This window comes from Pseudomonas sp. 58 R 3 (assembly GCF_900006605.1).
Classification (GTDB): domain Bacteria; phylum Pseudomonadota; class Gammaproteobacteria; order Pseudomonadales; family Pseudomonadaceae; genus Aquipseudomonas; species Aquipseudomonas salomonii.
In genome coordinates, this window is the sequence record NZ_CVTT01000065.1 from 1 (window position 1) to 57,539 (window position 57,539).

Genomic DNA, 57,539 nt, shown 5'->3' on the forward strand with positions numbered 1-57,539 from the left:
GCGACCAGGCATCGCTGACCCGTGCCATGCAGCGCGTGAGGGCCACGACCCCGGCGGTTTATCGTAAAACGCAAAAACAGTCTGGGTAAAAAATCCCGTAGTTACCGACAATACTCCCCGAATCAGTTGCTCCAGACTTTACCCATAACGCTTTGGAGCGCGGATGAAATGTTTGCTGACCGATTACTGCTAAAGGGCATTGTCTACGGAGTTTGCGCGGGCCTGTGTTGGGGAGTGATCTTCCTCGGCCCCCAGCTCACCCCGGGGCTGAGCGGACTGCAATTCGCCGTTCTGAGATTTCTCTGCTACGGCGCGATTTCGGTGGCCTTGCTTATGCCCCGCTGGAGGCGCGTTTGCGCCAATCTCACTATCGCCGACTGGAAGTCACTCTTCTGGCTTAGCCTGATTGGGAACCTCATTTACTACACGCTAGTGGGCACCGGTGTGCAGTTGGTTGGCATTGCCACAACGTCTCTGATCGTCGGACTCATTCCCGTGTTCGTCACGCTGGCAGGTCGTCATGACGTCAACGCAATTTCTTTGCGCAAGCTAACTCCCTCGCTGTTCTGCGCTGTGGGCGGGGTCGTACTCATCAGCTGGCACGCACTGATCAACGGCGACAAGCCAGATATACTGACAAACGTGGCCGGAATTCTATGCGCAGCGGGCGCGTTAGTGACATGGAGTTGGTTCGCAGTGAGCAACGCTCGGCGGCTGGCTCAGGTAACCAGCGTTTCCGCCCATGACTGGGCACTGCTGACAGGGGTCATGACTGGCGCTCAGTCACTGCTTTTGGCGGTACCTGTCCTGGGCTGGCAGGTCGGAACGCATGACAACTCCGAATGGCTACACTTTGTCATGGTAGCCGGTGGCGTAGCGTTTTTATCTTCGGTTGTGGGTAATGCGTGCTGGAATCAGGCGAGCCGACTTCTACCACTGGCACTAAGCGGACAAGTGCTCGTGATTGAGACGTTAGCGGCGCTGGTTTTTGGATTTCTATGGGAGCATCGGCTGCCCGACTTACATGAAATTGCGGCGATTGCACTTCTGGTCACCGGTGTCTTGTGGTGTCTGAATTGTCATCGTACTCCCCGTCACTCTCCGGCTGTTTAACTCGTACAGAGATGCTATAGCGACAGGAATACTGACTACCCCTACCAGTTGTGATTAATTGGTCACCCACTATGCGGTAGCAACTGATCGATCTCACTCGCCCGGTGCGTCGGTAGGCGCGTGAGAACATCCTTCAGATACGCATATGGATCATAACCATTCAGCCGCGCAGACGGGATCAAGGTCATGATTGCCGCCGCCCGTTTGCCGCTGCGCAGTGATCCAGCGAAGAGCCAGTTTTCGCGCCCAAGAGCCCATGGCCTGATTTGGTTTTCGGCCCAATGGTTGTCAATGGGTACTGCCCCGTCATCGATGTAGCATGATAGCGCTGCCCAGCGTTTCAGGCTGTAATCGAGTGCTCTGCTGATGGCTGAGCCTTCGGGCACCAGATCGCGCTGGGCGCTCATCCAGGCATGGAGCATGTTCATCACCCGTACAGCTTTTTCTTGTCGTATTCGACGCCTTAAATCAGGCTCCAGATCGCGGACTTCGCTTTCGATTTCGTACAGAAACTGGATATAACGCAGGGCTTACTCGGAAGATGGATAGGTCGCAGAGCACACCCGCGAGTATTACCCAGGGGTGACCGTCCCACTTGGCGTCCACAAACTCTCCCTCGTAGGTTGCCCCTGGAATGTTCCCCCTGCATTCGAAATGCATACTGGCCGTTAATCAGCAGGTCACGGGTCATGCAGAGTGAATGCCTTCCGCAGAATGCTGCTCCCATGGTGGGCATGGTGACCAAGCCTCCACGAGCTTATCGATGAAGAGTCGAATTTTTGGAGAGAGGTGCCGCTTGCTAGGGTAGATCACCCGAATAGGCTCTGCGGCCTCTGCATACCCAGCGAGCAATTGAACAAGCTTGCCGCTCCTCAAATCGTCGTTCACCACGTAGGAAGGAAGAGTCGCGATGCCCAGGCCAGCTACAGCTGACTGGTGTAATGACTCAGCACTGTCCATCTGTAGCCTTCCACCATGAGTAACGGACACAGAGCTACCATTCACGCGAAAATTCCAAGGAAGCAATCTCCCACCACTCACGAAATGCAGGCACTGGTGCTCGGATAAATCCTCCGGCGTTTTAGGCTCGGCGTGCTCAGCCAAATATTTGGGGGAAGCGCAGGTAATCATTTGTTGGTAGGCCACAGTGCGCGTTAACAACCGAGAATCTTCCTTCGGTGGCCCGATGCGCATGGCCAAATCAAATCCCTCATCGATCAAATCGACCAGCCTGTCAGAAAAGGTGATATCCACGCTAAGGGAGGGCCAATCCTTAAGGCAGCACTCAATATGCTGAAGGACATGAAGTCTGCCCAGCGCAACCGGCAGACTCATCCGCAGTCGCCCACTGGGTGTCGAACGACGAAACGCAAGGGCATCCTCCACGTCGTCCAGATCCTGAAGAACGCCCACGCAGCGCTCATACAGAACCTGGCCGTCATCCGTCATGCTTAAACTGCGCGTAGTGCGATTCAGTAAACGTACCTGTAAACGAGCCTCGAGCCTGACTATCGACTTCCCCACTGCAGAGCGCGTAAGGCCAAGCTGTTTTGCCGCTGCAGTGAAGCTTCCAGCGTTTACCGAGCTCACAAACGCGGCAATGTCATTCAGGTTATGGAGTTCCATACGGCCTCGGTGGTCTCAACGTTCGGGCGGCTTAGCACCTGTTATGGGGAACCCTATTCCCCAATACTAAGCATAGCATCTCAATTAGCTAATCCACTCCCAACGATCAATTGAGGTCATTATGAACACTAAAGTCCAAGCAGCCGTCCAAACCTGGGCCAATAGCCTTAGCGATCTGGTACCCGTTCTTAAGGGAATCGATACCACGACAAAAATGAGCGACATCCGCGACTCTTACGCAAAAATGCTCGCGCAAAATCCAGCGCCAGCTGGCGTTAAATTCGAAGCAGTCGACATGGGTGGCGTACCCGGCACACTGGTTACTCCGGACGAGATCAAAACCGACGCGGTCGTGATGTACATCCACGGCGGCGCCTACATAGTAGGACGTCCAGACGGCTACCACGGTATCGGCGGCAACTACGCGAAAATGCTTGGTGCTCGTGTGTACATGCCGGACTACCGCCTCGCTCCTGAGCACAAGTTCCCAGCATCAATTGACGACACATTGCGCGCTTACGAATGGTTGCTTGAGCAGAAAATCCCGGCTAACAAAATTGCGTTCTCTGGCGAGTCGGCTGGCGGCGCAATGGTTGTAAGCGTCATGGTCGCGTCTAAATCGAAAGGGCTTCCATTGCCTGCGGTTGGCTCCTCCATCTCACCATGGGCGAACCTTGAACACACCGGTGCTTCCATGAGCAACCGCGAAGGTCTGGATCCTCTGAACTCCAAGCCTGTCTTGGACATCCTCGCCAGAGCATTCCTAGGCGACACATTGGCTAATCATCCTCTGGCCTCGCCTGTGTTCGCGGACGTCACCGGTCTTCCACCAATCTTGGTGCAGATCGGCGAGAACGAGCTGATGTTGAGTGATGCAATGCGCCTTGCAACTCACCTGGCTGATAACCGCGTTCGCGTAAACCTGGAAGTATGGCCTGCGATGTTCCACGCTTGGCACTTCTACGCCACCATCCTGCCAGAAGGTCAGCGGGCAATGGAGAGTTCGGTTCGCTTCATTGAGGCTGGCCTAGCCGACGCTAACCGCTAAAACGCAGAGCAACCGCGATAGCTTTCTAGGCTATCGTGGCTCTACCCATATTTTCTAAAACCCCTTGCCCATCCACTGCTAGTAGTCTGACAGCTCGCCTTGTCTAGAAACGTATTCATTTCTTGTGCTGCGCTATGCTGAGTTTCCCTGAAGGAGGCCACATCAATGCCAAAGGAATACTCGTTGTCGGATGTGCTGGAAAGGATGTACCAAAATCAGCTCGCTCTCGAAGCTGCACTCATGGAATTGACCCTCCATGTGGAGGCTCACGGACATGCGGATGTAGGAAACAACGTCCGTGGCGCCCTTGAAACCATTGGCGAAAACGCCGGACATATCAAGCAAGGTCTAGCCCGGCTCAAAAAACTCCCATGAGGCAGCCGCTTTTTGATTTTGATCTCAAACGTGTCTCACGCGAGCACTACGTCACAGGGAAAGCAGCCATCAACTTTCCGCATTCAGGAAGCACAACGGGTGGTTGGCATTACCTGTCCTACTTTGACCGAGTGTCCGGCGTAGCCAAGGTATCTCTCGCGGGTATTCACTATCCTGACACCACCGCCTTCTTTAGCGACCTGGGCATCATCGATGTCACTGAGCAAATGGCGAAGCCTGGCTGGTCTGTAGAAGGTCGACAGTTACACATGGCGGATCACTATCGAGCCGCCGCCGACATGATCAAGCGGTGGGCATTTAGTGAGTCTGCTAACTGCAATCTCGAGGTTGATGAGTGGTTCCCATCCCCATCAGAGAAACAACAACTCCTTAAGGTACTCGACGTGGCAGAGCCGGAGCTCTTCTAGGTTGGCAGGCTGCAGAAAGTGGAGGCTTGGCTAAGCTTGCAGTGAATACCGGCACGCAACCAGCAGCTTGGTGCGAACTGTACGAGGGCAATGGATATGCGCAAAAAATCCCAGTCATGGTTAGTCCCGCTTGTAATTCTCTTCGTGGTCTTTTGGGCAATAAGCAAGAAAGACACGCCTCCCGCTAAGGTTCCGCCCAACAAGCAGCCCACGCCGAACGCCTTAATTTCTGCTCCGCTACCAGCGATCCAGCCAGTACAGAGCGTACCAGTCGATCAGTTTGTAAATGCGGATAGGTTGAACCTGCGGAACCAGCCTGGAGGAAAGGTTATCTCGACCTTGAAACGTGGCGACAGGATTCAAGTCTTCGAAAAGAAAAATGATTGGGTTCGCATCAGCGTGGATGGTCAGCCAGCTAAATGGCTATCATCTAAAAGCCTCTGTGACGGGGCGAATTGCTACGCAGTCTCCAAGCAGGAACCAGTGCGTCAGACGAGACCTGCTCCTCAGCCTATTCCTCGGCAAACGCCGAGCTATGGATCCTCTTGCCCTTGTTCATCCGGAAACGTCTGTATCGGGCCTAGAGGCGGTCGGTACTGCATCACTTCTGGGGGGAACAAACGTTACGGTGTTTGACTCCATCTCCATCACAGCACACCAGTCCTAATGGGCTGCGGCGACTCGCAGGGAGCTAATGGGCACAGCGACCTCGATGGTGTAGTCCATAGCCACCATCCTATAATCCGTGCCTGCAATCTCCCCAGGAGCTAATCACTATGGAAGCGAATATGCCTCAGCCTTGGTACAACACTCGTCCAGCCCCCGTCTTCATGATCGTCTTCTACTGTTTCATCGTCCTGCTTCAAGCTGGCGTCTGGGTGGTGGAGGAAGGTTTCGAGCAAACTCGCTTTGGTGACATTTCTATCTCGGTGTTTCTCAATATCTGCGTAGTAGCGCTGCTGATGTTCGTTGGCGGCTTGATGCTATTAGCCAGGAAAAAGAGTAGTTCGCTTTGCTTCATTCTTGCCTTGGCGTTAGGTGTAACGTTTTCCATTAGCCGAATGGGCAGCGGTTCTATAGTCCACCTGCTCACCCTTCCGATGTTCAAGGAGTACGCTTTGGTTTTCGGGATCTGGGTTTACAGCCTTCAACTGCGCACCACCGGATACTTCTTATCGAAGTAAACTGCTGACCATCATCAACGTGGGTGCCGGTGTGAAAAAGAGCGAGCTTCCGGTAAAAACATGCCTTACGTGCGGCCTTCCTTTCACTTGGAGGAAGAAATGGGCCCGCTGCTGGGAGGAAGTTCGTTATTGCTCGGAGCGCTGCCGGCGCACAAAAAGTTGAGCCAAAAAAGGGCCATTAGGGGCCCTTTTCTATCAATAGAGATTACTTCGCGAGCCAAGACTCTACAGTCGCCGCGCCGTGCTCACTTTTCCAATCTTTCAAACCTTTGTGATTGCCGCCCTTCGTTTCGATGACCTCGCCGGTATGCGGGTTCTTATAGACCTTTACCTGACGGGCCTTACGCGTACCCGCTTTCGGCGCCGCTACCGGAGCGCGTCGACCGGCTTGCGGATCAAGCAGGTTGATCACGTCTTTTAAGCTGTAGCTGTATTTTGCGAGCAAATCGCGGAGCTTCGTTTCAAACTCAATTTCTTTCTTGAGGCCTGCATCGCCCTTGAGAGCTTCGAGCGCCTGGAGTTGTTCAGCTAGATGTTTTTCGAGTTGGCGGAATTCTGCGAGTTTGGACATGGGAGTTTCCTGAGTAATTAGTATTGTCACGTTACGAGAGAATAGACACTCGCAGGAAGGAGAAGACTCAACTCTTAGACCCCTATAAAATGCTGGGTGTTAACGCGCTATCGGTAGGAGCGTAAGCAAAAGCTGGAGGGAGGCAACAAGTTGAGCTCCCCTTCTGTCGCGTTACAGCTTGAAACGCGAAACGACAGTACGCAGTTGCCCAGCCAGCAGCGAGAGTTCTTCCGCAGTCACAGCGTTGTCCTCTATCCCCTCCATCAATGCAAGGCTACCGTTACGAATCTCGGTCACATTGCGATTTATATCCTCCGAGACGGCGTGCTGCTGAACCGCCGCGCTGGCTATCTGGGTGTTCATTCCTACGATTTGCTCAACGCCGTCATTGATTGCATCCAGGCTGGTAGAGGCCTGATCAGCGGATTCGATGCACTCCTGCGCGCGCAGTTTTCCCGTTTTCATTTGCTCGACGGCGTCGCCTGTTGCCAGTTGCAGCTCTTGGATAATCCGGCGGATCTCTTCAGTGGAGTTTTGTGTGCGCGAGGCCAGAGTTCTAACCTCGTCGGCGACCACCGCGAATCCTCGACCCTGCTCAGGCTTAGGCACAATCATCGGCCCCCTGGTAACTTCTCGTCATTACCTGACGCTGCAAAATGGTTGCTTACCATTGGCATGCTGCTGGGACGGCTGGAGATACTCACCGTCCTGGTACTCGTAAAACCGGTTTTTTGGAGGTATTAGTCCTATCAATGAATAGGTGAATACCCATGGGCGCGAAAAAAGCCTGTCGAGCGACTCCGCCAAAGCTGTTTGGAACGAGCTGCTTATTTGGTTAGTCTTGCGGTCAATACAGCGACTTCAAGAGGAGCTCCTCGGGTGATCAAGCCGATAATGCTGTTACGCCGAGGCTTCGCCTCCATACGCTGGCGCACCAGGGTATCGCTATGGATTGCAGCAACCATTGCTGGGCTGCTGGTGGTGGCTTTCGCTAGGCTGGCAGACATGGCCTTGGCGCAGTTTGCTCAACAGACCGCTGAGCGAGCGTGGCTTCCGCTTGTTTACACCCCAATGATCGGCATGCTCGTAGTCTGGCTGACAACGCGCTTTTTTGTGGGCGCCCAAGGTAGCGGAATTCCTCAGGTAATCGCAGCAACACGACTTGCGCGTCAAGGTAAGCCCATTAACAGACTGGTTTCATTGCGCATTGCTTTCGCCAAGATAAGCCTTGGAACTCTGGCGCTGACGGGCGGCTTTTCGGCGGGGCGTGAAGGCCCCTCAGTGCAAGTTGCCGCATCCATCATGCAATTCTTTCACCGCTTCCTGCCCAATGCGCGAATCGTGCGCAGCGAGGATCTCATTCTGGCGGGAGGTGCAGCGGGTATTGCGGCAGCATTCAACACGCCCTTGGCAGGGATCGCATTCGCGGTAGAAGAACTTGGACGCAAGCTGGAGACCCGTACCAGCGGGGTTCTTCTCAGCACCATTATCCTCTCTGGGATGGTTGCCATTGCCTTGCAGGGAAACTACAACTATTTCGGTCACTTCGGCATTCAGGACATAAACCTCGACATTGTCGTCCCGGCATTAGTCATAGGAATTGGATGCGGGCTATTGGGTGGTTTGTTTAGTCGAATGTTGTTATGGCCGCAGCGGCATCCACACTTCATCATCTGGCAATGGCGGCGCCTGCACCCGGTGTGGTTTGCCGGCATCTGTGGATTGGTCGTCGCCATCTTAGGTTGGTTGAGCGGCGGAATGTCGTTCGGTAGTGGGTACGGCATTACTTCTCAGGTCATCGCATCCGATGTAGTCCTGCCATGGCACGCCCCCATTACTCGCTTCTTAGCGACCGTAGTGACCTACTTCTCTGGTATTCCAGGAGGTATTTTCGCCCCCTCGCTCGCTGTAGGGGCCGCAGTCGGCGCCAATACCGCAGAGCTATTCCATCTGGCCGCGCAGCCCACTATTGCACTCTGCATGGTCGGATTTCTGGCTGCCGTTACTCAGTCGCCAATCACCTCCGCAATCATTGTGATGGAGATGATTAATAGCCACAGCATGGTGATCAGTCTCATGGCGGTAGCCCTGATCGCCAAGGCTGTCAGTTCAAGAATGGGCCCTGAGTTGTATCAGCAGTTGGCGCGAGGCTTTCTCGAGAGTGCAGAACCTGCCACTAAGCCAAAGATTCCTACTCGATAAGCCTACCGCGTGGTCGTTCTAGCCAGTGAGCTCAGTTTATCCTTCTCATGCTGCAGCGCTAACGTGTCCTCTGCACGAGTGATGAAGATCCACGTGCCTGCCGCATGCATCCTTAAAGATCGCTGGGTTTATTCCAGCGAGACTGATGCACCTGCATCGCTTTGCCTTTCAGTGCAGCGTTGGCGATGGAAGAAGATCGTAATCATCTATCCGATCCCTGCAATGACTGGATGTGTACGGCAACGTCTTTCAGCAGGCTTTTGAGTAGGTATTCACCCATTCCTAGCCCGCAGAAACTATATTCGCTAGCTCTTAAATCACTGTCGATTTCTCGGTGGAGACGTCTGTGTAGTCAGCTTACGATAGCGCGATCTGCATCAGTCTTCTCTCTCCGGGGCACCACTGAATGACGCCACTAAGTGCGGTTTTCCGCAACCTTCACCAAGATAATTTGTTGGTACTCGCCAACGTGAGCGATGCTGGCAGCGCACGTATTGTCGAGAGCGTAGGGAGTAAGGCAGTCGCGACCAGCAGCGCCGCCGTTGCTTGGGCGCATGGATACCAGGATGGCAATCAACTTCCCCTAAAACTGCTGACTACTACAGTTGAGTCAATGGTTCGAGTGCTTACAGTCCCCCTCACGGTCGATGTCGAAGGGGGCTATTCCGACGACCTTGAGTCGGTTGCTAAAGTTATTGACTGCGTAGTTAGGGCTGGAGCCGTTGGAATCAACATTGAGGACGGAACAGGCAGCACTGATCTGATTTTGCGAAAAATCGAAGTGGCAAAGAAGGTAGCAAACAAGCATGGAATAGACTTGTTCGTGAACGTACGAACTGACGTTTATCTGAGATGTTTGGTAGAGCCAGCGCGACAATTGCCAGAGACCCTCTTCCGTGCATCGCTGTTCGAGCAAGCAGGTGCAGACGGCATCTTTGCGGCTGGAATGGTTGAGGAAAACGACATTGCTACACTGTGCGAGGCAACGCGGCTACCCGTCAACCTGCTTGCCTGGAACGGCCAACCCGGCATGGATGAATTAACGAGTCTAGGCGTCAAACGGCTAAGCGCTGGTTCCAGCATTGCTGAATTCTTATGCGGCGCCAACAAGGCGTTCGCCAAGAGCTTCCTGCGAACGGGAAAGCTTTTCGAGTATCCATTGGACGCATATACCTACAGCGACCTGAATAACCTTATGGCAGCAAAAAAACACCTAAGCGAAAAGTTATCTTCGCCCTATTAATCTGTGATCCGCATGAAAATCGCCGCTGTTTTCCGCACCTCGAAAGCGATTTTCACACCCATTCGAAGACGAGGCTACGCTCTAATGAGATCTTACAATCCCGCTCTTCCGCCCAGAAGCGAGATGGTAAATGCGATGCTATGCAGCGACACCGCCTATGAAGGCGTTTTTTTCACTGCTGTCAAAACTACAGGTATTTTTTGCCGCCCTACATGTGGTGCACGTAAGCCAAAGCCCGAGAATGTAGAGTTCTTTTCGCAGGCCAACGAAGCGATGGCTGCAGGTTATCGGCCTTGCTTACGATGCAAGCCATTAGATCTCGCGGCTTCCGCGCCAGATTGGGTCAAGGGGCTACTGGCCTCTGTATCTGCATCACCTGACGCTCGCTGGAGTGATGCTGAACTAACTACGCGTGGTATCGATCCGTTACGCTTACGCAGGTGGTTCAAACAAAATTTTGGCATGACTTTTCATGCATGGATGCGCTCTAGAAGGCTCGGTGTCGCCCTAGGCCGGATTTCTTCGGGCGAAACCCTGGATAACACAGCATTTGACTTAGGATACGAGTCATTGAGTGGCTTTAGGGATGCTTTCAAAAAAACATTTCAAATGCCCCCCGGTAAGGCAACTGAAACGTCCCTCCTGCTTTATCGCCATCTGACTACACCGTTGGGCCCAATGATTGCCATGGCAGAGGAACGAGGTTTGGTACTCCTCGAATTTCTTGACCGTCCAGCGCTAACCGCTGAATTAAACGAACTGCGTGGGCGTCATGGGTATTCAATTGCGCCTGGCGAGCATCTCCACATCAAGCAAATCGAAGTGCAACTAAAACTTTATTTTGAGGGAAAGCTAAAGAAATTTTCAGTACCGCTCCATATGCCAGGCAGTTCTTTTGACAGGCTTGTGTGGGCAGAGCTTTTAAAAATCGACTATGGAACCATTTCAACCTACGGTGCCATCGCTGGGGCCATCGGTAAGCCAGGTGCAAGCCAAGCAGTGGGCAATGCAAATGGACACAATCGCTTATCCATTATCGTTCCCTGTCACCGTGTCATAGCGACGAATGGAGCACTCGCCGGATATGGCGGAGGACAGCCCCGAAAAGAATTTTTACTGCGTTTGGAGAAGACTGCTTTGCAGATAACTCAACAGGACGAATTCCTGTTGGATTAGCTGCTAATCGGAACATATGCAGACACAACTAAAGAGTTCCGGAAACAGCCCCTCCGAACTCCAGAACTAATGGCGTAAGTCACCACGTGTCAGCAGGTTAATTCCACATCACCTATTTCCCAACGGTGCTGGATTGAGTGATACGCGATGAGACATCCCGGGCTAACCACAAGACGTGTTGGACAGAACCTTACGATCAGCTATTGTCGCACCAGTTTAAGCTTGGCTTCTAACGTATCAGCGAGCGTTCTAAATGCAATCAATACTACGCTTCAGGACTATCACGTTTGGTCTGATGCTTTTTGCAAGCCAACCCCGTGCAGACTCACTGGTAAGCGAAGAACAACTCTTACTGCCCATCCAGGTTGACTCACATATTGAGAAAATCGAAGCATTAATCGTTCGTCCCGTAAAGGAGGGTAAGTACCCCATTGCACTGATTGTTAACGGCTCGGCGGCAACATCTCCGTCCGCCGCACATGCCGATTGGCTTGCTCATATCGCTCACGACTTTGCGCACCGTGGCTGGCTTGCCGCATCTATTGTATGGCCCGGCTATGGTCGTTCGACCGGAAACTTCATGAATGAAGGGGGAACTTGCACCAATCCCAACGTGGCACGATTTCTCGATGCGCATGGCAGAGAGCTTGGCGCCGCATTGGCGGCTGTGCGTGAGCGTCCAGATGTAGATCCATCCTTGGCAGTAGGTGTTGGTATCTCTATCGGCGGAGCGTCAATGCTAGACCTCGCGGCTCAACCAAGTCACCCATTGACGGCGGTAGTTAACATCTCTGGCGGCGTTTACCACTACACAAATGTGGGCTCTGCGGACTCTAATTGCTCGTTATATCAAACTGATCTTGTGCGAAACCTCACGAAATTTGGCAAAGGCAACCCAACGCCAACGCTCTGGATTTACGCCGAGAATGATCCGTTTTTCAGCCCAGATCTTGTAGGTCGGATGATCGCGGGCTACCGCTCGGCGGGAGGTAATGCTGAACTGGCGCTGCTACCCCCATTCGGTAGGGATGGGCACTCGCTCTACAAACAAGAGGCCAATACCCTTTTAAAGCCTCATATCGAAGATTTTCTCAGGAGCAACCGGCTTCCTGCCATGGACGACAGCGCATTAATGCTGCTGCTTTCGAAGCTGGCGCCCGAAGACCGTGCGAGCGCTGAGGCTTATCTTCAGAGCGTTACCGAGAAAGCCATGGCCATGTCCAAGGAAAGTAGCAGCATTTACTGGTACTACGGCGCGCGCTCACTCAAGACAGCACGAAAGCAGGCGCTTAGCAATTGTCGCAAGGCAACTGGCAAGCCCTGCCAGCTCGTTGCGCAAAATATGGAGTTGATTGATGGCTGGCAAGATGTGGTTTCCCCATCGGAGAAATGACGAGCTGCTTGGCGTATCGACCATATCGCACTGAGTAACCAACGCAAGCGGAGCGCGCAGGCTGGCACAGCCGAAGGCGTGAAGGATGGACGCCCGCAGGGCCGAGATACGGCGGGACGCGGGAGCTCGGTTCGCCACAGCCTGCCCGCGCACAGCGACTCGCCAACTGAAGTAAGTCAGTCAGATCTTGCGGCCCGACTCAGTAGCGCTAGAGAAGCCACCAACCCCACATCGGTAAACTCCCAAATTTTCCCACCAGGATAAGCAATCAAAATGGGGAGTGTATCGTAATGATAAATTGCGACTGCTGCTTTGCCAGCTCAGCGATACCTCCATTGCAGTGCGCCAGAGTAGTAGAGCACTGATCACAAGGTAGTCAGGCGATTAAGCTGCTCAACCGAAGGAAATCCCAGTGTCCGATAGCGACGTGGATAGCCCGCTTCTGTAGCCAGCAGATCGCCAAGCTCGGATTCAAGTTCACTCCAGGAGACGGTTTTGACTGTCGCTTCCCCACCCTCAACAGGTTCAACCAACGCGACGCGATCTGTCTTGGGCAACAGCGTCAGCACACCTTTTGTCCAGGCGCTCATCGATACCGTCTGGTTTGGTTGGTCAGCCATTTGGAAGAGGTTGTAGGAGGCGACGAAGATGTCGATGCCCTTTTCCAGATTGAGCTTGTCGAGCAACTCTTTCTGATTGGCATAATTACTCTGCAGCAGCAAATGCTCCAGTGTAACCAACCGACTGCTGACCCCTTCATCATCACAGTTAAACGGTATGATATCGCGACCTTCGTAGGTGTAAATATCGGTAGAGACAGCACGCCCCCTTTCAAGAGCCTAGAAAGCAAGCTCTACCTTCTGACGAATTCCCTGTTCGTCCTTGTCTCCAGTGACCATCAGGACGTCTCGACTGGGCACCATGAACACTGGCCGACCTTTAACTGGCACGCGCTGAAGGACATCTGGCAACAACACCCTGCTGGTGTCGTACCCATCCGCCCACTCCCCAGCGTATAGGCCTGGAATAATCTCTCCGAAGGCTTCGTTTGTCGTATCACGCAGGTTCTCGATGGAGATCTTTACCGCCTCTTCCATCGTCACACCCCAATGTGCTTCGGGGCCATTGGTAAGGGTGGCAGTGGACTCGGGCGAATCGACAGCAAGCAGAATAACGCAGTCTCGGCCCAAAGGCTGTGAAACATAATCGTACTGCTTGTCGCCATTTTTACGGGCGTGTTCCATTCGAATTTCTTCAAGCATGGCAAGGTTGCGAATCACCGGACGCAGCTGTGCTTTGACATTATCAAACACAGTCTCGGTTTTTCTACCCGCCTCTAACAGCGTCGATACGTATCCGGTCAGAACGGCGGATTTCTGTGCTTTGTCTGCATTTTGATAGTCGCGAAAGGCATTATGGAGATTGAAGTACGATCCATCCCCATGGCGGATGCGGAACTCGTTCTTCTCAAAATTCAGATTCTCGCTGAAGCCAGCTTTACGAGTCGAATCCATAAATTTTTTGGCAAATGCTTCATCAGTTAGCGGTCGATTGAAGAATTTGTCGAGCAGGGAAAAAAGCATGTACAGAATCCTTTTTGTCAGCAGGCAATTGTAAACAGCGGGAATTGGGCAGGCTTAAACTTGTTCAGAGCTTGGGACTGCTGCTCTCCATATCGACAGCTATCAGACGAAATTGACGTTACGTAGCGGAAAACGAGCAGCGCCAATCATGTGCCTGATTGTAGTGGATGTGTGGATACTGCCCTCCTCCGAGGCGGCAAAAAGCTCCAGACCTCTCACAAGCTTTGTTAACTATTCAGCCGGACTTTGGATGCGACGAAGCTCACTCCACGTAACGGAGCCAAAGATGCGTCCGACCGGAGATCGCCTGCGCAACTTTGGAAACACGTCCCTGTAGGTTTTCATCGCTAGTGTTATAGAGCGCACAGAAGTCTTTGGCTACGACGTTAGCAAGTGATGTATCAGGCGGTTCAGCACGAATGAAGCCGATGTAAGAAGCACCTACGCCCATCAACTCATAGCCATGCGCTTCTGAAAAACGACGCGCAACGGCAAAGTTTTTCGCGGGATCCAGATCCGAAGTGAAATAGCCATTCGGAAAAGCCGCGAGTGCCTGGCAGGACTGCTGAACGGGTACCAGGAGCGCTGAAAGGGGCTGCTCTAGAAGAGAGATAGGGTTGTTCTGGTAACCGATCCACTCCTGCAGGGCCTGCTGATCTAGCGTCAAACCATGAGTACAAGCATCCTCGAAAGACGTGGCTGCAACCATGGTCATGAAATTGCGAAGACAGATTGCGAACTCCTCTTTCGTAGTCGGATAGCCTATGTATTCACCATTCTCAAAGCACTCTGGAGGCAAGCCCGCTATGTCCTGCTCCGATGCATCGTCCATCCCTAAATTATTGCGCACATGTCCCGAGGTGTAGCGGGCTTGGTGCAGATCATCGAGCGAGAACAGAGGTTTAAAGCCTGGATGCGCCTCAGCAATCTTACGACGAGCTTCGGTCAGATCGTCAAAGCTGGTAATCCCGCTCACGCCGTACTCATCGCATGTACCTACAGACGGATTATCACGCTTGCCGTTACCGCGAAATTCGATATCCATAAACCGTGGCCTGCTCCATTTTGGTACTGAATTGAGTGAGTAATCCTAAGCGTTTCAGGATCATCATTGAAGGTCTGCCGCCAAGCGACAATAAGTCTTCCTGCCACCACATAGCAGCGCGCTACGCTAACTTTGACGTTCGCACTTCGAGGTAATGTTGATGTCCGAAACTGGCCTACCATGCAATTTCTAATCGACTCAGGGACGAAACTGATGACTACAGATCCATTATGTCTAGTCTTTGTGCCGGCTCTGGCGGCAGTGCTGCAAGCCGCCGAGGATAAAAAGTGCCAGCCGCTTACCGAGATTGAGGTGTGTGAAATCCGAGACAGATCCACCTGCATCGCTTTGCCTTTTAGCGCAGCCTTGGCAATGGAAGAAGATCGTGGTTATCCAGACATCGTCGCGGAGGACTGCTGGAATGAATGGCAACGTCTACGCTCCCAGTGATTTGCGCCTGTACCAAAACAATGCAGCCCTTCTGTGATCAGACAATCATCCGACTGTAAGCAACCGTTGCTCTCTGTCGGCCACGAGACGCTGGTAGCACACCGAGTACCTCCCTATCTGCCAAAAGTGAGTCATCCCCTCATGAACGAAGGTTGGCAAAACGGCGACTATTTCATCATCTTCACGGAGGATGAGAGCTTAGCTGCCATGAATGCCTACGGATTTGATCATCATCTTCCGGGGTACACGCTATTAGGTCTAAGAGGATGGGACGACTTTATCGTCATCAACTCTTCCGGAGTAATGTTTACCATTCCGACGCTGCCACTCGATGCGTCCTATGCCGCGCCGTTTGCCCTTCCCCAGCAGATTTCCCTTGAGCCGGACGAGCGTTTCGCTGGCAAGATCAAGTGGTATACGAAGCCCTTAGTCTTTGGGGGCGACCCGGCGGACAAAACAAATTTCGCATGGATCACTCACGAGCAACATGCTGAACTTGTCATCTGGTGGAACGAACAGTACAGGAGCGCCAAAGCACAGAGCTAGTGCAGTTTGCCCATAAAGCGGAAATCGCAACACATGCTCAAATGGCGTACTGAGGCACTCACGACTAGCCGAGACCCTATTTTTTTACCAGAGCTGCTGGGTGCTATCGATGAGTGTCCGTCTCCTCAGCCGGATAAAACTCGCCTTCCTTCCCCATCTTTTCCAGCCGTTCGCGCACCATCGACTCAACGTTGGCCACAGCAGCGTGATCGCCAGGGTTGAACACCTTCACGCAAAGACGTCTGACATTCTGATCGTGGGTGCCCTCGCTCATCATCTCGTGGGTGAAGACCTGTTCGCCACGCCATAGGCATAGCTGGGTATGAGTCCCGCCGAGCCATATCTCGTTGATTGATCTCAGGTCAGTGGTCGCCAGTTGATCGACGGTGATTGTCTTATCCATTGCACTGTACCTTACCCGTGAGTAGACACAGGTAGACTTACAGGCATAGCGGGTCGTTCCAAGCGTCTGCAGCTCAACCGCGCCAATGGTGGAAAGTACGCCCCGGATCAACGTCGGACAATTGAAGGCGCAAGTACGAACAGACAAGGGGAATCCCATGACTGACCCGCCTGGTTTTACATGCAGATGGCCGCGCTTGGATAAACCTTAACCCACCCTCCCCTGTCCAATACTGCCCGCTCAATAATCAGCACAGCACGGAAGAAAAGCACCGGCTTCAGACGCATTCCGGCACAGTTCACGACGGCGTGCTGCCTATGGAACGACTGACAGCTATCGGCCAGAGGCAGACATTGGATAGGGGTTTAGTTTGTAAATGTCGCTGTGCACTTGAGTTGAGGTTAGTCGGATTCTTCAACATCTCCGGTTCAGCTGGGACAGCTCGTATCGGCCATTTGCTCACGATGCATCGTGAGAGTTTAAATCTCCTAGGTGTTTAGTGCTCAGTTGTGGTGAAACCACTCCCCAAATGCAGATAAGAACCCTTAGATAAACATGCTAACCACACGCTCAAACTCCAATGTAGCCTCCCCCCCCTGCTCGAATATTTTGACAATGGGCCTGTAGCTATCAGAAATTTTGTATTGTTTAAGCAGCCCTTTTTTCGTGTCCCTGTATTCGATAACGACTTTATGCTTCAAGAGGATAGGCAGCAGCTTTCCGGTATATATACGTGCCCGAACATCTTCTTGCTTTTTCGGATAGAAGTTACCTTGCTCATGGAATATCTTGAAAAACTGCATAAGCCGGCCTTTTAATTCGGCGCGCTCATCAACGGCTTCTTCTTCGCGCCTGGCAATATGGATAGAGATATCCGATATATCACAGCTTGGATCAAAAGTATTCGGAAAAGTATTGATTCGAACACCCGCACGCGGCTCTAAATCAATGAATGAGGAAGAAATAAATCTTGTTGCCTCATCCATAGGGCAATCCCAGAAGTATTCATATCCCTCAAAGTACGATGATTGTATAGTTTTTCCACGAAAGTCGAAGATTGGCTTGGCTTTATCTGATCCACTCAACCCTACGATATGTACTCCTTCCAAGAAGTCCCCATTCAAAAATATTTCTTGTAGCAACTGGGTGCTGGTTTCTATATCGAGACTATTTCGCTGGCGCCATTTCAATGTCAGCAGCAGAGTTAGTGCGCCAGAAATCGCTCCTCGTAACATCGGCATCTCGGGCACATCTTCCTTAGACAGTCTGGTTTTCAGGGCCTCAACAGTCTCTAGTATTAGGATTAAAAAATCCTCGCTGAACAAGACACGATCTGAGATAGAGCGGCTGAACGCATTGTCAAAACCGACGTAACTATGCAATATATCTATGACTTGATCACCCATTGCATTGACGTCAGCACTAATTAAGTATCTGACAAGATAAAGCGCTTTGAAATAGTCGTAAAAAAAATCATATCTAAAGTACAGCTTATTATCCGCGCACGACAATAACGGATGGCCGGTAAGTTTTTCTACAAACTCGTCGTTAACCTGTAAAGATGTCGATTTTTCAAATGCAGATTTCACATCGTACAGGCTGATATACCCAGGCTTAGATACGGAAAAATCCATGAGAAAATTGATCTGAGTATCAATATCATAATTGTTTAGTTTTTTTATCTCGCGACCACACACACTCCCTACTAGGTAATCGTTGGAAACTTGAGGATTAAGAATTTTACTAGGGGTTACAAGCCGAACATCTTCATCGCCAAACTCTTCTTCATGCTTTATCAGATAGGCGATTAAATCAAGAATATACGGAATGTAGATCGCCTCACCAACATCCACCATACCTTTTTTGAGGGCAAGCTTATCCGCCATATCCATAGCACGGCTAACCTTAGGTCGTTTGCTGTTGAACGCTTGCCTGAAAAACTCTTCCGCCAAGTTCTCATTGAACGGCAGAAGAGTGATTTCTTTGACTACTTCATCGCGATCTACATCGCGCCAGAAATTATCTCGACAAGTAACGACAATTTTTCCTCGTTCCATATTATCGGAATAACTTCCAACAATTGAAGAAATGAACGAGGCGATATCGAACCTGGATCCAAGTTTTGCAATAACCTCGTCGATACCATCAAGAACGATCACGAGGCTTCCGTTGTCTACGGATAAACGAAGTAGATCTTTGCTGAAGCTCTTTGTAACAAGTTCTTCGCGTTGTTTCTGTGCTGCGTAAAAGTCATAAAGATCATCAATCTTTTTTTCTGCCCTAGCGGCACGGGTTAAGCTATCAATTATTTCAGTAGAATCAATAAACATTAAACCGACGTCCTTGTCGGCCTTGTTGATGTTGTCTAAAAATTGCTTAACGAGAGTGGTTTTACCAATACCCCCGTAACCTTTTACAACCATAAGGGGGGATGCTGGACACGCATACCAATTATCAAGAGCCTTGAGCGCCGAATTATGACCTTCAATCATTTCATCTGTAAGGCTTTCCACGAATATCGGCAGATTATATCGCTCAAAGCCCCGTATGAAGTCGCCATATAAGAAGTTTAGGCCGAACTCTTCAATAAAGTAAACGTGATTGCTGCCGAATACTTGGGCGATATTCTCTTTCCTCTTCTCCTTATCTTTGATCGCAGGAGAGTCGGTCAAAATTATTAGGGGGCTGCCCTGGCTAAGATAACCATTTTTCTTAATGTGGGCGCTGGTCTTTCCTTGGCTGGCGTGTTCGTGCAAATAAAGAAAAAACTTCGACCCCCCCAATGCCTCGCTAATTTTAAACAGTTCATACACGATGTTGTTATTCCAATCTTTCTCAATTATTGGAAAACCCACATCAATTGACCAGCTTGCATTTTTTTCAATATAGAGTTGAACCGTTTTGCAAATACTGCGATCTCTTTTGGGAATGACCGCATCGCCTTGCAATTCCACCTGGATTTTATATTTTTCAAATTGAGCTTCTAGCTCTGAAATCTCTCGAGGATCCGCGATTCTAATCGAGTCGCTATTTTGACCCTTTCTTACGAGCACTGCCCCCGAATCTAGCGTCCTTGTTTTAGTTGTAAGTTCACTTTTGAGTTGTACAAGGCGTCGAGGTGAAGGAATCTTGATAACCAACAGTTGCTTGCCGGTTATGGTTATCGCCTCTATCTCGAGATCAAGTGGCGGATAATTAAGTAGCTGTTCAAGCCGAGAGATTATCTTGCGCCTGAACTGTCTAAGATCTCGCAAAGCCGAGATTTGCTCGAAACCGACATCAAATAATTCTCGAGTCTCTTCGCAAACCCCAATAATTAGATATCTTTCGTGACCCGCATATTCTAGGTAGGCATTACATAGGCTGGTGAGATCTTTATAAAATTCACCCCATTTAGGGCCCAGATCTCCATCACCGGTTGTGGATGTCCAATACCATTCGCGCTTGAACTCTAAAATAGGAGATTCGTCAAGTTCGATTAAGCTTTCGATGACCGCCGGTTCAATCATGTTCTGTCCCTAGAATTAGCACTCCTACGATGTCAAAATAGTATCATTAATGTTCTGAGCAGGGTAGACGCAGCACACGAGGCGGGGAGCGGAAGCGGTCGCTATCACCCGAACTCTGCCTTTTAGCCAACGGCAGCTTCGGGTCGAAAGTCGTCAATCGCGAAGCGCAGCTATTGGCCGGGAGCTGCGGTACGCGACTGAAAGCTTCCGGCCCAAAAAAGCGGCTCCGAATCGCCGAATGAAGGCTAAAAAACCTGATCACCTATCACTATGATGGGTGCTCCGAAGGTTACATCAGATAGCCGAGTAGCCTCAGCTAATGCCCGTAAAGGGGCAGGCAAATCGAAAAGTGTCAGTGGATTCAGTTGGCGGCATTGCAGCTCATACCCCCTCAAGGCCTGGCGTGAATCGCGATGAACGCCTGACCAGTCGTACGCGAAGAACCCACGTTTGGCAAATTCAACGAAAGCGTTTACGCCAGCCCTGGCAGTGACCCGATCTACATCGGACACCTCCGGCAATGAAAGGACAAGTTCTTCGGAGTTTTCGACGGAGGGCATTGCTGAATCAGGAACCGGCCCCGGCCCCCCAGTAGTGAAGAGCGCAACCTGCCCGACGGCGTCGGTGGCCACCCATCCAACATCAAAGTCCTGGAGAACGAAGGGAGCCACCATTTGCGCCTACTTTATAAAAAGGGACGAGTTGATTTCCTAACTCTACTTGCCAGCCCAGAGTGTGTAAAAGCGCGTCGGCAAACTCTTAAAGCGGGAAGAAATTCGACGAGTTCATTGCCCCAGCTTTAAACATCCGGTTCTGGCCGATTACTGCCCGCTACGACAGGCAGAAATCGGCCAATAGCGGAAAATTGGTGACCAGAAAAGTCGAAAGAGGAACGAGCCACCGAGATTGCGGCGACTACGCCCTATCTATTCGCCCGGAGTAGCAACCCTGCTTGGCATTGTGAACGTGAATGTAACTAACCCCTGGATCAGCAAACATCCGAGTAACAACAGGTTCTATCGCTATTCCATCTACGACGTCGGCATTGAGCATCATCCCATCATCAGTGGATGCACGAAGTGATAGCAGACGGATTCGCATAGACTCGGGTATCTGATCGACTGCGTCATAAGCTTGCGTAGTTGCTGTCGCAAGTCGACACCATGGGCAAGAAGATCAACCGCGATCAAACGGTGATCGAGAAACTGACACACGAGATTGCCCAACTTAAGCGTTTGAAGTTTGCCAAGCGTAGCGAGCAGATGAATCCTGAGCAGGCCAGCCTGCTAGATGACCTGATCGATACCGATATCGCGGCGATTGAAGCAGAGCTTCAGGCCTTGCAAACAGTGCCAGTGGCGACCGAGAAAAAGCAAAAGCCCAAGCGCACTGCATTGCCACCAGAGTTTCCACGCACGTTGATCCATCACGAACCTGACAATACTCACTGCCAATGCGGCTGCGCACTCAAGCGTATCGGCGAGGACGTCAGCGAGAAGCTGGACTACACGCCTGGCGTCTTTACCGTCGAACGCCATGTCCGTGGTAAGTGGGTCTGTGATGACTGCGAAACACTGATCCAGGCGCCGGTTCCGGCGCATGTCATTGATAAGGGCATCCCCACCGCTGGGCTGCTTGCCCACGTCATGATCGCGAAGTTCGCTGACCATCTGCCCCTTTACCGTCAGGAATCGATCTTCGGTCGAGCGGGCTTGGCGATTCAACGTTCAACGTTGGCTCAATGGGTTGGCGTTACTGGCGTCCAATTGCAGCCTCTGGTCGATGCGCCACGCGACGTGGTACTCAGGCAGCAGGTCATTCACGCCGATGAAACACCGGTACAGATGCTCGCTCCGGGCTCGAAGAAAACCCACCGTTCTTATGTGTGGGCCTACGCTACCAGCCAGTTCTCGGACTTGGCAGCGGTGGTTTACGACTTCAGCCCTAGCCGTGCCGGAGAACATGCTCGCAACTTCCTGAAAGACTGGAAGGGCAAGCTGGTCTGCGACGATTTTGGTGGTTACAAGGCCAGTTTTGAACTTGGCGTAACAGAGATCGGCTGCATGGCCCATGCCCGGCGCAAGTTCTTCGAATTGCACGCTACTAACAAGAGTCAGCTCGCCGAGCAGGCCCTGCGTTACATACAGTTGCTGTACGAAATCGAGAGCGAAGTCCGCGACCTGGCGCCGGATTTACGGTGCCGAATACGGCAAGAAAAAGCCGTACCGGTGATGGATATGCTGCATGCCTGGATGATCGCCCAGCGTGATCTTGTGCCCGAAGGTTCTGCTATCAGCAGAGCACTCGATTACAGCCTTAAACGCTGGGCAGCGCTGTCGCTCTACCTCGCTGACGGGGCTGTACCCATTGACAACAACTGGGCCGTGAACCAGATCCGGCCGTGGGCTCTTGGACGAAAGAACTGGCTCTTTGCAGGGGTCGCTACGCAGTGGAAAACGGGCAGCAGCGATCATGAGTTTGATCCAGTCGGCACGTCTGAATGGTCATGATCCGTACGCCTATTTGAAGGATGTTCTTACGCGACTGCCGACTCAGCGGGCGAGTGAAATCGAACAGTTGCTGCCGCATAAGTGGAATCCCATCAAGGCGACTATTTTCCAAGCGCCCAACTGTTAGGAGAGAACCATCAAGGCTTTATCAATTGTACGGCCCAGTGGCGGTCGAATCGCTTCTGGCGAGAAAACCCTCGAAGTTCGTCGTTGGTATCCAGACTTGGATCCTTTCGAGGATCTACTGATTGTCGAAAACGGGAGGTTTCTTCATAACGATGGTGACGAAGACGATAACGGTATTGCCGTCGCAATTGTGCGCGTGAAAGCCGTGCGCCCATTCGTCCTCGCTGACATGCAAGCGGCCTGTGCAAGTTATTTTGAAGACGGCTCGCATGGGAGTTGAGTGACTTAAGACCAGTCACACACTCAGTGGCCATCCGATCGGCGCGGGGAATCTACGAGGTAGACTTCTTGCTTCCAGACAAACGCTGATCATTAAGCAAGACGTGTTGAGCAGACGCTTACAGCAGACCTGCCCAGGGTACGACCTGATCCATCTCGGCAAAGAAGCGTTCGCGGCGGGTTTGCTTGCGCTTGCCGGCGTACTCGAAGTCGGAAAAGCTCATCTGGCTCATGGGAGGCTCGGATCAGGTGGTCAGGCGATTTTCGCATACCCGGGACTTGTTCGGAGATGCCCTAGGAGTCTGAGATGACGCCAGAAAATACAGTCTATCGACCTCCAAATGCCGATGGAAACCGGAGTCGAATTCTTAGAGCTAGTCTCGCGCTTGCAAGCCAGCGGAAAGTATCCCGGGCTGGGGACGCTGTTTGAGCACATACAGTCAGAGCTAAACGACAGCATCGAATTCGTAGCTTCCGGGAGTCCTTGGTGGAGAGCCAGACAAGCCAAAAAATTGAAGGCAGGGCCCAGTATCTCGTTCTGAACAGTGGCACTGCATGTAGAATCCAACTCCAGTAGACATGACGTGAGACACGCATCATGGGTTAACCACACGTTCGAAGACAGCGCCCACCCCATCCCGGCTTTGCACGACCATCCGCTCTTTCGGCTTTGGCTCATTACCAACTTTAACCGGGCTCATATCCTTAGGTAAAATCAGTTGCTTTGTGGATAGCTCGCCGCCCAGGCCGAGAACAAAAGCCTCATAGACCTCTCTAAGCGTATCAATATGGCAAAACGGTCGCATGACCCAGCCTCCTTGATCGCCCAGATCAAAAAACCTGCTAGCCCCTGTATAGACCATGCCGATACCGCCAATCTCCACAGTCCTTTGCGCCACTAGGCCAAATTGTGCTTTAGCACTTTGCTGCGTTTGCTGGTCATTAATTAAGAAACCCGCAATTTCGTACAGACCCAGCAAAAACAAAACATTAGTAAAGTTTACCTTTTGAACGGCCTTAATTGCGGAGAATGAAGAGCTTGGATCGTCGGGGGATAACGCTATGCCCGCACCGTTTCCGACAGCTGGCACCACCCCTTTACGAAACCTGCCGTACGCAGTAACCAAACCCACTCCTGTATGGTTAGGATCCAGCACCGAGGCTATCACTCTCCCTTCGGTGGGCAGCCCTCCGGGTTTAAACGCCGCATTTCTATTTGGATAGATCTGGCGTTTCCATTCACCTTTTGCAATCGACCCGATCTCAGAAAACGGTCGAGATGAGCCTTTCGCATCGACGAGACAAACATCAGTGTCTGAAGCAAAGATGAAGTCCGGCGCCGGAGTTGCACGCCCCGGTACAGCGGACGGTGGGAAAAAGTCCTCCCAATGTCCTTCCCAAGCATAGCCTAGGTGCTGCATCTCCCAATACGCGAGAGACGCTCCCACTACACCCTTGATGGTAGTCCCAACGAAATCCTTAGCGTTATTAAAGTTCCCATGCAGACTCAACCGTCCAAGTGGAACAGAGGGTGCGTCAGGCCTCAAATAACAAAGCGCCGCACTTCCTAATCCAAGACCAGCTAGCTGCCCTCGCAGGCCTAACCGCTTCCCCATTATCGACGATCGAGTTGATCCATATAAAAAATGGGCCGGGTGCAAATTCATGGGTGCGCTGGTCACCGCAGATGGGGCTTCCCAGACCGCGTTTGTCTTGACATGCTTCAATCTATAATGCTCGTAGCCAGGAATATCCTTGCCCCTGGAAAACCACATCTGCCTATCTCCGTTAATTCATCCAAAAAAATTGCGTGCAAACAATATCATATCGACATCATTCAACAATGGGTATAGGGCTCGCAGCAGAGAATGCAGCATCGCGCAGTCAAGCCTTCATGCTGGCATTGATCCATAACGACCCACTTATTCCGGCGGTAGGTAAAGCTTTTCCACAGGCGTGGTGGATCGACTTCCCCGTCAGGACAGAGGAAGAACGTCACCATCAAAAGTGAAATCCGTTCAAAGTGATTCTTTAGCCGGTTTTCGTTTGAATTTCGATGATGGATTTGCCTTAGAGGTGTTTCCCGACAGCTCGGTAGACGAAGACTGGAGGCTTCTTGACCGAATCGATGGTGAGCACTTCGTCATCGTTGCTGGGGGGTTGGAAACCTGATGGTCGGATCGGGGGAGTGCTGAGGACGCAGCTCTGAGCGGAAACGTACGCTGGTTGACGTGTCAAGACGCCTTCCCCGTACGCTTACAATTGAGTTGAACAGACCGAGATATGAAATGGTTGCGGTGCTCTCCGGTAAGCGCACCAGCGGCTCTACATCGGTAGTGGTCGAACGTCGGTCGCCCCAGACGGCATTCGAAACCAGCCTCTTCAAGGGCGGCTTTCGCGAGCCGAGCCGCCGGGGGGGCTCGGCCCTTCGGGCATTCATCCTTCACACCTACGGGCTTCGGCATGCGCGCACCGCTCGCGATGGAACGCGCCAGTCCTCGTTAATCTGTAACCTGCGGGCAAGGGTTAAAAACCTCGGTTACGTCGAGTGTTGTATGCCACGGGATGGCAGTGCCTGACACCATTCCGCCTACGGTTTGCTTTCGACCCGACTTGCGCACATATCCGCCATCCGTCCCAGTGAAGACGTGCTGCCCTGGCTTCGTCAGATAATCAAAGAAACTGACTTTCACAGGCACATTCATTTGCCCACCCGGCGTAATGACGGCGAGCATGACCGCTCGGTCTTTGGTGAATACAACAAACGGTTCGACTCCAGTGCGACCACCAACTGTCTTCACGCACTGCACTTGTTCTGGGAGGATGCGTGCGGTTTCAGTGTAGGTGTGGTTGTTGTAGAGGCTGAGGATCAGGCCTTTGCTGGTCAACACTCCCAGGCCTTGAGTGGCCCTGCAGCTGCCTTCGCTTCCATATGGGAACAAGCACCAGTTAGTTTCCGATACGGCTTGAATATCCGATGGTGCAATTTTCAGATCGCGCTGGATTTGGGCTTTTGACTCCGGCGTGTCGTAAGGGATCATGACGCATCCGCCGACTGTCACTGCTGCGATGAGGCCTATGGCCGCAGCTACGTTTTGAACTGATGATTTGAAGGTGTTCATTGTTCGCTCTCCTTGCTGTATTACCACCACTGGAAGGCTGTGGCGATTTTCGTAGCGAACCTTACGGCATGGGCGAAAAGCAGTCATCCTCGTGCTGATAACTGGATCGGTAGATGACTTGATTGGACGCTTACCTATTTCTGACCGATTGCTGCACCCTGGCAAAATCGTACGCAATACCTTGCTCAAAGAGCGAGCAACTCAACGCTCGAGCCTGTCGTCACTCTCCTCCGACATTTTGGTACTCGCTTTCATCGCAGATAGCGTCGGCTTGGCAGCAGCGATGACAAGGCGCCATTGAGGGAGCGCAATTGCCGCAGCGTCGTTCTCTATGAGTTCAGGTGTTGCTTCGCAAAAATCCTCGATGGCTGCGCTTACATTTACCAAAAAAACGCTCTGCATTGGAGTGAACCCCTGATCGACGAAGTATCCTTTTGGCGACGGAGTTGGCACCCAATCTTCCCATGAATTGATTAACTCATTCATACCACACCGAGGTGGCTCATTCTCGCACTCGATCAGCCACTCAAGTAGCTCGACAATTCGATTTCGTATTCGTTGGTAGACAAGCTGTCTGGTCATAATTTCACGTCTGGTTGAATCGTCATCCGCCCCAAATGAGGACAATTTTAGCCTTAATCCAGTGCCTGCCCCTGGTCAAAAACGGGCCTAACCTATGAGGCCGTCAGCTCAGTTGAACAGGCCGAGATATGTGATGGTTGCAGTGCTCTCCGGCAAGCGCACCAGCGGCTCTACTTGGGTAGAAGTCGAACGACGGTCACCCCAGATGGCATTCGAACCCACCATTATAAAATGCGTGAACTCTCCTACCCTAGAGCTGACCAACGATCTCTCGGACTGACTGCGGATTTGCGCTATGACGTCTTGTGGGGTGCCGGCAAGCTCAACGAAATCTGAATCCATAGAGAACCCCAGCTCCTCCGCTAGACGCCAGGTTGGATTGCGGTCTTCCCACGAAATGTACTCGGCTTCGCTTACGCTTTCAGGGGGGCTCTGGCTCCCACTGCTCAAACACAAATTTCTTCGCCTCGGATTCAGTGGCAAAATTGGCACCGAAGAGATGGAAGGGCCAGCAGCCATCTTGCATGACACGATCTCGATTGTTGATGAGTCGTCAGGATCGTAACTGATTACAATCGGAGGAGCAGCTTGTCAGGGAAGCCCGACGGAAAAAGATGCTCACAATCCGACCTCGTCCTCATCGTTGTACCAAGGTTGAAATCTGCCCGTCCGTCCAGGTGCAATATAGGCTGCCCTTCAAGCGTCCGAGAGTAGCGATCTGACGCGTAGGGTGATATCACTGGAGTATCATCATTCTCTGTGACACCGCCGCACTGCATTGAAGGACTTCGCGATGCATCAAGTTATCAGCGCCGCTTACTACCGACCTGGATTCGCCAGGAGCGCTTGCGCATGGTTAATGATTGACGGCATTGGAATTGAGCAATGGCTGTCCACTCATCTCGAATGGTCAGACGTCGCAAGCCTTGGTCTTTCTCTGATCTGGCTTATCGACGAAGACGAAGACGCTCTTGCGAACCGTCGCATTATCCCGGCGGAGGATGGAAGCTCCACAATCGTGCCGTTGCTGGTCTGTAGCGATGACATGAATTTTGACTGTATCGTCTTGGTCGCAGAGCAGGTAATCGATGCTGACACGGTACACTAGCGGCGCTTCGGTCGAAGTATTTCGGACAAACTGGAAGTTGGAATCTCGACAAAATGGATCGCCGAGAGCGAGCCTGTAAGCTTTGCATTGAAGGACTTCCAAAACGCATTGGAGCAGTTCACTCAGTTGTCGAAGACGAAGCCAGACAACCATGGTGAACCTTTAAGCCCTCAATAGCCTAGCTTACGTTGCATCATTTTTATCGCTATCAGGCCCACTACCACGTTGAAATGTTGTGACCACGTAGCCCGAATTCACAGTGACCATACATGCTCCCAGAGGACACGCTGGAGCCGCCATCCTAGTAGAATTCGTCGAGCTGATTACCGCCCACTTTGAGATGTTCTATGAGCTCTGAATTAACTGAAGAAGAAATGCGTCGTGCCCTATTCGGTACGTCTCAGCCCGAAGAGCAGATATCTGCTCCTCCAGTAAATGAGCGTGTGGAAGAAGTTTTGCTCGCGAAACCCGTTGTCGCTCCAACAGCCAAGAAGAAGGTCGCGAAAGCATTCACGCCCAGGCTGAGGGTCACGTTACGTGTCGGAAACGACTTTGAGGGGAAGATGATCGAGTTGATTCACGAGGCCGATACGTTGAGCTCGTTGCTTGCTGAGCAGGAAGCTGTGAAAGCTGCAAGGAAGAAGTACAAGTACGTGGATGTGGTATCCGTTAAATCTATGTAGAAACCGCAATTGTGCCGATGAGTTGAAAGGTCGTGCGTCTAGGACGCTCCCTTATCTTGAACGAGCAAGTCCCTCTCGGCCCTGCTCTCTGCCTGCATCAACTCGGTGGAGTTGTCGACGAACAGCCCGTCACTTGAGGGTAAGTCTGGCAAACTTGCATTATTTTGTTTTTGGGCTCAAAGCCATGATCAATCATGCAGCGCTGCACTTCTGCAGTGCGCCCGATGCTTGCGACGTCCAGATTCGACCCAAGTGGCTTCGCATAGCCGCACGCATACATCACCGGCAAGGCTTCACTATCATTTGCTACCTGGACTGAGAAATGGAGTGATGCTCCCGCTTTACGCCATGAGACCTGCATACGTTCATCCCGACCTGAATTTGGTTTTATTGGATGGAAGGCTTCGTCCTCTACAAACGGCAACGCTTCGAGCTGCGACAAACTGAGCAGACGGCCCTGCCTTTCCTCGACGCAGGCAGGCATGTTCTTCATTATTTCACAGTATTCAAAGCCGTCTTTACGGGTAAAACCGAGACGTTGCATGCACTGAAAGTGAATTATCTCTTCGTTTATTGGGAAACGGTTTAGTGGCCCTGCCACAGGGTCACCACATTCTGCCATTGCGGCTTTAACGCCCTCGACGGAGGTAGAAGCGCGTTTCCATTGGGTGAAAGACGCTGGTGGCGGGCAGCCGGTGAGTAAAAGTACCGATGAGATCATGACTGGGATGGTAATGATCTGAGATTTGCTGAACATATTTTGTCCTTAATTTATGTCAGGCCACCCGAATGGTGTCCAACTCTTCGGGGCGAATAATTCCACCATATGACTCCCACGGTACCAGCCGCTACCTGGGCGGTCTCAGGTATGCCGGGTGTCAAAACTGGTGGTTGATCTAAGCGATGTCCGTTCTTGATGAAAGCTGACAAGAACTACTCATGGACAGGCATGACAACGCTCCAGTTGCCGTCCATCAACATCTACAGCCAATAGGATGTACGACCTAGGTTGATCATTCATCGACGTCTGACGCCCCTGAGAGCGGCTTAACCAATTCTGGGCCCTGATTACGAACGCTACCCACAGCCTTGCTCACCTTATACCAATGAAAATCGGTGGCAGGCCGGCAGTGTTTCATCGCGATTTCCCGCGCGCGTTCAGGGGAGGTATCTGAGGCGATCCATTCGCGGGCGTGCTCAGGGGCCAAAACCAGCGGTTTCCGATCATGGATATCTACCATCCCTTGATCACTGGCGGCGGTGATGATGACGAAGCCGTCGCGAGGGTCTGGCTCCAAGCCCTGGTGAACCTCAGCTAACCCAGCGAAGAACATCGGAGCCTGCTCCTTCAGGGATATGAAGTAAGGCTGCTTCTTCTTTGGATCAGCCGGATCGTTGACCCACTCAAACCACCCGTTTGCCGGTGCCAGTACACGACCGCTTGGCCAGAGCTGATTGAAAAACTTCCCAGTCATGACTGTTTCAACCCTGGCGTTTATCGGGTCAGGACGCTTTCCTTTCGCCCAAAATGGTGACCATCCCCATTTCACCTTATCTACGCTTAATTGGTCGTCCACTGGACGAATGATCTCCACACGGGTCGAGGGTGCGACGTTGTATCGCTCTACTGGCCAAAGATCGTAGCCGTTGATCACCAACTGCTCTGGCGCGAGCTCCTTCAGGTAGTGATCCATCGATTCGTAGATCGAGTAGCGTCCGCACATGCTGTCACCCGTCGAATAGTGATGCTTATGAGATTGACCACAAGTGAAGCAAATCGTTAACTGTATATACGTACAGTCTACCAATCTAAGGCTTGCATCATGAGCGTCACCATCCTCGGCCCTCTCGCTACTGGCGGTAAAAAGCTGCCCCTTTATTCGTCCAGGGTACCGGCGGGCTTCCCCTCCCCTGCGGCTGATCACATCGAAAAGCACATTTCCCTCGATGAGCTATTCGATATCCGCGCGCCGCACGTGTACTTGGTGAGGATTGACGGAGATAGCATGCAGGGTGCCGGAATTTATTCAGGGGATCTGGTGGTTGTTGATCGAAGCATCGATGCGGTCAGCGGCGATATAGTCATCGCAGCACTCAACTCCGAGCCCTTCTGCAAGCGTCTGCTTTTGCGCGAGAACGCCGTGATGCTGTTGTCAGAGAACTCAAAGTACCCGGCAAGGCATGTGATGGAGGGCGATGATCTGGTGATCTGGGGTGTAGTGAAATACAGCGTGCGCGATCATGACAACACGTGAGCCCGTCTTTGCCCTGATTGACTGCAACAGCTTCTACGCGAGCTGCGAACGAGTGTTCAGACCCGACCTGGCAAAGACACCTATCGTGGTGTTGTCCAACAACGACGGCTGTGTGATTGCGCGCAGCTACGACGCCAAACCCTTTGTGAAAATGGGCCAGCCGTACTTCCAGATCAAAGACCATCTACGCCGGCATGGAATCGTGGCCTTCAGCAGTAATTACGCTTTATACGGCGACATGAGCGAACGGGTCATGACGATCATCGAATCGATGGTGCCAGCGCTCGAGGTCTACAGCATCGATGAAGCGTTTGCCGATCTCACTGGCTTCCCAGGCGATCTATCTGCCTTTGGGCGGCATATGCGTTCCACTCTTTTCAAGCGCACAGGCATTCCTGTCGGTGTAGGCATCGCACGCACCAAGACACTGGCCAAGCTCGCCAACCATACCGCCAAGCGCCTGTTAGATATCACCGGTGGTGTGGTCGATCTCTGCGATCCGTTCAAACGCGACTGGACGCTGCGCAACACCGATGTCGGCGAAGTCTGGGGCATTGGCAAGCGCATGAAGGCCCACCTGGAAACGATGGGCATCAAGACCGCAATGGACTTGGCGAAAGCCGATCCAACGATGCTTCGCCAGAAATTCAGTGTGGTGATCGAGAAGACTGCTCGCGAGCTTGCCGGCACTTCATGTCTGGAACTGGGTGAAGCAGACCCACCCAAGCAAGAGATTTGCTGTAGCAGGATGTTCGGCACCCGACTCACGCAGATCCAGCCGATCAAGGAGGCCGTTGCTACCTACACCCAGCGTGCGGCAGAAAAGCTCAGAGCGCAAAACTCGCTGTGCAAGAAGATCCGCGTGAGTATCAGGACAGGCATGTTCAATCCCGAAGAAGCGAAGTACGCGAACGGCGCACTCGTCGAACTCCCCTACCCCACAAACGACGTTCGACTCATGACCAAGGCTGCGACTGAAGCCGTCAATCGCCTCTTCCGACCAGGCTTCAAGTACAGCAAGGCGGAGGTTCTGCTGATGGATCTACGACAGCCAGGGGAATTCACCGATGATCTGTTCGCGCAATCGCAGCCGGTGATGGCAGACAAGGTCATGAGCGTTCTGGATGAGATCAATGGACGTTGGGGAAAGGGAGTTTTACGAGTTGCGAGTGTTCCGGTGGCGCCAGGTTGGGCGATGCGTCGAGAGTTGATGAGTCAGAGCTACACGACAAAGGTGGATCAGTTGTGGACGGTCAAGGCTAAGTAACGAGCCGGCAAAAAGCTAAAGGCACTATAAATCAGCGGGGGTGTGAAAGACCGCTTACGGCCAAGAGCATACTTCAGCTATCTACTAGGCGATATAGCGCTTGAGCGTGGGAAGTCGCTAGCCCTGTACGCTGCAAGTTTCGACGACTTTGCGAGCTAGGGAGCGCCGTCGCGGCGATTACAAGGCTTCCGTACCTCTTTGCTTGCTCTATGCGGTGAGATATTAGGGCCCCATGATAGCCCAAGCCTCGTGCATCTTTTCGGGTGGCAGCCGTCCCGAGGTAGGCAACCCCATTGCTGGCCAGGTACATCAACGCTCCTGCAACTACATCTCCATCAGCTTTAAGGACGTAGATTTTGAGACGATCATCTGACAGTAGCCCTGCAAAAGAGGCCTGGCTCAACTGACGATGCTCTGGCTTGGTATGAAATCCGCTCGCATGCACAGCTGCGAACTGAGGAAGTGTGTGTGAGGTGGCCTCTTCGATCTCAAACAAGTGCTGGCTTAAGACCATGTCGTTGATAGCGCACCCAAGCTGCAGGTGCGTCCAACCCCTCAGGCGTTCTAATCGGGTCTCGCCCACAGAAGCTAAATGCTCCAGGGACGAGGGCTTTCCGATAAGAGGCGTCACGGTCGAATATTCTGCTGACCTTTTGAGCAAGCTCAAAATTGGCTGAGGGCTGCCATTGATGTCGCCGTAGATGCGATTGAACATTGGGCTAGGCGACGCCTTCACTTGAAAGCATGGAAATGCTCCGTTGAAAAACACGCGAGCACCGAAAGGATTTCCGCTTACCCGCGACAAGCTCTCAACGCGAGAGCACAAATACTCGGCTTCTGCGGCCTCGATTGCGTGGGCCATTCCAACATCCATGTGCGTAATCCCTCTAGAGTGATTCCAAGGAAGATAGCGATAAATTAGAAAATACGCACCTGCAAGAATACCTCCGCGTAGGTAGAATGTTTGCTAGCTCGCTTTAGAGCTCAATAATCGGAGCTTTTTCTCCGGTCACCATGGACACGAGTATTATCTCTATGCGTAATGCCCTGTCGGCGAGTACGAGCGCGGAAGATCGAGGTGGCGATGGCTTTTAGCCTGGCTGCGAGCTAGATTTGGAGCTTTCTACGATCAAGGAAGGGTATGAAAAAGCTCATCGCAGTAATTGGGATGTGTGTCGCACTTGGCGGTTGCGCTACGTCCCACTACACCGCAGGACGAGACTTTCCGTCGGCCAGTGTAGCGAGCATCACCAAAGGCAAAACGACGACTACTGAGTTGAAGTCGCTGTTTGGTGAGCCCTACGCCAAGAGCGCAGTCAGTGAGACTGACGAGAAGTGGATTTACACCTATGCCAATGGCTCAGCCCATGCACAGAGCTACCTGGTCACCATGAAGGTGACGACTACGGGTACTCAGAAAACGCTCGACGTACTAATTCGCAACGATGTGGTCATCAACTACACGTTCAGTGAAGGCCCCGCTCCGGGTACTACCACCGCAGCCAATTGAAGAGAATGTTTTGGATTGGCCCTACGCATTCAACACTGAGTGGAATACGGGGCCAGCGCATTGAAAGCCTCACACGTGGATAAGCTTCTTGCGGAAGCAGATTGAGAAACGGGAACTAATTATGTACGACATTCATGAGCACCGGCATCGTGTGGCCGTTTGGGGAGCTGGTCGTGCCTATTCTCGGCAAGGGCCTGGGCACACCATCGCAGTCGCGAGATATCTAATCGAGCGTTCTGGTTTGGGATCAATCAAAACAGCGGATCAATTGCCCCCTCCTGAGCTGATGGACGAATTCATGAATGGGCGGATCCAAGCTGTCATGGCAGCGTCCCAAGGCCTCACTTACACAAAGCGTCCGAAAGACGGGCCTAACACCACAGAGCCTTTAATCTGCAGCTACGGTCGTGCTCAAAAGCTTGTAAACATGTATTTGAAACTGAAAATCGTCTGCGCTGGACATCATGATCATCCGCACACGAAAGGTGTGCACCCACCGCTCGATGCAGTGTTATTGAAGGCCCTGGACTCAGCGGAGTCTATAGATCAAGAATGCGATCTCGAGGAATTTCATCGTAAGCTCAAAACCGCCAGGAAACTGGGCACCACTTGGACAACCTTTGATCGTGCGACCTACGACGCCTATATCGAAGCTATACGAGTATTTCAGGGGCGTCAGCCGCTCTGGGCTGTTGAGCGGCTTTGGAATCCTGAGAGAGATGCGATACCGGTCTAAATCCTTGCATGCTCGATCGCGCCTTGATGCATCAAAGGCGCCGCCAAGCAGCGAACTTCATTACCCATCGCTCACTAACACTCATAAAGTCAGGATCTTTTATTTGACTTTGCCGAAGGACGCACAAGCGTCAAATCTTCGTCCGAAAGCCCTTCCTTCAGATAGAGCTCAGGAATATCGGACTGAGTGAGATCCTCCATCATCAGCGCAGATGTGGCCTGTGCAAATGCTTTCGGGATTGAGTGGCCGAAGCCAATGCTGGAGTAGAACTGGGATGAGAATACCCGAGCAGCTTCATCGCCGATTTCACGATTCATACCGATGGCAGCATCTATCTTTTCAACGCTGCTTCGCGCTTGATTGAAAGAGAAACACGTATTGAAAAACACAAGTTTCACGCTGTCAGAACCGAAGGCTATTGCGCTGACGATCCCCTCCTTGGAAACATGCTTCGGCTTACCATGGTCATCCTGAAGAACCAATGCATCTGCCGAAGTGCCATGGCCGCTGAAATGCACAATGGTGGGGTGGAGTTCGTTTATAGCCTGAAGAATATCCATCGGCCTGACCGCCCAGCGCGTCTGAAAATTCACAGCATCCCGATACTCTGAAGCCCGGAGTTTTTCCCCGATTGATCGTGCCTCCTCATCCAGAGCTAGCTTGTTTGTTCCTGGATCCGAAGCCATGAAAAGTACGGTGATCTGTTCAGGTAATGCCTTCAGCAACTGAATCTGCAAGGCCGTGTCTGCGTGCAAATCTTCATGCCTAGCCAGGCCTGCACCCATCTCACGCATACGGCGCTCTCTGGCCTGCTCTGTACGGTTATGGTCGGCCTGCTGTTTCTTGAGATCGGCATCGCGCTTTTTCTTAGCCACGTCCTGCTTCTTCTGTTCGCGGGCCTCCTCTTGGCCAACCTTGCTCTGCGCGGCCACAAGCTTCTTATGCTCATCGGCAATCTTGCTATCAAGCTTTGCCATTTCGACCATGGCCCTGCTGTTATCAGAGGCATAACGATCCGCTTCTCGCAGCTTCATGTTGATTGTAGAAGAGCTAGTCGACCTGCCAGCGGCAGCCAAAGCGTCTTGCTTTTTCTTCAAAGCCGCAGCGGCTTTAAAGGAGAGTTTTCCCTTGTCAGCTTGCAGTTTTGCGATGTTTTGCTGACACGTGCTGACTTGCCTTCGATACATTTCAATGCTCATTCGCCGCTCCTTGACTAAAGCTTGATCATAGCAATCCCTGTACAGTGGCCTACTCGAATTTCTATACGGCTTTCATGAATTTTCAACGGACACGTAACGGCATGGACGAGACAATCAGCTATCTGAAAGAGCGTTTCAAAGAAGAACAGGTCGCTTCGATCATTTTGAAAACAAATGCGCAAAACTTCTGACTGCGGTATCGATTGTGATTGCGGCCTTGAGCGCGTTGTCAGGCCTGAAAAATGGCATCCTGTTCCAGGTGACATCTCCATTAGGCGTGATGATTTTCCTGTCATTCACCGGCGCTGCTATCTGTGTGGTTTGTTCATGGGGGCATGTGTTCAGTGCTTTACGCATTAGCGATTGCCCAAGCCTTCCCTCAAGTCGTCGTGCGGGCGAATACCTTTTGGCCGTCGACTCTGAGAAGCAAAAGCTCCACATCTACAACTGCTATGTCGACACCCTTGAAGAACTAAAAACGGCCATCGACGCCAAATCCAAGCCTTTGGAACTGGCTTACCAAGAGCTGGTCTTCGGTGCTGGATGCTTCATGCTACTCGCGATTCTAACAACCATCAGAGAGCTCACTGTATGACCGAAAAAGCAGTGCAAAATAACGAAAACAAAACTCCCCCCCCACCTCCTACCACGGAGTACCAGCGAAGATCCGAAGAGCCTGCCGTAAATCGGCAGACACCACCTTCCAAACGCTGATCTGCGAGCCAGTCCTGTTTAGGACTGGCATTGGTGCTATTCAGCAAACGGAATGCAGTTCAGCCGCGCAGCTCTAAACGCGCCATGAACCTTTGAACCTCGATATCCAGCTCATCAAAAAATTTCCCCAGCTCAGAAATTAGATGAGTGATGAAATCTTGATGAATATGCACGCGATGGCCTGGATCCCCCGACAAACCTTCTGTAGCTTGTACAAACCTATTGAGCCTGTCGTTGCTATCTGCAGATAAAACTCCTCCTGCATGCACCATTTTATTCCGTAGGCGATTCACTTCTTTCACGAATGACAAACCTGAAACCCCGCTAAGATCAAACCCCGCAACCTTCGTTAGGAACAGGCACGCTCGTTCAACGCCCTGTCCGCTCAAGTCCGTGAGCTTGAGAGGTGTGCCCATCGAAGTAGTTAGGGTTTCGCAAAGACCATTCAACTGATCCTCAACGAATACATAGATGGAAATAACGAGAGTCGATCGATGTATGTCGGGATATTTGAATTGATTGAGATGTAAATCCCAAGCGTAAGAATCGACGATATCTTCTTCGCTCGATTTCGGATACTTCTTCAGTATCCCTGCGATTTCTTCCTGAAGAATTTCATCCTCACGGCGCCATAGCTTTTCAGTCAGAAAGTGGAAGTCCGCAAGCTCCTGAAGTTCTCGCTGTGCTAAATCGCAGTAAAAACACAGCCCACTTTCAAAAAAATCCAATTTCATACCTCACCTTTTATTTTGACGTTTCAATGGCAGACATGGCATGGCTGCGAGATGGTTTAATGTAAAAGCAAGATTGATTGTTAGCGCCGCTCAACGCCCTCGCAAGCGGAGCGCGCAGGCCGGTACGGCAGAAGGCGTGAAGGATGGAAGCCCGCAGGGCCGAGACTCGGCGGTACGCCGAAGCTCGGGTCACGACAGCCTGCCCGCGCACAGCGGCTCGCCACCCAGTTAAGCTAGTCGGATCCTACGGCTTTATTCCGTACTGCTTCGGTCGTGGGTCGAACACAGCGTGTTAACCCACTGCCCTCCGACAATGCTGCTAGGAGCCCCTAACCTTTCACAAGTTCTCAGTGAAAGCCTCCCTGCCAAATCGCTTTTTTGAGCATTAGCTGAGTGCTTGGATGAATGGAGCACGAGAAGCGCAAGCAGCTAATACGCAAAAAACTGACAAAATTCTCAAACGTCGCAAGACGGAATGATCCCGCGACTCAACAAGCTCGGATACCCTCGCAAAAATAGAGTTTTTTAGTTGTTATTTTTGATCACAAATAGTAGCAGAGGGCCTAGCGGCCCCAACGGACGAGCTATTAAACAAAGCCGCAACCACCATACTTTTCCCCCGTTTCGATCTTAGAATCGTGAATCCAAAAACAGCCACGGCACGAGTAGGTAAAGCAAAACGCCTAAAACAAGGCCAAAACACACTAGCGTTCCAGCCTAGGAAGGCTGGGCCACCGAAGCTTTTTTTGTTCTCAAATAATAGATCTCTGTTTTTGAAAATCGATTTCAATGGTGGCCTTTTGAAATTTGTGTAAATTTATCCTCGTTCAGCTCTGAAACCGTACATCCGCACCAAAGGCCGGATGCAATGATCTCGGGAAAGCGTGTACCCCAAACATTCAGTAAGGAAACTATCGATGAAGCTGTGTAGTCTGCGGGTGAACAATTTCCAATCCTTTGGGCCTGAAGGGGAAGAGGTTACTTTTGAGGACGTGACCTATTTACTAGGCCCTAACGGGGCAGGCAAAACAGCAACGCTTCAAGGCCTCTGTCGGATGTTCGCATTTGAACCAAATCTGCGACGTATCCGCCGCTCTGATTTCCACGTCCCGGCATCTGAGGAAAATCCACCAGAGCAAAGGGAGCTTTCGCTCGAGGCCGATTTCAGCTTTCAAGAAACACAGGACGATGAGGACGCAGATACCGTTCCAGAGTTTTTCAATCAGATGGCCCTACGCACCTTCGACGATGTGCCACGAGTACGCTTTCGTTTAGAAGCGACGATGTACGAGGACGGTGAAATCGAAGAGCGTTTTCTGTTTGTGACAAAGACAGACGATGCAGGCAACCCTACATCCACCGCGTCAGTTCCGAAGAGACATCGAGACAAAATCCACCTTCATTACCTTCCCGCACGCCGCGATCCATCTGACCACGTGGCATATGGCGCCACTGCCCTTCTTGGTCGGTTACTGCGGGCAGCCAACTGGAATAACGATCGCGAAGCTGTAGCAGAACTGACGGAGCAAATTACCGAGTGCCTTACAAGCAATAAGTCTGTGCAAGCGTTGAGCGATAGCCTGAGCACAGCTTGGCAAAAATTGCACAGGGGCGATTTCTTTGCCTCCCCGCGATTGACGTTTCAAAACTCCGAAATAGAGGCTTTGCTTAGGCATTTATCTGTTTCGTTCAGCCCAGGTCATGGTGAAAACCAGGTGGATTTTGTACGCCTGAGCGATGGACAAAAGTCCATGCTGTATCTGTCTCTTGTGTTCTCAGCACTAGCGATCGGGAGGGAAGTCAGATCTGGCAAAAACACTTCATTTGACCCCCATAAACTCAAGCCACCAGCGTTCACGATCCTTGCGGTAGAAGAGCCTGAAAATAGCCTCTCACCTCATTACTTGGGTCGTATCGTTAACTCCCTGAAATCCTCTGTAGGTGTTGATGCTCAAGCGTTGATTGCAACGCAAGCGCCGTCGATGCTGCGTCGAGTAGAGCCGGAGCACATCCGTTACCTTCGACTTAACAGCAATCGACAAACCCAAGTCACGAAGATCTTACTGCCACCCAAACGCAGTGATGCTTACAAATTTGTGAGAGAGGCTGTTCAGGCGTTTCCGGAGGTGTATTTCGCAAGACTGGTCGTTTTGGGTGAGGGCGACAGCGAGGAAATCGTCCTGCCCAGGATCCTTCAGGCTAAGGGGGCTCCTGTTGACGAATTTGCAGTAGCCATCGCCCCCCTAGGGGGGCGGCACGTGAACCACTTCTGGAAACTCTTATCTGCAATCGGTACTCCCTACATCACCCTTCTCGATCTGGATACTGGACGCTATCAAGGTGGGTGGGGCCGCCTTTCATATGTTCGCGACCAATTGGCTGAGCACGCGGCTGGTCTCACGATACCAGTCGGTTGGGCTCGTCCCGCCTGGAATGACCCTGGTTTGTTGATACGGAAGCATCATTTCTATAGCACCGGGAATGGCGATCAATTCGATATTTTCACCGAGCTGGAACAACGTGATGTCTTCTATTCGGCTCCTTTAGATCTTGATTTCGCCATGCTAGTGGCCTTCCCTCAGGCATACAGAGCAGAAGCGATTCCAGCTAGCGCAAAAAACCACACGTCAGTGCTCGGCGAAAATCACTTCAATCCAGAGCAATATGATGAGGAAGAGCAGAGTTGGTTCGCTGCTTACCACAAGCTTTTCAAACTGAGCAGCAAACCAGCTGCACACCTAGATGCGCTCGGACGACTTACCGACGAGCAGCTCCTAGCCTCTCTTCCCAAAGCACTCGACCGGCTGGCCGACAGAGTGATTGCAAAGCTGGAGGAGTCGCCTGAATGATCAATCCAGATCGGTGGACTTCCTCCCCAGGAATTCGCCTGGAGAAAAGTGCTTGGGAGGTGATTCGGGAATGCGAAAGATCAGTCGTGCTGACTGCCGGGCCTGGCGCAGGTAAAACTGAAGTTCTCGCTCAACGTGCCGACTTTCTCCTGCGCACCAACAGCTGCCGATACCCTAAAAGGATTCTCGCCGTATCGTTCAAAACAGACGCGAGTCGGAACCTCAAGCAACGTATACATATGCGTTGCGGCATAGAACATGCTTCACGCTTCGATAGCGTGACTTTTCACGGCTTTGCAAAGCGAATCATAGATAGATTTAGGCCTGTATTGGTGGACGAATCGCTAGACCAAGATTACGTAATCGGGCACGAGTACATCGCCGGAAAACAAGTAACCTTCAAGCAGCTGTTACCTTTCGCCTTGAAAATTTTGAAGGGCAGTGAGGTTGCCCGCAATGCGATACGCGCAACCTATTCCCATGTGTTTCTCGATGAGTTTCAAGATTGCACTGGCGATCAATACGAACTCATCAAGCTGCTATTCCACGACACCTCTATTATTCTAACCGCCGTTGGTGATACCAAGCAGACGATCATGGGTTGGGCGGGAGCACTGGATGGAATATTCAAAACCTACGCTGACGATTTCTCTGCCCGCCCTCTTCGACTATTCCTGAACTTCCGCTCTCAACCTCGTTTGCTGCGCATGCAGAACGATGTGATCCGAGAGATTGAAGCTGCCGCTGTGATGCCTGACGATCTCGTGGATGGTGACGACGGTGACATACTCACCGGTCACTTCCGAAACTCAGCTGAAGAGGCTGAGGCTCTCGCAGAAATCATTCAGCATTGGATAGTTGAGGAGCGCATTCCACCTAGCGAAATCGCAATCCTGATGCCTCGCCAAATAGAGGAATATGCTGAAGCGTTGATGGAGCAACTTTCGCGAAAAAGCATACCGTTTCGCAATGATCACGAGCTACAAGACCTGCTTAAGGAACCTGCAGTAGGCCTCGTGGTTGACTACCTAAGCTGCCTATACGAGCCCGGGCAGTCAGAGGCATGGTCGAGGTTGATGTCGCAGCTTGCGCCGTTTGAAGACGACAACAGTAAAGGCAGCGCGCCCCAGATATTCGAAGAATTATTTCGGTCTCACAAAAAACAAGTCGTCGCCGACAGCAAGACCCACACTCCATATGTTTCCTGGTGGAAGCTCGTTTTGGAGCTGTTAAAGGGACTGAGCGCATCCGACTTAGCGGCCTTCTCGCCCGACTACCAATCGCGCCAACGTCTAACCGAGGTCGTACACGACGTCCGAGATCGTATCCGGGCCCTGCTTACCGAAGAGCCGAATCTGCTCAAGGTATTGGCGGGATTGTCCGATAGTGACTCTGTCAGACTCCTGACAATGCACAAGAGCAAAGGATTAGAGTTTCACTCTGTAATCCTCCTAGCAGTTGAAAAACAGGCCTTCTGGGGCAAGCTTGCAGAAGAGCGATGCGTTTTCTTCGTAGGCGTTTCTAGGGCGAAGCAGAGGCTCGTGCTGACTACCTCTGAGCTACGCCCTCGACCCAAAAGTTCAAAGAAGCGATGGGACGAGCGAAGAACTCAGCACGGCGAGTTCGTCAGCCACGTTGCTAGGCATCAAACCTGCTCGCTGCATGCGTGGAAAGGCTAAAACCCTTGGGGGGCTATACCGTAATGAATCAACCTAAAGTTTTGCAGGCGAGACTCTCACCTTTTCGTCATAGGCTAGGAGGCACCTAATGTTTTCACCGTTCAACATGGAAGATCTGGCAGCAGGAGCGGTCGAGGCATTCAAACTGCTCGGAGATGCTCGTGCAATTGCCGTTTTGGTATCAGGCGAATGCACAGCTGAGTTGATCAACACCGATTTCGGTGTCAATTATTGGCAGCTCATGGTGGCTCTTCCTATCCCCCTGTACTACGCCATGACAGATGTAGAACGCGAAGCTACCAGTAAAGCGATTTGTGACGTAGTGACCCCGTTCTACTCAACCCTTCATGACGAGGCCCTAAACGGCGTGACCATTGCCCCACGTATTGGGGAAGCCTCCGAAAATTGGCGAGAAGAAGCTATCCGATATGTGAAAGGTGAAGGTGTCACCAACCAGGGACGAGTGCGAAGCGACAATATTGCCTCGAGGGAACATCAGGGGCTTCTATTTCGCTCTCAGGCTGAGGTCACTCTGTTCACGGCAATGACACGTGCACAGCTCGCAGTCGCTCCGCTTCCAGTCTTCGTACGGATAGGCAAAGCCTACAATCGTCTCGAGCCCGATTTCGTAGTGGTGTTCAAAGGTCTGACTTTCATTATTGAGGTCGACGGAGATACCTATCATCGCGAATCACCTGCAGATGCTGATAAGCGCTTGGTTCCTTTGACGTGGGAGGGCGTAGAGGTTAGAAGGATACGAGCCTCCGAGCTATCCAGTGACAACGCCGCTAATGTCGTTGTTAAAGATCTGATAGATTTCATGACAAAAAGGAAAGCAGCCCGTTGACTCCACGTGCCGTGAAAGCCGGCAACCTAGCTTCTCGCGACCCAGCTGGTAGACTTTCATCTCAGTACCGCGAGCGCGCCTCGCGCTTGAAGCAACAGGGATGAAACTCACCCAGTAATGGATTCGAAATCTTGGCAAATCGACGCACGGCAAAAACACCAAAATCGTTCAAACGACCAGCCCCTTATGGTCGCCCAAAACTATGGTTCACCAAAGCTTTCGCTGCTCTGGCATCGCTTGGACTTTTCAGTCTGTTGATGACCACAGCCTACAATTTTTTGGTTGGAGACGTGACGCTATCGTTCGTTAAACCACATGGCCGCTATTACGACTTCGACCTAAGAAACGATAGTCCAGCAGATCAAATCGTTAAGCGTTTCAAAGTAGATTATCCACCGCAGAAGCCAATTGCCCATGCTACTCGCACAATTGTCGCAAAAGCTGTCGGCGCAGGAGGGTACGAGCTACCAGGTGGCAACAGTGGCTGGATTCCAGTGACTGAGTTCGACGAACTGAATGGAAGGATTTTACCTGCTGATAAAGTCACCCCGTTTATCATGCCTCCGACGAACAGCAAGAACTACCTACAGTTAGATGCGGCGGTGTTCGACATTACGTTCGAAACAGCGCCTGCAAACGTAACATTGAAAGTTATTGATGACATTTTGAAAGCCCTCAAGCTGCGCAACCAAGCCACACAGCAGAGGTATCTAGTCATGGATAACCTTTGGATACCCACCCGCGCTCTCAGTGTCGCCGAGGCAGTTAGGCTTGCGTGTAGGGACGATGACTCGCTATCAGACGAATTGTGTCCTGCTCATGGAGGTGGTTGATCGATTCTTGCCTGGGGGGGTGGCACACGAGCCTCACACCTACCGTTCGCTCTCTGAGCCGACCACCTTTGCAAGCCACTTATCCCGGTGACACTGGCTACTCGCTGCACTGCTCGAACACACCGTACTCAGGGAATTAAAATGAGCCGAGGCATAGATTTCTTCCAGGGAATGACGAAGACGCAACTCAAAGAGATGATCCAAGGGAAGATCGCAGAGGTCGATTTCGGACAAGATTTTGAGTCCTCAATCATCGCCGACCTAATACATCAGAAGCATTACCACTGCGCAGCCCAAGATCTGCGCCCTACTCACTTTCGAAAGCTACCCCGACCGGGAGCCGCTTACGATTTCCAAGGCTACTTTCCGGGTCATGGCTGGCACGCAGTCTCATGGACGCAGTGCATCAACCCTCGAGACGAAATGGATTGGTTGGATCGCGCACTCCGGGATGCTGCGCATCCTATAATTTCTAGCTACAGAGCGATGCACCCTGTATGCGAACGGTGCAAGAACAATCCGTCTACCGAAGTTGACCATGTGTCCCCCGAGTTCAAGGTTATGGTCGCCCAGATCATTCAGACGCTCAGCACTTCCCAGATTGAGGAGATATTTTCCCGCTTTGACTGGCTGGACAAAGAGCCGTTCTCTTTGCCACCAGGACACTATGCTTTACAGCTCCTCCATGATGCTCACCAGACCGCGACTCTCCAAGCGTTGTGCAAACCGTGCCATGTACTAAACGGCAACGAGCGCCGGCGCCGAACAATTTAGATGCTCGCTATATGGCAGAGAAAATACCTCGCGGGATAGTTCTCAGTCTCTAACATTGCTGGCAAACGAGCCCTGTAGAAAAGCTACGTAGGGTATAATTCATAGACCTAACGGAAACGAATTTGAGGTGGTGTTTACATTCCCCCAAAATCAGGTTGGGTAGGAAAATGTATTGCCGATAGACCGACGGAATATCACTGCAGAACCCGAGGTGTTGGATGGAGCGTTCGAGAGAGGCGCAAGAACTCTCGCAGGCTCGAACGACCATTACCTCGCTGAAACGTGGCGAGTACATAGCGAGAATTCTCGGTCGTCATTACCCAAAACCTGCCTTCACGCTCGACCTTGACCACGTCAGAAGTTCTGATTAGGTGACCATCGCCAAACCGCCCGTATTGGTCTTTGCGCTTGTGGCCAAAAACAACACCGATGCCTGCGCGCGACCTGATGGAAACTCCGCAAAGGTAAGCGGTCACCGGTTCATCGAAGCCCTGGGCCTGAGCTTTTATAATTCGCTTGAGATCAAAATCTGTATGGCGTTTGCCGTGAAAATTCACATCTAGGGTGTCGAGCATTGTTGGGCTCCGGTTGCCGCCTGTAGGGAGTTATCAAGAATTGCACACGTAACCAGGCGCGCTGGTACCGTGGAGGATTACTGGTAAATTTCAGGCAGATCGAATCATGCTTGAGAGAAAGACGGGCCTCAGGTTGACCAGCGCTTCAATCTTGAAGTCTCGCTGGTGTGACGTGTGATACACCGCCCCCTTAGCCACTTCCAGCAAGCAAACCTCAGAACCAGACCTGTCCTCACCTACGGTTACTCTGGTTAACCGCTCCATCTGCCAGCCTCCGGACTTATTCATCCAAGATGGCGTCACAGCCATAATCTCGGTGATAGCTAAATCCGCACCTTGGCTTACCAACATTTTCTGAAGCTGCTGGGTGTCGTCAATCATCACCGCGCACTCGCTGGGCCGACCCTCGTTTTCGACGCTAAGGGTTAAGTGATACCAAGGCGTTCGGAGCAGCCTTGAGAATCCGCGCCAATGGGACACGCCCTCCCCGAACATTCCTGGGACGCCTATCAGGTCGCTGTCTAAGGTTCTGAACATGTGTCGCCTCAAACTGCTGGAGCACGTCAGTTACCCAGCAGAACCGTGGGAAATCAGAAAAGGGAAAATATCGCTTCGATGGAGGAAGACTTGCGATGGCCTGGCCCGAGCAACACGTAGACCGTGTTGCGTGTTTCGAATAGGTAGCCTTCCTTGAAAGCGGTGCCCATGCTGGAGCGCACCCAATGACCTGGCTCGAAACGCCTCTGCTCGTCATCCAACACTTTGTGGGCAAACATAAACATTGGCTGGCAGCCTGCGGCGGATACTTTGGCTCGCTCTTCGTCGGTGACGACGGCGTCTAGGATTGTCCATTCTTCTACGGCGCAGAGAGGCATCCATTTGTAGCGCTTTCTGGCTGCAGACATCGCGTCTTGGAGGCTAACTTCTGAGCCAACTAAAGAGGCTCCAGGGTCTCCGAAAAGCCCTGTATCGATCACTCCAACCATGTACAGCCTCCGAAATATTCTACGAACAATACGCCTGCTCAGCAGAGGCTTGCTGGATAGTCCGCATACCGGTCTTCATGCCCAGCGAAACGCTCTCATCTAAATCCATAAATTGCCAAAACGAGCTTACGGAAGCTTCGCTATGAGCCGTCTTGGTCGCGACATGCGCAATACTACCTCATTTTGGTATTTAACGGAAACCCTACTGTGTGGCTATATCCTGACTTTTGAGTGAGCCATGCAGCTTAGAATCGCACTCGCAGGCGCCATCCGAGCACTGCGTAAGCAGCGTCAACTTCGGCACGAAGACCTTTCTGACGCCTCCGTGAAATCTAAACTCAGCGCCCTCGAGCGAGGCGAAACAAGCATTACTCTTGAGAAGTTCGAGAGCCTTGCTGAGGGCCTTCGAATAAACCCTCTGGCCCTCCTAGCTCTATGTATGTCCCAACAGCAAGGCACCCCTTACCCTGTCCTCATGGATGCTGCCCTGAAGCAGCTGCAAGCGTTTGAGAAAGAAGGAGGTCTTGGAATTCTTGCTGAACAGCTCACTGATGGAGGGGTTGCCCCCCGTAAGCCTGGAAAGCCTCAGAACAAGGGAAGCGAAAGCGTCGTTCGCGAGCTTAAGACTGCTGGAATGAATCAATCGCAGATTGCGCGGGAGACGGGGCTGGCTCTATCGACTGTGCATCGATATTGGAAGAGGATTAACGCTACCGAATCTAGAGCTGATTGTTAGAGGACAATGCTGGATTGACGCACGTGCTCTCAAAGGGCTCGAGGCCGTGCGTTGAGATTGAGCTTGGCTTACACGACAACGCGAGGCCGAGCGGAAAGATCGGTTTGCCGCCAAGTGGCTTCGATCGCTGGATAACCTTATTTCCGGCTTAATCCATAGCCCCCTGCGCACGAGAACCTCATAAGCAATGGTGCCAGATCCTGATTCAGGATTTACACAAATGCGACATTAATGTCTTTTTAGAAATTATGAAATCTCTGCCCTTGAATTCGTTTTTCAAAACCGGAGATCTATATTTTGAACTCAAAAGAAAAGCAGCGTTGCCTGCACCGGCCCATTTTTCATTTTGGAAATGAGACTGGTTCGCTGGCCGCCGTTTTTATCTGACCCTTTCGATATGACAGCTTTTTAAGCTCACTCTCAAGCAAATACCATCGCTTATGGTTGCCCCTACGCACCTTGTAACCTGCTCGTTAATTTGGGGCCGTAGGCCCCGGCTCGGCTTGCCAACAAAAGCCATGTATTTGAGTTTACTTTTTGTGGTTTGTACGAGATTTGGTGTGATCTGAGATCAAGAAAATCCAGCGAATCAGCTAGAGGTATAGTTCCGTCTAACCCGCTCAGGTTCCACCGGGACGCCCTCGGTTTACAGATACGAACATGCCGGCGATGATCCTGGCGTCGAGCAAGGCGTGGTGAGGCAGCTCTTCACCCTCGCTAGTCGGAGAAAGGGTCGTTGCGTCAGTAGGGAAATTACGAACGATTCTGGGCCATCGCTCGTCCTCATATACCAGGTCGCAAAAAAGCTCCCAATCGAACTGAGGGGCATCAGTGACGATCTCGATCTCTTTTTTGAACGACGTCAGAAATCTGAGCAGCGACATCCTGGCTTCAATAATGGGCAACGCGTAGCTCCCACCCCACAGCTGTGGAAGCACGGTTTCCTTTACGAAATCACTGCAGTCTTCTTCTTGCCAAGCATCGAGCAATTCCACGTAGAATTCGTGCCCATCCTCAGCGACTAACGCCAGTGATATCAGCTTCGCTGCCGCCGAGAGCTCGGTAAACTCGCAATCAAGAAAGACCATCATGTTGCTGGAACTCCGTTATGACTAGGCCTCGCCTGGATATGGTGCAGGAAGGTCAGCTGTGGGAAATGGCTCTCAAGCATTTTGGCTCAGACGGGCTCCTCAAGGTAATCATAGAAATGTGGAGTCACGCTGCTCCTCCGCCCAAGCCAGTCGTGGAATACCTGTCCACCAAACAGGTGAGTCAAGAAATCCTGAATATACTGAAAATTGCCCAAGAGCGAGTCGGTGCATTGGTTGCTGATCGGATAAGCGTTTTCGGACGATTGAGCTATGAAGCTACACCGTTGAGTTAGCTGAAATGACTCGAAAAGGATTTCTGGGGCACTGTATTAGGCCAATGTGCTAGCAAAGAGCCCTTACCGACTGACCGCTCTAAATTGATAGCGAAGTGGCGAGTACGAAGCGGCTGGAAAATCTGGATTAAAATTACACCCTACCAGACTTACTGGCATAAACACTACTTGAAAGCAGAAGGACGATTTTCACAAGGGTTAATATCAAGGCGGGGCATCGCCAGTCTTTGAAAATCATCGAGCGCCTGAGGTTGCTAGACCTGGGGCGACCTATTGATGCTGAACACTTGGTGCTCAACGCCCCACGCCCCGGCGTCATTGTAATGTACGACTCCGGGCACTCCCAAGGAAACGTGAGGGCTAAACTTTGCAGAGTTGTCTACGTAAAGTATCAAGCTTCAAAAGCTCGTCATAAGTAGCGATGATATCGAATAATCCCCACAACCCGGGCGACGGTTGCTGTTCAGTTTCCTGCCCAGGTGGAACTGTGATCAAGACTTGACTACACTCGCCCAAAACGTTGTCAAGTACCCTACAAACCATCGTTAAAGCGTCACGAAGGCTTTCAGTTTCGCTACGAAGCGTATCCGTTTCTTCTGGCGAATTAGGAAGAACACCAGAATCGATATTTCTGATCGTGAGTTTCAACTGGTCTATTTGGCCATTCAAACTCGCATTGCGGATCTTAAGCGCTTCGAAATCCGAAGTAGTAACGACAGGAGTTTCCTCTGCAGACTCCTCTATCTTGCCGCTCCGATCTAGATAAAGACGATAGTCGGAATTCCTAAGCAGCGTGACATGGCTAACGGGCTTAAAGCCTTTGACCTTAGTCTTTTCAGGCAACGACTCGAAATCTCGGTATTCAAACTCTTTCACAATTTTAGCAACGTCGATTGCCAAATTTGTGATGTTCGGATACGTAGCTTTAGACAGAATATCAAGCGCACTACGAATATGTCTAATGCGTAATGCCTTGTGCTCTGCTCTATAATTATCAAACGGATCGAGTCGCTGAACCAATGCTATGCTCCCATTTCTGATAACCCCATGTTAGCAGAAAGTGATAAAGCGGGCCTAGCTACCATGCTAACATTGGCGCTGTCGTGACTGATTTTCATAACGTCCCGGACGCTGAGCATGCCCGTCGTCATCATGCTGGAAATCTGTGACGCCAACTGATGACTCGCAGGTTTGTTACTCGGCTTCAGTAGCTCATCATACTTGCCTTGGTTCACAAGCATCCTCATCCTCATTTGGGCGAACTGCGCATCAAGCCGAGGACTGGAAAGATCCGGAAAGTTCTGAACATCGACCAAGCGCTTCAGGACGTGGTCGGATTCTGAGATCTCGACTTTCTGGAAGTGAGCCATCAGTCCATCCTTCTCTCGGAGAAAAAAACTATTTGCCTCTCCGGTTTGCGCCATCAGATACAGTTGCTGCTCAATAGCCTCCAGGGCGTAAGCTTCCAAAGCATGGTGGTCATACTCAACATACAAATTTTCCAAAATTTGCGGATTGCGAGCGCTTGGCTTGAGAGCTCGATACTCTTGAATTTTGTCAAGCACGACCTTCATCATCTCTTTTGCTTTATCTTTTTCTGCACTCACAGCCTGTAAGTGATCGATACCACGGATGGCATAAGGGCACAACGCGCATTGACGGTGCCCACCGATTTTGGAGACTACTTCCTTCGGACAACGATTATCGAACGGGCAAATATGGCAGTTATTGAACGCGAGCTTGGTGTAAAGTCTTGCGCGCAGAGTCTCAAGCCCGTTCTTGTCATCCGCTACACCCGCGAGGCTGATCAAGCCGTGAGTTTTAATAGCCTGCACTGGATCTTTTTCAATAGACGTCATCAATTTAGCATGAAGCTTGAGGACGGTCTCAGCAAGTTCTGGAGCATCACCCCGCTCAATACTCTGCATGTTTTTCATCATGTAATCAGCGAGCAACTGTTGGTGATCAGACAAATTGTCGCCATCAAAAATTGCGTAATACCAGACAAGCGCCTCACTCTGACCTGTCAAATATTGACCGATGATCGAAGGCGGTAGGAGCCTGATCGCGTCAGATACGAACCCCGCGCGCAATGCATGGGGTGTGTGTGAGCTGACCAGATCATTGACGGCAAGCTCTCTGAGGAAATATGGCGAATAGTCGAGAAAAGGAGCAGGCGAACCACCCTCAGACTTGACGGAAACCAAGTCTTCCCCGGAGGTGTCCTGCATCTGAACGCGAATGAAATGCTGCAGAATCAACATGTAAACACGAAACTGCCGAGAGTTATTCCAATCAGAGTCTGTATTCCCTTGCCCCCTGAACAGGGGTTTGTATCGACCAAATTTGGATCCCTCAACCATGCCATACCACAAGTCCTGCTTGTAACTAGCCGAAGTGCACGCGTCATACCACTTGCGCTGCCTATCCATGATCTCAATAGCACGCATAGCAACAATCGCAGTCCACTCTCCATGCGACTTGTCTGAGCTTACAAACAAGGGTTGGAATGGAAGAGCGCGAAAGCGATCCACCCCACGATCATACTTATCTTTGTCCAGCCAAATCAGATGCTGCTGACGGATACCAGTGTGACACATCAGCTGCGTTAGCCTAACTTCATTGGGCGAAATACGCCTCACCACCTCTCCCCGAATCTCAATGTCGACAACCTTATAAAAACGAGGAAGAAACTTGAAAGTATAGATCTTATCCTCATGATAAAAAATTGGCGTATAATTCAATAACCCTTGATTAACCTCATCAATACCCTTAACGTTACGACCAATCAATCCCGCCCAAGCATGACTATGAATAAGCTCAGCTGTGGAGGGCTGATAGAGCTTACCATCCAGGACTCCATAGTTAACATCTTGCTCCAATTGACCATCGTAATATGGCATTTCGTTAATGTGGTCAACTAGGTATTCAAGACTGTCAAGCATGCTGATGAACGTCGAGAAATAAGGCCTTGGGACTGGAACTTTGTCAGTGCCTGATTTCTTTGAGACAGCCGGGTAGCATGAACTCGTAAAGTTGTTTCTAAACTTATCAGCCCCTGGCAATACCAGGTTATTATCCTCAATATAGTCGCAAAAACGATCGACGATACCTACTCGAGCATACAGAGTATCGCTGACCCAGTTATTCACACGAGAAAATTCATTAACATAACCAATAAATGATCTTGGGGGCTCCTTTTCATATAGGATTACACCATCAAGAAAAACTGATTCTCGGGTAAAAAAAAGGGTACAGTTGAAGTCGTTCAAATTCTTAGGATAGTCTAGGAGATCACCATCCCGCTCAAGGAAGAAATTGGGTAGATAGCACATGACATAGCTCATGAGCAAGCCGAGTACAAACTCATGATTGGTAGAGTTCTGGAGCCTCATAGAGTGCATGAACGATTTATAAAAGCCATCTACCATCGAGGAAAATACTTTCACAGGATAACGCGAGGACTCATAAAAATGCGAATCCTCACCCTCACCACCAATATAGAAAATTTTCTTGAGCATGTGAGACGGAAAATATTTACCAAAATCCTCAGCAAAATTGATACTCCGTACACCGGACGCAATTTCTTGCGCTGCCGCATAAGATTTTTCATACGCGCTTTCAGCTTTCTTTTTTACTTTTCCAGTCCGGATTCGCCCTTTATAGACTCTGGCAGGTTTGTTTTCGCGCTTTTCCAGTTGATATTGGTTGATAACATCCTCAACCATTTGCTTTTTTCCCTCACTCTGAGACGAGAGTGTGAGAAGGAAATCATTGACGTAGTACCTCCGCAATGGCAGTTGGCCTGATCCATTAGCAGCGGAAAACAGGCTGTTGGCATCGGATTGCGAAAGATCCTCAATGGTGTAAGCGGTGGTACTTAGAAGAAGTCTCAGCCAAAAGTTTACGCGACTGCTCCCACTATCAAACTCTTCTCTTTTGAAAAGACTTTTGATCCTGGATTCAGGATGCACGCCGCGAATCAGGGTCAGGCTCTCTACATTCAACTTGTGACAAAGAGCATCCAATACTTCTGGCATATGTGCGATAGTCTGCATCCCGAGAGGCGCAACGAAAACTTTTCGCGCCCAGAGAGTGATGAAAACCAAACGAAAAAACTGAGAGATCGACCCCTCGTAGCTAACTGAGAGCCCCGAAATCCTGGGATCAACTTCACTCCACGACACTTTACTAGCGCGGAACGTCGCCTCTAATGTCAATTGAACATGACTCACCTCCCAACCTTCAAAGGTTAGAGCACGCCTGAAAATTGTCTCTACTCGCTCCGCAGCACTATCAGGCTGCGCACCATAATATTTTTTATAAAGGGTTCGAACTGTCGCTACAGCCTTAACGAACTGCGGAGCAACCTCATTCTCTTCCACGAGCCAAATTGCGTTGGCGGGGTGCAGATTAATCATTAGTTACTGTCGCCTTGCAGTGAGAGCTTAAGTTGTTTGAGTTCATTCTCAAGATGCTGAATCTGAACGTGGGTCACGCTGTAGTTAGCCGTTGACATACGAAGCATATTAATAGCCGCGAATGTTGCCTCAAGCATTTTGATGTCTTTACGCGCGTATCGCTCAGTTGCCTTGATGCTCTTATGCCCCATGAAAACTTGCACCGTTTTCAAATCCAGTCCGAATTTGTTATGACCAACCGGATTAGGGCAATGGTTCACCAGGTAATACGCATACATATGACGAAGCGAATGAAAGCCGTAGCTCATGCCCGTAATTTTCTGTGCAGCTGAACGGAAGCGTTCGTAAACGGCCTGATAAGACGTCGCCATGGGGCCCCCGTCTCGAAGATTACGAAATAAAAATCTGTGCGCTACCGGACGGTGCCTACTCGCTTCTAGAGCACGCTGTTCTTGGTCATATAACCCTAAGTAATGCCAGAACATTGAAGCAAAGGGCTGGATCAAAAACGTATCAGGCTTAACCCGCCCCTTATGATCAAGCTTTTTGAGCTGATGCTCAGGGATGTATTGGATCAAAACATCTAGACGCGTGTCAGGATCAACAATAAATACCTTATTATTTTTCGGATTATCGGTATCGATATGAATGTCGTTCCACAACACTGTAAGCGCTTCCGAAATCCGGCAGCCGGATGCTGCTAGCAAGCTCCACAGCACCTTGTCGCGCAGACACGTAGCGCTTTCAATCAAATCCCTACACTTGTCAATTGGAAAGGTTTTTTCATCCCCTCCAAATTCATCAGTGCGCGCTACCGTCGAGGGCTTAGAAACCGGGCTCAGGTGTTTCTTTTTGATCCGTTTGGCGCCCCCTGCGATGCAGCCGGCCATCCAACTGTTCGCCCTGATAGCAGCCCTGACATTCCGAGGCGTCTCCATGTACCTGGTTGTAGTGAGCGGCATCATCGAGATAGCTATATCGGAGACGTAGCCACTGTCTTGCATTTGCAGTAAGGCTTCTCTCATCGCCTCACTAGCAGTGATGAAATTATTTACACCCGCAAAATGTACTGCAATAGAAGCGCCACCCAGTTCTCTGCTACCAAGCACCCTCGCAGCCTCTCTGGCTACGGATGATGTGCTATAAATACCGCTGACCAAGTAGCTCTCATAGCTATCTAATGCATCTCGCAGTTGCAATGCAGTGAGGCCACCACATTGAATACTGACTTGATGAATATAGTTCAGCATTTCACGCACCGCGTAACAATATGTACGTGTAGTTTTGAATGCTTTAACTTTTGCAAGTTGATACGCCCACTCATCAAAGAACTCCGTCATCGTATGATCAGGGCAAATGATTCGGAAGGTCGGAGTTCCATTGCGTGTCGTCTCAAACAGCTCGACATGGTTCATGCGCAAAGGGGCAAGCGCATTCAAAGGATCATATCCTTGTTTGAAACATCAACACGCACCTGAAGTCTTTCAGTTGATTTCGAATTCACTATACCATCCTGTTTAATTTCATCTTCTTCTAAGCTTTAGATCAGGCACTGGCATTCGACAGCGTATTTTTCACACAGGATGCCGACCATATAGTGCGTCACACCCCTCGAGAAAGGGCGGATCATTAACGTATCAACTGCGGAGTCAGGGCTGAAAGATCCTAAACTTTCCAACTAGCATCGTAACTTTATCGACCTAGCGCGCAGTCAATAAAATCCACTAACTTCCTGACGCAAATATACTCTGTTCAAAGTTGCAATCCTTCTGTGCAGTTTCAGTGATTACTGACGCTAAAGTGGCACGCATCCTGCCACACTAAGAACAGCTGATCAACAAGGTGCAACAAACTTTATTGCATCTTAGAGTATGCTCGTAGCATACCGATTCTAGATCGGCCGCATTGGTACCTTACATTCGATATCGACCTCCGCCGCTGTACCCCAAAGCAATTGCCCCAGAATGGCGGCCAAGGAGCTATCACGCTGTGACAGCGCCAATTAAAGATACAACCTGCTGAATGATCGCGTCCCCGCGTTGCTCCTCCACTGCTGGAAGGCTTCGAAAGCCTTGAGACCGTCGGACAATCGCCACCCTCACCTAACACTTACGACCTTAAGAGCATTCCCCCAGGCGCAAGAGCCTTACAGTTGAGCGCGGGGCAAGGCGTGGAGACGACCAGAACGCCGAGACGCTGAAGAAGATGGGGAGCTATGGGGCTAGCTGAATCGTTCAGCATTGAGTAAGCAAGCCAGCTTTCGATCATGATGACCAAGGGTGAGCTATAGACTCGGAGGGTTCGCAGCACAGACCTTCCCGGCCAGGTGAGGTATCACGTTCGCACAACATTGGCACGCGCCTATAAACGATTAGCTTGCGAATGCCCGATGAGAGATCTCAGACATCCGCTGACTGAGCAGTTTTTATGATTTCCTAAGGATTAGGATGAGGACGCGCGCGCACATCGTAGGCGCCACCCGTCACCGCTGTGCGCAAGGAATGTAGGGGAGCGGATATCAGAGAGACGTCGGAAAGCTGCAATTGCTAGGATCTTTCTCTCTGAGAACGGATCACGCGTCATAAGGCGCATCTAGGTTGTTGCGCCTTTATGAAGGTGTCGCAAGGGAGAGAAGCTCCTTACGAGAGATCGGTGCAAAAAGCCATAAAAAAAGGGCCTAGGATTAACCTAAGCCCTTGATTTTGTTGAGTTCGCGGCGGGAAACCAGGGATTCGAACCCTGGGAACGCTATTAACGTTCGCCGGTTTTCAAGACCGGTGCATTCAACCACTCTGCCAATTTCCCGTGTATTCCGATGACGCGATGAAGCGGTACTGCAAGGTGCAACTGGAGATAGCCTTAGATAAGAACCCTGGAGACGCTATTAACGTCCGCCGGTTTTCAAGACCGGTGCATTCAACCACTCTGCCAATTTCCCTTTTGCATCACAGGATTATAGTAGCCCATCCCGTGTCAGCGGGCGCCATAATACCCGAATGAAACACACTGTCAAACTCTTGCCATGGCTTGTTACAGAGCGTCTGTTATGATCCTTGCGACTGAATGTTTCAAAACTGAAGGAGTGTCGCCATGCGCGAACAGAATTACGCACTGAATGGTAACGCGCAGGCTGAGCAGCTTGAAGTCAGCCGCGTGTTGCGCAACACCTACGGCTTGCTCGCCCTTACCCTCGCGTTCAGCGGCGTAATGGCGTATGTGGCGCAGCAGATGCGCGTCGGCTACCCGAATATCTTTGTCGTGTTGATCGGTTTTTACGGTCTGTTCTTTCTGACCAACAAGCTGCGTGACTCGGCCTGGGGCCTGGTGTCGGCGTTTGCCCTGACCGGTTTCATGGGCTTTATCCTGGGCCCGATCCTCAACCGTTACCTCGGCATGGCCGGCGGTGCGGAAGTGGTCAGTTCGGCATTTGCCATGACTGCCCTTGTATTTGGTGGTCTGTCGGCCTACGTGCTGATCAGCCGTAAGGACATGAGCTTCCTGGGTGGCTTCATTACCGCAGGCTTCTTCGTGTTGCTGGCGGCAGTGGTTGCCGGCATGTTCTTCCAGATCAGCGGCTTGCAGTTGGCGATCAGCGCCGGTTTCGTGCTGTTCTCCTCCGTGTGCATCCTGTTCCAGACCAGCGCCATCATCCACGGCGGTGAGCGCAACTACATCATGGCGACCATCAGCCTGTATGTATCGATCTACAACCTGTTCATCAGCCTGCTGCAGATCTTCGGCATCATGAGCCGCGATGACTGATTGCTAACGCAATAAAAAATGCCCCGTATCGAAAGATACGGGGCATTTTTGTTTTACAGGATTGCTGACGCTCAGTACTGGTTGGGTTCCATTTCCAGATCGACCTTGAAACGCTCGGCAATATCACGCTGGATGCGCAGCGCCAGGTTGGCAATGTCATGCCCGGTGGCCGCGCCATAGTTGACCAGCACCAGCGCCTGCAGTTTATGCACGCCGGCATCGCCATCGCGAAAGCCTTTCCAGCCGGCTTTATCGATCAACCAGCCGGCGGCGAGCTTCATCTGCCCATCGGCCTGCGGGTAGGCCACCAGGTCCGGATACTGCGCTTTCAGCTCAGCCGCCAACACCTGGGACACCAGTGGGTTTTTGAAAAAGCTGCCGGCATTGCCCAGTTCTGCCGGGTCGGGCAGTTTTTCGCGGCGAATGCTGCAAATGGCACGGCTGACATCGCTCGGCGTCGCCTCAGTGATGCCCTGCCCGGCCAGGCGCTGCTGCACCGGGCCGTAGTCGAGCTTGAGGTGGCTGGCGCGGCTCAAGGCAAAACGCACGCGCAGAATCAGCCAGCGTCCGGTTTCGTGCTTGAACAGGCTGTCGCGGTAGGCAAAGTTGCATTCTTGCAGGCTGAAGTCGCGCAGCTCGCCGGTATGGCGATCCAGCGCGGTGAGGCCGGCAAACACGTCCTTGATCTCCACGCCGTAGGCGCCGATGTTCTGCATCGGCGCTGCACCGACGGTGCCGGGGATGAGGCTGAGGTTTTCCAGGCCGCAGAAGCCGTGTTCCAACGTCCACAGTACAAAAGGATGCCAGGCTTCGCCCGCTTCGGCCTCGACCACCACGTGCACGCCATCATCCTGCAGCACCCGAATGCCCTGGGTGGCCATGTGCAACACCAACGCCTGGATATCCTGGGTCAACAGCAGGTTGCTGCCACCGCCGACCACCAACAGCGGTAATGACTGCGCCGCCGCATAGGCCAGGGCTTCACGCACATCGGCGTCGCTGCGAGCCTCGGCAAACCACTGGGCGCGCACATCGATACCGAAGCTGTTGAATGGCTTGAGCGATACCTGCGCAAGCACCTGCAAGGTCATAACCGCCCCTTCAATTCGATCACCAATAAATCACAGGCCCGCTCGATCAGGTCCAGGACCCGCTCGAAGCCCTGCTCGCCTTCGTAGTAAGGGTCTGGCACTTCGTCCACTTCGGCGTCATAGCGGCGCAGGAACAAGTCCAGCTCGGCCTTGCCTTGACCTGGGTGCAACGCCTTGAGGTTGCGCAGGTTGCTGTGGTCCATGGCCAGGATCAGGTCATATCGAGCAAAGTCTGCACGGGAAACCTGCTGGGCACGCTGGGCCGACAGGTCGTAACCGCGTACCAGCGCCGCGCGCTGGCTGCGCTGATCCGGCGGGTTGCCGACATGCCAGTCACCCGTGCCGGCAGACGCCACTTCAACCTGGCCGGCCAACCCCGCTTCGTGCAATTTATGGCGCAACACACCTTCGGCGGTGGGCGAGCGGCAGATATTGCCCAGGCAGACGAACAGAACCTCCATCAGGCCCCCAGCAGGCGGCGGACGCGCTCGAGGTCTTCCTGGGTGTCGACACCGGCCGGCGGCGCTTCCAGCGCGTCGCCCACGTGGATGCGCACGCCGTGCCACAGGGCACGCAGCTGCTCCAGGGACTCGGTATTTTCCAGCCAGCACGGCCCCCAGCTGACAAAGTCATGCAGGAAACCGGCGCGGTAGGCATAGATGCCGATATGGCGACGGTACGGCACGCCCTCGGGCAAGACGTCGGGCTGTTTGGCGAACGCATCACGCGCCCACGGCAGGGTCGAGCGGCTGAAGGTCAGCGCAAGGCCATTGATATCGCTGACCACTTTGACCACGTTCGGGTTGAACAGGGTATCGATATCTTCGATCGGTTCGGCCAGGGTCGCCATGCGCGCTTCGCCATGGGCGGCCAGGTTGGCGG

The 57,539-nt window shown here is 51.7% G+C and carries 53 protein-coding genes, 1 tRNA gene and 6 pseudogenes (1 of these 60 running past the window's edge); 30 read left to right on the plus strand and 30 right to left on the minus strand.

Features of this window, described 5'->3' with window-relative positions; all coding sequences use genetic code 11:
- Both BFP92_RS32100 and BFP92_RS21080 read left to right on the plus strand, forming a co-directional pair.
- Positions 1-89, plus strand: a pseudogene (locus BFP92_RS32100) (AraC family transcriptional regulator); the annotation flags it as partial.
- A gap of 79 nt (positions 90-168) precedes the next feature.
- Positions 169-1,113 (plus strand): DMT family transporter, encoded by a 945-nt coding sequence (locus BFP92_RS21080; RefSeq protein ID WP_065930951.1) that lies wholly within the window; start codon positions 169-171, stop codon positions 1,111-1,113.
- Positions 1,114-1,175: 62 nt separating this feature from the next.
- On the opposite strand, the pseudogene BFP92_RS21085 reads toward BFP92_RS21080, so the two are convergent.
- A pseudogene (locus tag BFP92_RS21085) lies at positions 1,176-1,652 on the minus strand (transposase); the annotation flags it as partial.
- A gap of 148 nt (positions 1,653-1,800) precedes the next feature.
- Complete coding sequence (locus BFP92_RS21090) at positions 1,801-2,739, minus strand: LysR family transcriptional regulator (RefSeq protein WP_027620513.1); 939 nt, start codon at positions 2,737-2,739, stop codon at positions 1,801-1,803.
- A 121-nt stretch (positions 2,740-2,860) separates the two neighbouring features.
- Here BFP92_RS21090 and BFP92_RS21095 point away from each other — a divergent pair, with 121 nt between their 5' ends.
- The 6 genes from BFP92_RS21095 (at position 2,861) to BFP92_RS30635 (ending at position 5,937) form a co-directional block, all read left to right on the plus strand.
- Complete coding sequence (locus BFP92_RS21095) at positions 2,861-3,787, plus strand: alpha/beta hydrolase (RefSeq protein WP_065930953.1); 927 nt, start codon at positions 2,861-2,863, stop codon at positions 3,785-3,787.
- Between the two features lie 165 nt (positions 3,788-3,952).
- A complete protein-coding gene (locus tag BFP92_RS21100) occupies positions 3,953-4,162 on the plus strand; it encodes a hypothetical protein (protein WP_065930954.1) in 210 nt (69 codons plus the stop codon).
- On the plus strand, positions 4,159-4,590 hold the full coding sequence (locus BFP92_RS21105) for a hypothetical protein (RefSeq protein WP_065930955.1): 432 nt from the start codon (positions 4,159-4,161) through the stop codon (positions 4,588-4,590). The genes BFP92_RS21100 and BFP92_RS21105 overlap by 4 nt, the downstream gene beginning before the upstream one ends.
- A 96-nt stretch (positions 4,591-4,686) precedes the next feature.
- Positions 4,687-5,226, plus strand: a complete 540-nt coding sequence (locus BFP92_RS30630) for an SH3 domain-containing protein (protein WP_122528496.1) — start codon at positions 4,687-4,689, stop codon at positions 5,224-5,226.
- Positions 5,227-5,366: 140 nt separating this feature from the next.
- Positions 5,367-5,774: a hypothetical protein gene (locus tag BFP92_RS21110; RefSeq protein ID WP_003191434.1), complete on the plus strand. Its 408-nt coding sequence runs from the start codon at positions 5,367-5,369 to the stop codon at positions 5,772-5,774.
- 31 nt (positions 5,775-5,805) lie between these two features.
- Positions 5,806-5,937 carry a DUF2256 domain-containing protein gene (locus tag BFP92_RS30635; RefSeq protein WP_083221774.1) on the plus strand — a complete coding sequence of 44 codons (132 nt, stop codon included), beginning with the start codon at positions 5,806-5,808 and terminating at the stop codon, positions 5,935-5,937.
- A 42-nt stretch (positions 5,938-5,979) separates the two neighbouring features.
- Here the strand turns inward: BFP92_RS30635 and BFP92_RS21115 are convergent, their stop codons facing one another.
- Entirely contained in the window at positions 5,980-6,345 is a 366-nt protein-coding gene (locus BFP92_RS21115) for a histone-like nucleoid-structuring protein, MvaT/MvaU family (RefSeq protein ID WP_003191435.1), read from the minus strand.
- A 171-nt stretch (positions 6,346-6,516) separates the two neighbouring features.
- Positions 6,517-6,942 (minus strand): annotated as a pseudogene (locus BFP92_RS21120) (methyl-accepting chemotaxis protein); the annotation flags it as partial.
- Between the two features lies 1 nt (position 6,943).
- Here BFP92_RS21120 and BFP92_RS31410 point away from each other — a divergent pair.
- The 5 genes and pseudogenes from BFP92_RS31410 to BFP92_RS21140 all read left to right on the plus strand — a co-directional run.
- Positions 6,944-7,089 (plus strand): annotated as a pseudogene (locus BFP92_RS31410) (potassium transporter TrkH); the annotation flags it as partial.
- 135 nt (positions 7,090-7,224) lie between these two features.
- Positions 7,225-8,547, plus strand: coding sequence for a chloride channel protein (locus BFP92_RS21125; RefSeq protein WP_003191437.1), 1,323 nt, complete (start codon positions 7,225-7,227; stop codon positions 8,545-8,547).
- Positions 8,548-8,953: 406 nt separating this feature from the next.
- Positions 8,954-9,790, plus strand: a complete 837-nt coding sequence (locus tag BFP92_RS21130) for an isocitrate lyase/PEP mutase family protein (RefSeq protein WP_003191438.1) — start codon at positions 8,954-8,956, stop codon at positions 9,788-9,790.
- Positions 9,791-9,874: 84 nt separating this feature from the next.
- A complete protein-coding gene (locus BFP92_RS21135) occupies positions 9,875-10,966 on the plus strand; it encodes a bifunctional transcriptional activator/DNA repair enzyme AdaA (protein ID WP_065930956.1) in 1,092 nt (363 codons plus the stop codon).
- A gap of 253 nt (positions 10,967-11,219) precedes the next feature.
- On the plus strand, positions 11,220-12,359 hold the full coding sequence (locus BFP92_RS21140; RefSeq protein WP_003191440.1) for a hypothetical protein: 1,140 nt from the start codon (positions 11,220-11,222) through the stop codon (positions 12,357-12,359).
- A 365-nt stretch (positions 12,360-12,724) separates the two neighbouring features.
- Here the strand turns inward: BFP92_RS21140 and BFP92_RS32105 are convergent, their stop codons facing one another.
- The 3 genes from BFP92_RS32105 to BFP92_RS21150 form a co-directional block, all read right to left on the minus strand.
- The gene (locus BFP92_RS32105; protein WP_239694293.1) at positions 12,725-13,081 is read right to left on the minus strand and encodes a hypothetical protein; all 357 of its coding nucleotides are present in this window, start codon (positions 13,079-13,081) and stop codon (positions 12,725-12,727) included.
- Positions 13,082-13,198: 117 nt separating this feature from the next.
- Entirely contained in the window at positions 13,199-13,942 is a 744-nt protein-coding gene (locus BFP92_RS32110) for a DUF1444 family protein (protein ID WP_239694294.1), read from the minus strand.
- A gap of 262 nt (positions 13,943-14,204) precedes the next feature.
- Positions 14,205-14,987, minus strand: coding sequence for a DUF4253 domain-containing protein (locus BFP92_RS21150; protein WP_065930957.1), 783 nt, complete (start codon positions 14,985-14,987; stop codon positions 14,205-14,207).
- A gap of 213 nt (positions 14,988-15,200) precedes the next feature.
- On the opposite strand from BFP92_RS21150, the gene BFP92_RS30640 reads away from it, so the two are divergent.
- Together BFP92_RS30640 and BFP92_RS21155 are read left to right on the plus strand one after the other, a co-directional pair.
- On the plus strand, positions 15,201-15,437 hold the full coding sequence (locus BFP92_RS30640) for a hypothetical protein (RefSeq protein WP_083221779.1): 237 nt from the start codon (positions 15,201-15,203) through the stop codon (positions 15,435-15,437).
- A gap of 141 nt (positions 15,438-15,578) precedes the next feature.
- Complete coding sequence (locus BFP92_RS21155) at positions 15,579-15,983, plus strand: hypothetical protein (protein ID WP_239694295.1); 405 nt, start codon at positions 15,579-15,581, stop codon at positions 15,981-15,983.
- A gap of 103 nt (positions 15,984-16,086) precedes the next feature.
- Here the strand turns inward: BFP92_RS21155 and BFP92_RS21160 are convergent, their stop codons facing one another.
- From BFP92_RS21160 to BFP92_RS30645, 3 genes are all read right to left on the minus strand, one after another.
- Complete coding sequence (locus tag BFP92_RS21160; RefSeq protein ID WP_065930959.1) at positions 16,087-16,386, minus strand: hypothetical protein; 300 nt, start codon at positions 16,384-16,386, stop codon at positions 16,087-16,089.
- Between the two features lie 545 nt (positions 16,387-16,931).
- A complete protein-coding gene (locus BFP92_RS21165) occupies positions 16,932-19,895 on the minus strand; it encodes a P-loop domain-containing protein (RefSeq protein ID WP_065930960.1) in 2,964 nt (987 codons plus the stop codon).
- Between the two features lie 915 nt (positions 19,896-20,810).
- Complete coding sequence (locus tag BFP92_RS30645; protein ID WP_239694296.1) at positions 20,811-20,996, minus strand: DUF1203 domain-containing protein; 186 nt, start codon at positions 20,994-20,996, stop codon at positions 20,811-20,813.
- A 41-nt stretch (positions 20,997-21,037) separates the two neighbouring features.
- On the opposite strand from BFP92_RS30645, the pseudogene BFP92_RS21175 reads away from it, so the two are divergent.
- Positions 21,038-22,532, plus strand: a pseudogene (locus BFP92_RS21175) (IS66 family transposase).
- 48 nt (positions 22,533-22,580) lie between these two features.
- On the plus strand, positions 22,581-22,811 hold the full coding sequence (locus BFP92_RS32115; protein WP_239694305.1) for an ASCH domain-containing protein: 231 nt from the start codon (positions 22,581-22,583) through the stop codon (positions 22,809-22,811).
- Between the two features lie 121 nt (positions 22,812-22,932).
- On the opposite strand, the pseudogene BFP92_RS31415 reads toward BFP92_RS32115, so the two are convergent.
- The 4 genes and pseudogenes from BFP92_RS31415 to BFP92_RS21195 form a co-directional block, all read right to left on the minus strand.
- Positions 22,933-23,043 (minus strand): annotated as a pseudogene (locus BFP92_RS31415) (IS5/IS1182 family transposase); the annotation flags it as partial.
- Between the two features lie 363 nt (positions 23,044-23,406).
- A complete protein-coding gene (locus tag BFP92_RS31420; protein WP_139114096.1) occupies positions 23,407-24,585 on the minus strand; it encodes a hypothetical protein in 1,179 nt (392 codons plus the stop codon).
- Positions 24,586-25,311: 726 nt separating this feature from the next.
- A complete protein-coding gene (locus tag BFP92_RS21190) occupies positions 25,312-25,932 on the minus strand; it encodes a hypothetical protein (RefSeq protein ID WP_065930964.1) in 621 nt (206 codons plus the stop codon).
- 201 nt (positions 25,933-26,133) lie between these two features.
- Positions 26,134-26,418, minus strand: a complete 285-nt coding sequence (locus BFP92_RS21195) for a hypothetical protein (RefSeq protein WP_003191463.1) — start codon at positions 26,416-26,418, stop codon at positions 26,134-26,136.
- 889 nt (positions 26,419-27,307) lie between these two features.
- Between BFP92_RS21195 and BFP92_RS32120 the strand changes: the two genes are divergently transcribed.
- Together BFP92_RS32120 and BFP92_RS21210 are read left to right on the plus strand one after the other, a co-directional pair.
- Positions 27,308-27,622, plus strand: a complete 315-nt coding sequence (locus tag BFP92_RS32120; protein ID WP_239694297.1) for a hypothetical protein — start codon at positions 27,308-27,310, stop codon at positions 27,620-27,622.
- Positions 27,623-27,969: 347 nt separating this feature from the next.
- On the plus strand, positions 27,970-28,305 hold the full coding sequence (locus BFP92_RS21210; protein WP_065930965.1) for a hypothetical protein: 336 nt from the start codon (positions 27,970-27,972) through the stop codon (positions 28,303-28,305).
- Positions 28,306-28,402: 97 nt separating this feature from the next.
- On the opposite strand, the gene BFP92_RS30655 is transcribed toward BFP92_RS21210, so the two are convergent.
- The gene (locus tag BFP92_RS30655) at positions 28,403-29,062 is read right to left on the minus strand and encodes a hypothetical protein (protein WP_083221775.1); all 660 of its coding nucleotides are present in this window, start codon (positions 29,060-29,062) and stop codon (positions 28,403-28,405) included.
- Positions 29,063-29,318: 256 nt separating this feature from the next.
- Positions 29,319-30,029, minus strand: a complete 711-nt coding sequence (locus tag BFP92_RS21220; protein ID WP_065930967.1) for an SOS response-associated peptidase family protein — start codon at positions 30,027-30,029, stop codon at positions 29,319-29,321.
- A gap of 99 nt (positions 30,030-30,128) precedes the next feature.
- Here BFP92_RS21220 and umuD point away from each other — a divergent pair, with 99 nt between their 5' ends.
- Together umuD and umuC are read left to right on the plus strand one after the other, a co-directional pair.
- Positions 30,129-30,560 (plus strand): LexA family protein, encoded by a 432-nt coding sequence (umuD, locus tag BFP92_RS21225; RefSeq protein WP_065930968.1) that lies wholly within the window; start codon positions 30,129-30,131, stop codon positions 30,558-30,560.
- Positions 30,547-31,827: a translesion error-prone DNA polymerase V subunit UmuC gene (gene umuC, locus BFP92_RS21230; protein ID WP_065930969.1), complete on the plus strand. Its 1,281-nt coding sequence runs from the start codon at positions 30,547-30,549 to the stop codon at positions 31,825-31,827. Before umuD ends, umuC begins: the two co-directional genes overlap by 14 nt.
- Positions 31,828-31,900: 73 nt before the next feature.
- On the opposite strand, the gene BFP92_RS21235 is transcribed toward umuC, so the two are convergent.
- Complete coding sequence (locus BFP92_RS21235; protein WP_065930970.1) at positions 31,901-32,701, minus strand: GNAT family N-acetyltransferase; 801 nt, start codon at positions 32,699-32,701, stop codon at positions 31,901-31,903.
- 267 nt (positions 32,702-32,968) lie between these two features.
- Between BFP92_RS21235 and BFP92_RS21240 the strand changes: the two genes are divergently transcribed.
- Together BFP92_RS21240 and BFP92_RS21245 are read left to right on the plus strand one after the other, a co-directional pair.
- Positions 32,969-33,337, plus strand: a complete 369-nt coding sequence (locus BFP92_RS21240; RefSeq protein WP_065930971.1) for a hypothetical protein — start codon at positions 32,969-32,971, stop codon at positions 33,335-33,337.
- Between the two features lie 121 nt (positions 33,338-33,458).
- A complete protein-coding gene (locus BFP92_RS21245; protein ID WP_065931180.1) occupies positions 33,459-34,073 on the plus strand; it encodes a hypothetical protein in 615 nt (204 codons plus the stop codon).
- A gap of 89 nt (positions 34,074-34,162) precedes the next feature.
- Here BFP92_RS21245 and BFP92_RS32125 read toward each other — a convergent pair whose 3' ends face one another.
- Positions 34,163-35,272, minus strand: a complete 1,110-nt coding sequence (locus BFP92_RS32125; protein ID WP_065930972.1) for a CHAT domain-containing protein — start codon at positions 35,270-35,272, stop codon at positions 34,163-34,165.
- 205 nt (positions 35,273-35,477) lie between these two features.
- Here BFP92_RS32125 and BFP92_RS21255 point away from each other — a divergent pair, with 205 nt between their 5' ends.
- Positions 35,478-35,867: a hypothetical protein gene (locus BFP92_RS21255; RefSeq protein WP_239694298.1), complete on the plus strand. Its 390-nt coding sequence runs from the start codon at positions 35,478-35,480 to the stop codon at positions 35,865-35,867.
- Between the two features lie 178 nt (positions 35,868-36,045).
- Here BFP92_RS21255 and BFP92_RS21260 read toward each other — a convergent pair whose 3' ends face one another.
- Positions 36,046-36,720, minus strand: a complete 675-nt coding sequence (locus BFP92_RS21260; protein ID WP_065930973.1) for a hypothetical protein — start codon at positions 36,718-36,720, stop codon at positions 36,046-36,048.
- 917 nt (positions 36,721-37,637) lie between these two features.
- Here BFP92_RS21260 and BFP92_RS21265 point away from each other — a divergent pair.
- The 4 genes from BFP92_RS21265 (at position 37,638) to BFP92_RS21280 (ending at position 42,928) form a co-directional block, all read left to right on the plus strand.
- Positions 37,638-39,569 (plus strand): ATP-dependent nuclease, encoded by a 1,932-nt coding sequence (locus BFP92_RS21265; protein ID WP_065930974.1) that lies wholly within the window; start codon positions 37,638-37,640, stop codon positions 39,567-39,569.
- The gene (locus tag BFP92_RS21270; RefSeq protein WP_065930975.1) at positions 39,566-41,248 is read left to right on the plus strand and encodes an ATP-dependent helicase; all 1,683 of its coding nucleotides are present in this window, start codon (positions 39,566-39,568) and stop codon (positions 41,246-41,248) included. The genes BFP92_RS21265 and BFP92_RS21270 overlap by 4 nt, the downstream gene beginning before the upstream one ends.
- An 88-nt stretch (positions 41,249-41,336) precedes the next feature.
- Positions 41,337-42,095 carry a hypothetical protein gene (locus BFP92_RS21275; protein ID WP_065930976.1) on the plus strand — a complete coding sequence of 253 codons (759 nt, stop codon included), beginning with the start codon at positions 41,337-41,339 and terminating at the stop codon, positions 42,093-42,095.
- A gap of 131 nt (positions 42,096-42,226) precedes the next feature.
- Complete coding sequence (locus tag BFP92_RS21280; RefSeq protein ID WP_139114098.1) at positions 42,227-42,928, plus strand: hypothetical protein; 702 nt, start codon at positions 42,227-42,229, stop codon at positions 42,926-42,928.
- A gap of 968 nt (positions 42,929-43,896) precedes the next feature.
- Here BFP92_RS21280 and BFP92_RS30660 read toward each other — a convergent pair.
- The 4 genes from BFP92_RS30660 to BFP92_RS21310 form a co-directional block, all read right to left on the minus strand.
- Entirely contained in the window at positions 43,897-44,277 is a 381-nt protein-coding gene (locus tag BFP92_RS30660) for a hypothetical protein (protein WP_083221776.1), read from the minus strand.
- 90 nt (positions 44,278-44,367) lie between these two features.
- The gene (locus BFP92_RS21295; protein ID WP_065930980.1) at positions 44,368-44,814 is read right to left on the minus strand and encodes a hypothetical protein; all 447 of its coding nucleotides are present in this window, start codon (positions 44,812-44,814) and stop codon (positions 44,368-44,370) included.
- Between the two features lie 53 nt (positions 44,815-44,867).
- Entirely contained in the window at positions 44,868-45,263 is a 396-nt protein-coding gene (locus BFP92_RS21300) for a DUF6957 family protein (RefSeq protein WP_065930981.1), read from the minus strand.
- A 1,356-nt stretch (positions 45,264-46,619) separates the two neighbouring features.
- Positions 46,620-47,090, minus strand: coding sequence for a 3'-5' exonuclease family protein (locus tag BFP92_RS21310; protein ID WP_065930983.1), 471 nt, complete (start codon positions 47,088-47,090; stop codon positions 46,620-46,622).
- Positions 47,091-47,107: 17 nt separating this feature from the next.
- Between BFP92_RS21310 and BFP92_RS21315 the strand changes: the two genes are divergently transcribed.
- A complete protein-coding gene (locus BFP92_RS21315) occupies positions 47,108-47,383 on the plus strand; it encodes a hypothetical protein (protein ID WP_239694300.1) in 276 nt (91 codons plus the stop codon).
- Between the two features lie 360 nt (positions 47,384-47,743).
- On the opposite strand, the gene BFP92_RS21320 is transcribed toward BFP92_RS21315, so the two are convergent.
- From BFP92_RS21320 to BFP92_RS21335, 4 genes are all read right to left on the minus strand, one after another.
- Positions 47,744-48,403: a hypothetical protein gene (locus BFP92_RS21320; protein ID WP_065930984.1), complete on the minus strand. Its 660-nt coding sequence runs from the start codon at positions 48,401-48,403 to the stop codon at positions 47,744-47,746.
- Between the two features lie 2 nt (positions 48,404-48,405).
- Positions 48,406-51,804: a hypothetical protein gene (locus BFP92_RS21325; RefSeq protein ID WP_065930985.1), complete on the minus strand. Its 3,399-nt coding sequence runs from the start codon at positions 51,802-51,804 to the stop codon at positions 48,406-48,408.
- Complete coding sequence (locus BFP92_RS21330; protein WP_239694301.1) at positions 51,804-53,243, minus strand: tyrosine-type recombinase/integrase; 1,440 nt, start codon at positions 53,241-53,243, stop codon at positions 51,804-51,806. Before BFP92_RS21330 ends, BFP92_RS21325 begins: the two co-directional genes overlap by 1 nt.
- A 1,278-nt stretch (positions 53,244-54,521) precedes the next feature.
- Positions 54,522-54,609: transfer RNA gene (locus tag BFP92_RS21335), tRNA-Ser, on the minus strand.
- Positions 54,610-54,894: 285 nt separating this feature from the next.
- Between BFP92_RS21335 and BFP92_RS21340 the strand changes: the two genes are divergently transcribed.
- Positions 54,895-55,566, plus strand: coding sequence for a Bax inhibitor-1/YccA family protein (locus BFP92_RS21340; RefSeq protein ID WP_058419884.1), 672 nt, complete (start codon positions 54,895-54,897; stop codon positions 55,564-55,566).
- A 71-nt stretch (positions 55,567-55,637) separates the two neighbouring features.
- Here BFP92_RS21340 and murB read toward each other — a convergent pair whose 3' ends face one another.
- The 3 genes in view from murB to kdsB are tightly spaced (each overlapping or abutting the next) and all read right to left on the minus strand, a layout consistent with a single transcriptional unit that may run on beyond the window.
- Positions 55,638-56,657, minus strand: a complete 1,020-nt coding sequence (murB, locus tag BFP92_RS21345; protein WP_065930987.1) for a UDP-N-acetylmuramate dehydrogenase — start codon at positions 56,655-56,657, stop codon at positions 55,638-55,640.
- Entirely contained in the window at positions 56,654-57,118 is a 465-nt protein-coding gene (locus BFP92_RS21350) for a low molecular weight protein-tyrosine-phosphatase (RefSeq protein ID WP_065930988.1), read from the minus strand. The genes murB and BFP92_RS21350 overlap by 4 nt, the downstream gene beginning before the upstream one ends.
- Positions 57,118-57,539: the 3' portion of a 3-deoxy-manno-octulosonate cytidylyltransferase gene (kdsB, locus tag BFP92_RS21355; protein WP_058419882.1), read on the minus strand. 343 nt of this gene lie beyond the right edge of the window; the window shows 422 of its 765 coding nt (coding positions 344-765); the start codon falls outside the window, past its right edge; its stop codon occupies positions 57,118-57,120. Before kdsB ends, BFP92_RS21350 begins: the two co-directional genes overlap by 1 nt.

Excerpts from the sequence above, each read along its gene's own strand:
- BFP92_RS21080 (WP_065930951.1), top strand. The coding sequence starts at position 169 with ATGTTTGCTGACCGATTACTGCTAAAGGGCATTGTCTACGGAGTTTGC.
- BFP92_RS21090 (WP_027620513.1), bottom strand. The coding sequence starts at position 2,739 with ATGGAACTCCATAACCTGAATGACATTGCCGCGTTTGTGAGCTCGGTA.
- BFP92_RS21095 (WP_065930953.1), top strand. The coding sequence starts at position 2,861 with ATGAACACTAAAGTCCAAGCAGCCGTCCAAACCTGGGCCAATAGCCTT.
- BFP92_RS21100 (WP_065930954.1), top strand. The coding sequence starts at position 3,953 with ATGCCAAAGGAATACTCGTTGTCGGATGTGCTGGAAAGGATGTACCAA.
- BFP92_RS21105 (WP_065930955.1), top strand. The coding sequence starts at position 4,159 with ATGAGGCAGCCGCTTTTTGATTTTGATCTCAAACGTGTCTCACGCGAG.
- BFP92_RS30630 (WP_122528496.1), top strand. The coding sequence starts at position 4,687 with ATGCGCAAAAAATCCCAGTCATGGTTAGTCCCGCTTGTAATTCTCTTC.
- BFP92_RS21110 (WP_003191434.1), top strand. The coding sequence starts at position 5,367 with ATGGAAGCGAATATGCCTCAGCCTTGGTACAACACTCGTCCAGCCCCC.
- BFP92_RS21115 (WP_003191435.1), bottom strand. The coding sequence starts at position 6,345 with ATGTCCAAACTCGCAGAATTCCGCCAACTCGAAAAACATCTAGCTGAA.
- BFP92_RS21130 (WP_003191438.1), top strand. The coding sequence starts at position 8,954 with ATGACGCCACTAAGTGCGGTTTTCCGCAACCTTCACCAAGATAATTTG.
- BFP92_RS21135 (WP_065930956.1), top strand. The coding sequence starts at position 9,875 with ATGAGATCTTACAATCCCGCTCTTCCGCCCAGAAGCGAGATGGTAAAT.
- BFP92_RS21140 (WP_003191440.1), top strand. The coding sequence starts at position 11,220 with ATGCAATCAATACTACGCTTCAGGACTATCACGTTTGGTCTGATGCTT.
- BFP92_RS32110 (WP_239694294.1), bottom strand. The coding sequence starts at position 13,942 with ATGCTTTTTTCCCTGCTCGACAAATTCTTCAATCGACCGCTAACTGAT.
- BFP92_RS21150 (WP_065930957.1), bottom strand. The coding sequence starts at position 14,987 with ATGGATATCGAATTTCGCGGTAACGGCAAGCGTGATAATCCGTCTGTA.
- BFP92_RS30640 (WP_083221779.1), top strand. The coding sequence starts at position 15,201 with ATGACTACAGATCCATTATGTCTAGTCTTTGTGCCGGCTCTGGCGGCA.
- BFP92_RS21155 (WP_239694295.1), top strand. The coding sequence starts at position 15,579 with ATGAACGAAGGTTGGCAAAACGGCGACTATTTCATCATCTTCACGGAG.
- BFP92_RS21160 (WP_065930959.1), bottom strand. The coding sequence starts at position 16,386 with ATGGATAAGACAATCACCGTCGATCAACTGGCGACCACTGACCTGAGA.
- BFP92_RS21165 (WP_065930960.1), bottom strand. The coding sequence starts at position 19,895 with ATGATTGAACCGGCGGTCATCGAAAGCTTAATCGAACTTGACGAATCT.
- BFP92_RS30645 (WP_239694296.1), bottom strand. The coding sequence starts at position 20,996 with ATGCGAATCCGTCTGCTATCACTTCGTGCATCCACTGATGATGGGATG.
- BFP92_RS31420 (WP_139114096.1), bottom strand. The coding sequence starts at position 24,585 with ATGTGGTTTTCCAGGGGCAAGGATATTCCTGGCTACGAGCATTATAGA.
- BFP92_RS21190 (WP_065930964.1), bottom strand. The coding sequence starts at position 25,932 with ATGAACACCTTCAAATCATCAGTTCAAAACGTAGCTGCGGCCATAGGC.
- BFP92_RS21195 (WP_003191463.1), bottom strand. The coding sequence starts at position 26,418 with ATGAATGAGTTAATCAATTCATGGGAAGATTGGGTGCCAACTCCGTCG.
- BFP92_RS32120 (WP_239694297.1), top strand. The coding sequence starts at position 27,308 with ATGCATCAAGTTATCAGCGCCGCTTACTACCGACCTGGATTCGCCAGG.
- BFP92_RS21210 (WP_065930965.1), top strand. The coding sequence starts at position 27,970 with ATGAGCTCTGAATTAACTGAAGAAGAAATGCGTCGTGCCCTATTCGGT.
- BFP92_RS30655 (WP_083221775.1), bottom strand. The coding sequence starts at position 29,062 with ATGTTCAGCAAATCTCAGATCATTACCATCCCAGTCATGATCTCATCG.
- BFP92_RS21220 (WP_065930967.1), bottom strand. The coding sequence starts at position 30,029 with ATGTGCGGACGCTACTCGATCTACGAATCGATGGATCACTACCTGAAG.
- umuD (WP_065930968.1), top strand. The coding sequence starts at position 30,129 with ATGAGCGTCACCATCCTCGGCCCTCTCGCTACTGGCGGTAAAAAGCTG.
- umuC (WP_065930969.1), top strand. The coding sequence starts at position 30,547 with ATGACAACACGTGAGCCCGTCTTTGCCCTGATTGACTGCAACAGCTTC.
- BFP92_RS21235 (WP_065930970.1), bottom strand. The coding sequence starts at position 32,701 with ATGGATGTTGGAATGGCCCACGCAATCGAGGCCGCAGAAGCCGAGTAT.
- BFP92_RS21240 (WP_065930971.1), top strand. The coding sequence starts at position 32,969 with ATGAAAAAGCTCATCGCAGTAATTGGGATGTGTGTCGCACTTGGCGGT.
- BFP92_RS21245 (WP_065931180.1), top strand. The coding sequence starts at position 33,459 with ATGTACGACATTCATGAGCACCGGCATCGTGTGGCCGTTTGGGGAGCT.
- BFP92_RS32125 (WP_065930972.1), bottom strand. The coding sequence starts at position 35,272 with ATGAGCATTGAAATGTATCGAAGGCAAGTCAGCACGTGTCAGCAAAAC.
- BFP92_RS21260 (WP_065930973.1), bottom strand. The coding sequence starts at position 36,720 with ATGAAATTGGATTTTTTTGAAAGTGGGCTGTGTTTTTACTGCGATTTA.
- BFP92_RS21265 (WP_065930974.1), top strand. The coding sequence starts at position 37,638 with ATGAAGCTGTGTAGTCTGCGGGTGAACAATTTCCAATCCTTTGGGCCT.
- BFP92_RS21270 (WP_065930975.1), top strand. The coding sequence starts at position 39,566 with ATGATCAATCCAGATCGGTGGACTTCCTCCCCAGGAATTCGCCTGGAG.
- BFP92_RS21275 (WP_065930976.1), top strand. The coding sequence starts at position 41,337 with ATGTTTTCACCGTTCAACATGGAAGATCTGGCAGCAGGAGCGGTCGAG.
- BFP92_RS30660 (WP_083221776.1), bottom strand. The coding sequence starts at position 44,277 with ATGCTCGACACCCTAGATGTGAATTTTCACGGCAAACGCCATACAGAT.
- BFP92_RS21295 (WP_065930980.1), bottom strand. The coding sequence starts at position 44,814 with ATGTTCAGAACCTTAGACAGCGACCTGATAGGCGTCCCAGGAATGTTC.
- BFP92_RS21300 (WP_065930981.1), bottom strand. The coding sequence starts at position 45,263 with ATGGTTGGAGTGATCGATACAGGGCTTTTCGGAGACCCTGGAGCCTCT.
- BFP92_RS21310 (WP_065930983.1), bottom strand. The coding sequence starts at position 47,090 with ATGATGGTCTTTCTTGATTGCGAGTTTACCGAGCTCTCGGCGGCAGCG.
- BFP92_RS21315 (WP_239694300.1), top strand. The coding sequence starts at position 47,108 with ATGACTAGGCCTCGCCTGGATATGGTGCAGGAAGGTCAGCTGTGGGAA.
- BFP92_RS21325 (WP_065930985.1), bottom strand. The coding sequence starts at position 51,804 with ATGATTAATCTGCACCCCGCCAACGCAATTTGGCTCGTGGAAGAGAAT.
- BFP92_RS21340 (WP_058419884.1), top strand. The coding sequence starts at position 54,895 with ATGCGCGAACAGAATTACGCACTGAATGGTAACGCGCAGGCTGAGCAG.
- murB (WP_065930987.1), bottom strand. The coding sequence starts at position 56,657 with ATGACCTTGCAGGTGCTTGCGCAGGTATCGCTCAAGCCATTCAACAGC.
- BFP92_RS21350 (WP_065930988.1), bottom strand. The coding sequence starts at position 57,118 with ATGGAGGTTCTGTTCGTCTGCCTGGGCAATATCTGCCGCTCGCCCACC.